The organism is Pseudobutyrivibrio sp. LB2011, from assembly GCF_000701765.1.
GTDB classification, from domain to species: Bacteria; Bacillota; Clostridia; order Lachnospirales; family Lachnospiraceae; genus Pseudobutyrivibrio; species Pseudobutyrivibrio ruminis.
Genome location: NZ_JNJS01000008.1, coordinates 114983 through 172653, shown reverse-complemented (window position 1 = coordinate 172653; position 57671 = coordinate 114983). Strand labels below are relative to the sequence as shown.

The 57671-nt window shown below is 40.2% G+C and carries 52 protein-coding genes and 1 pseudogene (2 of these 53 running past the window's edge); 48 read left to right on the top strand and 5 right to left on the bottom strand.

The window, feature by feature from the left end:
- Positions 1-722 carry the final stretch of an aspartate--tRNA ligase gene (gene aspS / locus T375_RS10825; RefSeq protein ID WP_044938299.1) on the top strand. Its footprint begins 1042 nt before the window's first position, so the window shows 722 of its 1764 coding nt (coding positions 1043-1764); its start codon lies beyond the left edge, outside the window; its stop codon occupies positions 720-722.
- A 23-nt stretch (positions 723-745) separates the two neighbouring features.
- On the opposite strand, the gene T375_RS10820 is transcribed toward aspS, so the two are convergent.
- Positions 746-1315, bottom strand: coding sequence for an ECF transporter S component (locus tag T375_RS10820; RefSeq protein ID WP_044938296.1), 570 nt, complete (start codon positions 1313-1315; stop codon positions 746-748).
- A 123-nt stretch (positions 1316-1438) separates the two neighbouring features.
- Between T375_RS10820 and T375_RS10815 the strand changes: the two genes are divergently transcribed.
- From T375_RS10815 to T375_RS10795, 5 genes are all read left to right on the top strand, one after another.
- Positions 1439-2722, top strand: coding sequence for an aminotransferase-like domain-containing protein (locus tag T375_RS10815; RefSeq protein WP_044938293.1), 1284 nt, complete (start codon positions 1439-1441; stop codon positions 2720-2722).
- Positions 2723-2810: 88 nt separating this feature from the next.
- A complete protein-coding gene (locus tag T375_RS10810) occupies positions 2811-3653 on the top strand; it encodes a transporter substrate-binding domain-containing protein (RefSeq protein ID WP_044938290.1) in 843 nt (280 codons plus the stop codon).
- Between the two features lie 30 nt (positions 3654-3683).
- On the top strand, positions 3684-4340 hold the full coding sequence (locus T375_RS10805; protein WP_044938287.1) for an amino acid ABC transporter permease: 657 nt from the start codon (positions 3684-3686) through the stop codon (positions 4338-4340).
- Between the two features lie 12 nt (positions 4341-4352).
- Positions 4353-5105: an amino acid ABC transporter ATP-binding protein gene (locus tag T375_RS10800; RefSeq protein ID WP_044938284.1), complete on the top strand. Its 753-nt coding sequence runs from the start codon at positions 4353-4355 to the stop codon at positions 5103-5105.
- An 11-nt stretch (positions 5106-5116) separates the two neighbouring features.
- Positions 5117-6631 carry a sodium/proline symporter gene (locus T375_RS10795; protein WP_044938281.1) on the top strand — a complete coding sequence of 505 codons (1515 nt, stop codon included), beginning with the start codon at positions 5117-5119 and terminating at the stop codon, positions 6629-6631.
- 135 nt (positions 6632-6766) lie between these two features.
- Here the strand turns inward: T375_RS10795 and guaB are convergent, their stop codons facing one another.
- Complete coding sequence (gene guaB / locus T375_RS10790; RefSeq protein ID WP_044938279.1) at positions 6767-8224, bottom strand: IMP dehydrogenase; 1458 nt, start codon at positions 8222-8224, stop codon at positions 6767-6769.
- 346 nt (positions 8225-8570) lie between these two features.
- On the opposite strand from guaB, the gene nifJ reads away from it, so the two are divergent.
- The 20 genes and pseudogenes from nifJ to T375_RS10685 all read left to right on the top strand — a co-directional run bounded on the left by nifJ (position 8571) and on the right by T375_RS10685 (position 31404).
- Positions 8571-12104 (top strand): pyruvate:ferredoxin (flavodoxin) oxidoreductase, encoded by a 3534-nt coding sequence (gene nifJ, locus T375_RS10785; protein ID WP_044938276.1) that lies wholly within the window; start codon positions 8571-8573, stop codon positions 12102-12104.
- 251 nt (positions 12105-12355) lie between these two features.
- Entirely contained in the window at positions 12356-12808 is a 453-nt protein-coding gene (nrdR, locus tag T375_RS10780) for a transcriptional regulator NrdR (protein WP_033154531.1), read from the top strand.
- Between the two features lie 80 nt (positions 12809-12888).
- The gene (locus T375_RS10775) at positions 12889-13278 is read left to right on the top strand and encodes a hypothetical protein (RefSeq protein ID WP_044938273.1); all 390 of its coding nucleotides are present in this window, start codon (positions 12889-12891) and stop codon (positions 13276-13278) included.
- 58 nt (positions 13279-13336) lie between these two features.
- Positions 13337-13891 (top strand): YqeG family HAD IIIA-type phosphatase, encoded by a 555-nt coding sequence (locus tag T375_RS10770; protein WP_044938508.1) that lies wholly within the window; start codon positions 13337-13339, stop codon positions 13889-13891.
- A 2-nt stretch (positions 13892-13893) separates the two neighbouring features.
- Positions 13894-14340: a ribose 5-phosphate isomerase B gene (gene rpiB / locus T375_RS10765; protein ID WP_044938270.1), complete on the top strand. Its 447-nt coding sequence runs from the start codon at positions 13894-13896 to the stop codon at positions 14338-14340.
- Between the two features lie 91 nt (positions 14341-14431).
- Positions 14432-15754: pseudogene (tig, locus tag T375_RS10760) on the top strand (trigger factor); the annotation flags it as partial.
- Positions 15755-16004: 250 nt separating this feature from the next.
- Positions 16005-16589, top strand: coding sequence for an ATP-dependent Clp endopeptidase proteolytic subunit ClpP (gene clpP / locus T375_RS10755; RefSeq protein WP_044938266.1), 585 nt, complete (start codon positions 16005-16007; stop codon positions 16587-16589).
- A gap of 46 nt (positions 16590-16635) precedes the next feature.
- On the top strand, positions 16636-17922 hold the full coding sequence (clpX, locus tag T375_RS10750) for an ATP-dependent Clp protease ATP-binding subunit ClpX (protein ID WP_090480295.1): 1287 nt from the start codon (positions 16636-16638) through the stop codon (positions 17920-17922).
- Complete coding sequence (yihA, locus tag T375_RS10745) at positions 17922-18542, top strand: ribosome biogenesis GTP-binding protein YihA/YsxC (RefSeq protein ID WP_044938258.1); 621 nt, start codon at positions 17922-17924, stop codon at positions 18540-18542. The genes clpX and yihA overlap by 1 nt, the downstream gene beginning before the upstream one ends.
- A complete protein-coding gene (locus T375_RS10740) occupies positions 18542-19510 on the top strand; it encodes a metal ABC transporter substrate-binding protein (protein ID WP_049960414.1) in 969 nt (322 codons plus the stop codon). The genes yihA and T375_RS10740 overlap by 1 nt, the downstream gene beginning before the upstream one ends.
- Positions 19511-19525: 15 nt before the next feature.
- Positions 19526-20287 (top strand): metal ABC transporter ATP-binding protein, encoded by a 762-nt coding sequence (locus T375_RS10735; RefSeq protein ID WP_044938255.1) that lies wholly within the window; start codon positions 19526-19528, stop codon positions 20285-20287.
- Positions 20280-21083, top strand: a complete 804-nt coding sequence (locus T375_RS10730; protein ID WP_049960413.1) for a metal ABC transporter permease — start codon at positions 20280-20282, stop codon at positions 21081-21083. The genes T375_RS10735 and T375_RS10730 overlap by 8 nt, the downstream gene beginning before the upstream one ends.
- A 632-nt stretch (positions 21084-21715) precedes the next feature.
- A complete protein-coding gene (locus T375_RS10725; protein ID WP_044938252.1) occupies positions 21716-23176 on the top strand; it encodes a flagellin N-terminal helical domain-containing protein in 1461 nt (486 codons plus the stop codon).
- A gap of 434 nt (positions 23177-23610) precedes the next feature.
- On the top strand, positions 23611-25098 hold the full coding sequence (locus tag T375_RS10720) for a flagellin N-terminal helical domain-containing protein (protein WP_044938504.1): 1488 nt from the start codon (positions 23611-23613) through the stop codon (positions 25096-25098).
- Between the two features lie 465 nt (positions 25099-25563).
- On the top strand, positions 25564-27066 hold the full coding sequence (locus T375_RS10710; RefSeq protein WP_044938247.1) for a flagellin N-terminal helical domain-containing protein: 1503 nt from the start codon (positions 25564-25566) through the stop codon (positions 27064-27066).
- A gap of 174 nt (positions 27067-27240) precedes the next feature.
- On the top strand, positions 27241-27765 hold the full coding sequence (locus T375_RS10705) for an adenine phosphoribosyltransferase (RefSeq protein WP_044938243.1): 525 nt from the start codon (positions 27241-27243) through the stop codon (positions 27763-27765).
- 56 nt (positions 27766-27821) lie between these two features.
- Complete coding sequence (tsaA, locus tag T375_RS10700; RefSeq protein ID WP_044938240.1) at positions 27822-28502, top strand: tRNA (N6-threonylcarbamoyladenosine(37)-N6)-methyltransferase TrmO; 681 nt, start codon at positions 27822-27824, stop codon at positions 28500-28502.
- Between the two features lie 155 nt (positions 28503-28657).
- Entirely contained in the window at positions 28658-30190 is a 1533-nt protein-coding gene (locus T375_RS10695) for a glycoside hydrolase family 43 protein (RefSeq protein WP_049960412.1), read from the top strand.
- 25 nt (positions 30191-30215) lie between these two features.
- A complete protein-coding gene (locus T375_RS10690) occupies positions 30216-31163 on the top strand; it encodes a glycoside hydrolase family 43 protein (protein ID WP_044938236.1) in 948 nt (315 codons plus the stop codon).
- Positions 31156-31404, top strand: a complete 249-nt coding sequence (locus T375_RS10685; RefSeq protein ID WP_044938233.1) for a DUF6171 family protein — start codon at positions 31156-31158, stop codon at positions 31402-31404. Before T375_RS10690 ends, T375_RS10685 begins: the two co-directional genes overlap by 8 nt.
- 4 nt (positions 31405-31408) lie before the next feature.
- On the opposite strand, the gene T375_RS10680 is transcribed toward T375_RS10685, so the two are convergent.
- Positions 31409-32329 carry an ArsR/SmtB family transcription factor gene (locus T375_RS10680; RefSeq protein WP_044938231.1) on the bottom strand — a complete coding sequence of 307 codons (921 nt, stop codon included), beginning with the start codon at positions 32327-32329 and terminating at the stop codon, positions 31409-31411.
- Positions 32330-32728: 399 nt separating this feature from the next.
- On the opposite strand from T375_RS10680, the gene T375_RS10675 reads away from it, so the two are divergent.
- The 4 genes from T375_RS10675 (at position 32729) to T375_RS10660 (ending at position 37611) form a co-directional block, all read left to right on the top strand.
- Positions 32729-34150 carry an ABC transporter substrate-binding protein gene (locus T375_RS10675; protein ID WP_044938228.1) on the top strand — a complete coding sequence of 474 codons (1422 nt, stop codon included), beginning with the start codon at positions 32729-32731 and terminating at the stop codon, positions 34148-34150.
- Between the two features lie 60 nt (positions 34151-34210).
- Positions 34211-35107 carry a carbohydrate ABC transporter permease gene (locus T375_RS10670; protein WP_044938225.1) on the top strand — a complete coding sequence of 299 codons (897 nt, stop codon included), beginning with the start codon at positions 34211-34213 and terminating at the stop codon, positions 35105-35107.
- Between the two features lies 1 nt (position 35108).
- The gene (locus tag T375_RS10665; RefSeq protein WP_081822036.1) at positions 35109-35978 is read left to right on the top strand and encodes a carbohydrate ABC transporter permease; all 870 of its coding nucleotides are present in this window, start codon (positions 35109-35111) and stop codon (positions 35976-35978) included.
- 112 nt (positions 35979-36090) lie between these two features.
- On the top strand, positions 36091-37611 hold the full coding sequence (locus T375_RS10660) for an alpha-N-arabinofuranosidase (protein WP_044938222.1): 1521 nt from the start codon (positions 36091-36093) through the stop codon (positions 37609-37611).
- An 80-nt stretch (positions 37612-37691) separates the two neighbouring features.
- Here T375_RS10660 and T375_RS10655 read toward each other — a convergent pair whose 3' ends face one another.
- On the bottom strand, positions 37692-38597 hold the full coding sequence (locus T375_RS10655) for a UbiA family prenyltransferase (protein ID WP_044938220.1): 906 nt from the start codon (positions 38595-38597) through the stop codon (positions 37692-37694).
- A gap of 227 nt (positions 38598-38824) precedes the next feature.
- Here T375_RS10655 and T375_RS10650 point away from each other — a divergent pair, with 227 nt between their 5' ends.
- The 13 genes from T375_RS10650 to T375_RS10590 all read left to right on the top strand — a co-directional run bounded on the left by T375_RS10650 (position 38825) and on the right by T375_RS10590 (position 52264).
- Positions 38825-40822: an NAD(P)/FAD-dependent oxidoreductase gene (locus T375_RS10650; protein ID WP_044938217.1), complete on the top strand. Its 1998-nt coding sequence runs from the start codon at positions 38825-38827 to the stop codon at positions 40820-40822.
- Positions 40815-41774: a polyprenyl synthetase family protein gene (locus tag T375_RS10645; protein WP_044938214.1), complete on the top strand. Its 960-nt coding sequence runs from the start codon at positions 40815-40817 to the stop codon at positions 41772-41774. The genes T375_RS10650 and T375_RS10645 overlap by 8 nt, the downstream gene beginning before the upstream one ends.
- 66 nt (positions 41775-41840) lie before the next feature.
- Positions 41841-42926, top strand: a complete 1086-nt coding sequence (locus T375_RS10640) for a hypothetical protein (RefSeq protein WP_044938211.1) — start codon at positions 41841-41843, stop codon at positions 42924-42926.
- A gap of 71 nt (positions 42927-42997) precedes the next feature.
- Positions 42998-44074 (top strand): FAD:protein FMN transferase, encoded by a 1077-nt coding sequence (locus tag T375_RS10635; protein ID WP_044938208.1) that lies wholly within the window; start codon positions 42998-43000, stop codon positions 44072-44074.
- Between the two features lie 2 nt (positions 44075-44076).
- Entirely contained in the window at positions 44077-44454 is a 378-nt protein-coding gene (locus T375_RS10630; RefSeq protein ID WP_044938206.1) for a NusG domain II-containing protein, read from the top strand.
- 20 nt (positions 44455-44474) lie between these two features.
- Positions 44475-44972, top strand: coding sequence for a Gx transporter family protein (locus T375_RS10625; protein ID WP_044938203.1), 498 nt, complete (start codon positions 44475-44477; stop codon positions 44970-44972).
- 70 nt (positions 44973-45042) lie between these two features.
- Positions 45043-46488, top strand: a complete 1446-nt coding sequence (locus T375_RS10620; protein WP_044938200.1) for an HD domain-containing phosphohydrolase — start codon at positions 45043-45045, stop codon at positions 46486-46488.
- Positions 46488-49217, top strand: a complete 2730-nt coding sequence (locus T375_RS10615) for an ATP-binding protein (RefSeq protein ID WP_044938190.1) — start codon at positions 46488-46490, stop codon at positions 49215-49217. Before T375_RS10620 ends, T375_RS10615 begins: the two co-directional genes overlap by 1 nt.
- A gap of 77 nt (positions 49218-49294) precedes the next feature.
- A complete protein-coding gene (locus T375_RS10610; RefSeq protein ID WP_044938187.1) occupies positions 49295-50182 on the top strand; it encodes a DegV family protein in 888 nt (295 codons plus the stop codon).
- Between the two features lie 3 nt (positions 50183-50185).
- Positions 50186-50755: an HdeD family acid-resistance protein gene (locus T375_RS10605; protein ID WP_044938184.1), complete on the top strand. Its 570-nt coding sequence runs from the start codon at positions 50186-50188 to the stop codon at positions 50753-50755.
- A complete protein-coding gene (locus T375_RS10600) occupies positions 50755-50988 on the top strand; it encodes a hypothetical protein (protein ID WP_044938181.1) in 234 nt (77 codons plus the stop codon). Before T375_RS10605 ends, T375_RS10600 begins: the two co-directional genes overlap by 1 nt.
- A gap of 8 nt (positions 50989-50996) precedes the next feature.
- On the top strand, positions 50997-51563 hold the full coding sequence (locus tag T375_RS10595; RefSeq protein WP_044938178.1) for a TetR/AcrR family transcriptional regulator C-terminal domain-containing protein: 567 nt from the start codon (positions 50997-50999) through the stop codon (positions 51561-51563).
- Positions 51564-51679: 116 nt separating this feature from the next.
- Positions 51680-52264, top strand: a complete 585-nt coding sequence (locus T375_RS10590; RefSeq protein ID WP_044938175.1) for a manganese efflux pump — start codon at positions 51680-51682, stop codon at positions 52262-52264.
- Between the two features lie 33 nt (positions 52265-52297).
- Here the strand turns inward: T375_RS10590 and T375_RS10585 are convergent, their stop codons facing one another.
- Positions 52298-52909 carry a hypothetical protein gene (locus tag T375_RS10585; RefSeq protein ID WP_044938173.1) on the bottom strand — a complete coding sequence of 204 codons (612 nt, stop codon included), beginning with the start codon at positions 52907-52909 and terminating at the stop codon, positions 52298-52300.
- Between the two features lie 173 nt (positions 52910-53082).
- On the opposite strand from T375_RS10585, the gene T375_RS10580 reads away from it, so the two are divergent.
- The 5 genes in view from T375_RS10580 to trmL are tightly spaced (at most 25 nt apart) and all read left to right on the top strand, a layout consistent with a single transcriptional unit that may run on beyond the window.
- On the top strand, positions 53083-54759 hold the full coding sequence (locus T375_RS10580) for a VanW family protein (protein WP_049960410.1): 1677 nt from the start codon (positions 53083-53085) through the stop codon (positions 54757-54759).
- Between the two features lie 2 nt (positions 54760-54761).
- Complete coding sequence (locus tag T375_RS10575; RefSeq protein ID WP_044938171.1) at positions 54762-55745, top strand: AIR synthase family protein; 984 nt, start codon at positions 54762-54764, stop codon at positions 55743-55745.
- 25 nt (positions 55746-55770) lie between these two features.
- Positions 55771-56253: an Lrp/AsnC family transcriptional regulator gene (locus T375_RS10570; RefSeq protein ID WP_033154496.1), complete on the top strand. Its 483-nt coding sequence runs from the start codon at positions 55771-55773 to the stop codon at positions 56251-56253.
- Entirely contained in the window at positions 56250-57416 is a 1167-nt protein-coding gene (locus T375_RS10565; protein WP_044938169.1) for a pyridoxal phosphate-dependent aminotransferase, read from the top strand. The genes T375_RS10570 and T375_RS10565 overlap by 4 nt, the downstream gene beginning before the upstream one ends.
- Position 57417: 1 nt before the next feature.
- On the top strand, positions 57418-57671 hold the 5' portion of the coding sequence (gene trmL / locus T375_RS10560) for a tRNA (uridine(34)/cytosine(34)/5-carboxymethylaminomethyluridine(34)-2'-O)-methyltransferase TrmL (RefSeq protein WP_044938167.1). The gene runs 244 nt beyond the window's last position; only the first 254 of its 498 coding nucleotides appear in the window; it begins with the start codon at positions 57418-57420; its stop codon lies beyond the right edge, outside the window.

Here is a 57671-nt window from a genome sequence, read left to right as displayed (position 1 = left end):
AGAAGACATACTGGTTCAAGCTCGATGATAACGGAGAGCTTGTTGGTGGTATCGCAAAGTTCCTTCAGGAGAGAAAGCAGGCTGTTATTGATAAGCTTGGTCTTAAGCCTGGTGATTTCGTTGGTCTTGCTGCAGGAAACCTTCTTACAGCTCAGAAGACAGCTGGTGTATTCAGAAAGCTTCTCGGCGCAGCTGCTGAGGGCCACATGAAGAAGGATACATACGAGTTCTGCTGGATTGTTGATTTCCCAATGTACGAAATCGGCGAGGAGTCAGGAGAGCTTGAGTTCTGCCACAACCCATTCTCAATGCCACAGGGTGGCAAGGAAGCTCTTCAGACACAGGAGCCACTTGATATCCTTGCATACCAGTACGACTTAGTATGTAACGGTGTAGAGCTTTCTTCAGGTGCTATCAGAAACCATGATCCAGAAATCATGATTGAAGCATTCAAGCTTGTTGGTCTTGGTGAGGAAGATGTTAAGGCTAAGTTCCCTGCTATGTACAACGCATTTACTTATGGTGCACCACCACACGGAGGAATTGCTCCTGGTGTTGATCGTATGATTATGCTTATCGCTGGTGAGGAATCTATCCGTGAAATCATTCCATTCCCAATGAATAAGAATGCACAGGATATTATGATGGATGCACCTGCTACTGTAGATCAGAAGCAGCTTGACGATGTACACATCGCAATCGTAATGCCTAAAGAAAATTAATATTTAGATAAAAAATTGGCTGCCTAATTGGCAGCCAATTTTTTTATGAATGGATATAGCACAGTGGCGATTACCACACCAAATAGAGCTTGGATAAGGTTTGGTATGATGCCAGCCAGTGAGGCGATTACACCAGCTTGCAAATCCGTTCCGTTTGCTATTGCAAGCATAAAAATTTCAAATATAAAATAACCAAATACCATAACAAGTTCCCCGATTATTCCACTTACAATTAATTGGGGCAATTCTGTTTTTGTACTAAGCACCTTCTTGAGCAATTTAAAAACCAGATAGGCAGTCAAGGCTGTTAAAGCTTTTATAATAAAGGTGGCTGGTACATAAACAAAATAGCCTCCAATTAAATCTGATAATGCAGAGCCGATTCCGGCTGCAAGAGTTCCCCATATTGGTCCCAACAGAAGACCTGATAGCAATACGAATCCATCGCCTGGATGAATGTATCCCATGGTAGGTGTTGGGATTTTTATAATCATTGTACCCACACAGGTGAGAGCGGCAAATAATGCGGCTGTTATCAAGGTGCGTGTACGCTTTGAAGTGTTTTCGGTTGTTTTTGTTGCTGTGTTACTCATGTTTGTCCTCCCATTAATTAATCCTGTGAAAAAGTACTTTCTCATTTGTTATGTTGGAGCTATAATATCACCAAACTGACATCACAAAAATACGCAAAAATAACTATTTTTTAGGGGACAGATATGAAAGTATACGAAAAGGTATGTGAATATTACATTAATCAAATGAAAGAGGGAGCCTTAAAACCTGGCGATAAAATGCCGTCTATAAGGACTTCGGAAAAGATTCTTGGTGTTAGTCGTACTTCTATTGAGACCGGGTTTTTACAGTTGGCCGCCGACGGATATATTTATTCTGTTGAAAAAGTGGGCTATTTTGTTTCTGATATGTTGGAAAACAATAATGCATCAGAGAATCAAGATGAGCAGGTTGTAAAAACTGGTGCTAAGCTTTATGAATATGATTTAGCCACCATAGGAGAGGACAAAACAGTATCCTGCTTGAATCTATGGAGGAGATATATGAAATCTGCTCTAAGGCAGGAGGATAGACTTCTGTCCTATGCGGATAATCAAGGTGAGTACGATTTACGTCAGGAGATAGCTGCCTATGTCAGAAAGAATAGAAATATTATATGTAGCGCAGATGATGTTGTGATTGGAGCTGGCTTCCAAAACCTTTTACAGATTCTGATTCCTCTGATCCCTGGGGAAAAAACTATATCTTTTCCTACGAAGGATTTTATGGATGGAGCTATTCTGTTTAAAAGCGCAGGTTTCGCTGTCAATTTTAGAGATAAAGATAGTCATGTTATTTATGTTACCCCATCCTATATGACAAAATGGGGTGATGTAATGCCTATGAAACGACGTAGAGAGCTGGCGGAGCATGTGACAAAAAACAACCACCTTCTTATAGAGGATGATTATCAAAATGAATTTGTTTATTCTAGCAAACCTACGCCTAGTCTTTATGCTATGACTGGTGGCGAGAATGTTGCTTTCTTAGGATCTTTTTCAAGAGTATTGCTGCCTAGCGTAAGAATAAGTTTTTTGATTCTTCCTAAAAAAGCCAGAAAGGAATACCTTCAGATAAGAGGTTTGTATAATCAGACTGCTTCAAAAGCTGAGCAGATTGCATTGGCTCAGTTTTTAAGAGATGGGCATCTGGATAGACATATTAAAAAGATAAAACGTCTATACGATGATAAAAGAAATCTGATGTATGAAGCGCTTCAAAAACACTTCTCTGATAATGCAGAAATTATTATGGGGGAAAGTGGAATGGAAATGGCAGTGAAACTAAAAGGAGACAATATTCTTGCCCAAATAGAAAACTCACAAGTTGCAGTCAATATACTGGAAGCCTCTGAAAACGCAGCAACTATGTTGATTTCCTGCAGTAAAATTGAGTCTGAAAATATTAATAACGCTATCCAGAAATTAAATGATAGTTTACAAAAATAGTTTAGTATGATAATGTACTAAAGTATAAGATAGTTTAGTGATTTATCACACTAAAGTGCGTTGAACATAATTTTAGGAGGCGGATTATATGAAGAAGAGATTATTGGCTACTATTATGACATTAACAATGGCTATGGGGGTTGTTGCATGTGGAGCGGACCAGACAAGCCAAACAGAGAATACATCTGATACAGCAGAAGCAACTGAATCAACTGAGTCAGCTGAAAGCGATGTAGCTTACATTCAGGAGAAGGGGAAGCTTATCGTTGGTATCACAGATTTTGCTCCTATGGATTACAAGGACGATAATGGTGATTGGATTGGCTTTGATGCTGATATGGCAAAGGCAGTAGCCGATAGCCTTGGCGTAGATGTAGAGTTTGTAGAAATCGATTGGGACAACAAAATCCTTGAGCTTGAAAACAAATCAATTGATGTTGTATGGAATGGTATGACACTTACTCCAGAGGTTACAAACGCAATGGAGACAACAAATGCATACTGCAATAATGCTCAGGTTATAGTTGTAAATGCTGACAAGGCTGATGCTGTAACATCTGTAGATGAAGCAAAGGAACTTAGCTTTGCTGTTGAGTCAGGTTCTGCTGGAGAGGCAGCTGCTACAGACAATGGCTTCGATTATGTAGCTGTAAAATCTCAGGCAGATGCAGTTATGGAAGTTGCTGCTGGCACATCTGATGCTTGCATCATCGATCTTCTTATGGCAGGTGCAATGGTTGGAGAGGGAACAAGCTATCCTGACCTTACACACACTGTAGAGCTTACAACAGAGGAGTATGGTGTTGGCTGCAGAAAGGGTTCTGATTTAGCTTCATATATTAACGACCAGTTCAAGGCTCTCTATGCAGATGGCACAATGACAGAAATTGCTGAAACATACGGTGTACAGGATGCCGTTGTAGAGCAGTAATCGAAAATTATAAAAAGGATTATTAACAACATGTTTTCAACGGTTACAATATCGCTTTTAGAGGGGTTCTTCGGAACCCTAAAGCTTTTTTCACTAACTTTATTATTCTCTTTACCACTGGGGCTGATAATTAGCTTTGGTTCCATGAGCAGGACCTCTGTAGTGAGAATGCCTATAAGATTTATCATATGGGTGGTTCGAGGTACTCCGCTTATGTTACAGCTGCTGATTATTTTTTACGGCCCTGGCATATTCTTTGGCGTAAATTTGTGGGGTTCAGGGGATTCAGGCAGATTCACAGCGGCGCTTGTTGCCTTTGTAATCAATTATGCATGCTATTTCAGTGAAATCTTCCGTGGAGGAATCCAATCTATTCCAAAGGGACAGTATGAAGCTGCCGCAGTGCTTGGACTTACAAGACAGCAAACCTTCTTCAGAATCATACTTCTTCAGGTTGTAAAGAGAATTGTTCCACCTATCTCAAACGAAGTTATCACCCTTGTAAAGGATACATCTCTTGCCAGAGTTATCGCATTTTATGAGATTATTTGGGAAGGCGAGAGATTTATAAAGAGTGCTGGAATCATTTGGCCACTTTTCTACACTGGCGTATTCTATTTGATATTCAGCGGATTGCTTACATTACTTTTTGGCTACATAGAAAAGAAATTAGACTACTTTAAATAATGGATGTGAACTATGGCGATATTAGAAGTTAAAGATATTAGAAAAAGCTTTGATAGAGAAGAAATCCTAAAGGGCATTAGCTTTGATATGGAAAAGGGGCAGACTCTTTCTATTCTTGGAAGCTCTGGAAGTGGTAAGACAACCTTACTTAGATGCTTAAACTTCCTTGAAACTCCAGATTCAGGAACAATTACTGTTAATGGAAATCTTCTTTTTGATGGCAACAATAAACCAGGAAAAAATGAGAATTTAAGAGAAAAGAGACTGCACTTCGGAATGGTATTCCAGCAGTTCAATCTGTTCCCTCAGTATACAGCGCTGGAAAATGTTATTTTGGCTCCAAAGCTTGAAAACAATGGCAAAAGTCAGGCTGAAATTTTGGAAGAGGGAAAAATTCTTTTGAATAAAATGGGACTTTCGGATAGAATGGATAACTATCCGCACCAGTTATCTGGCGGTCAGCAGCAAAGAGTGGCAATAGCACGTGCCCTTGCCCTCAAACCTGACATCCTTTGCTTTGACGAACCTACATCAGCTCTTGACCCGGAGCTTACAGGGGAAGTACTAAAGGTTATTAGAGAGCTTGCTGACAATCACACAACCATGATTATCGTTACACACGAAATCGGTTTTGCCAGAGAAGTATCAGATGAAATTATTTTCATGGATGGCGGAGTGATAGCTGAGCAGGGAACTCCGGCTCAGGTTATCGACAATCCAGGGGAGGAAAGAACTAGACAGTTCTTATCAAATTATCTTAAGTAGAGGAGAATAGAATGGCAACACTAGGAATAGTTATTGCAATTGTAGTGTACCTTGCGGCATTGCTTATTATGGGTGCCACTTTTGCAAAGGACAATCAGACTATTGGCGATTATTATTTAGGTGGTAGAAAGCTTGGACCTTTTGTTACAGCAATGAGTGCTGAAGCATCAGATATGTCCTCATGGCTTTTGATGGGTCTTCCTGGAATCGCTTATGCGTCAGGTATTTGTGATGTGTTCTGGACAGCGCTTGGCCTTGGAATTGGAACATATGTTAACTGGTTAATTGTTGCAAAAAGACTTCGCAAATATTCTGAGAAAAACAATTCGGTTACAATACCGGATTTCTTTGAACACAGATTCAGAGATAAAAGCCACATCTTAATGGTGGCATCGTCACTTATCATTGTAGTATTCTTTGTACCTTATGTAGGTTCGGGATTTGCTGCATGCGGCAAGCTTTTCTCATCTTTGTTTGGGCTTGATTACACAATTGCAATGCTTGTATCAGCAGCAGTAATTATTGGATACACAGCTACTGGTGGATTTACAGCAGCATCAGTTACAGACTTTATTCAGTCAATCATTATGACAATAGCTCTTATTGCAGTTGTTTGTTTTGGTTTATCAACTGTAGGAGGAGTAGCTACTGTTCAGGATTATTCATTATCATTGGATGGTTATATCAGCCTTCTTGCTACACATGATTTTGAAGCAAGCAGCCGTGTGTCTTATGGTGGATTGATTACAATCATTTCTACTATGGCATGGGGATTGGGATATTTTGGAATGCCACATATCCTTCTTAGATTTATGGCAATCGAAGATCCAGAAAAGATTAAGCTTAGCCGTCGAATTTCTACTGTTTGGGTATTCATCGCAATGGGGGTAGCAATCTTTATTGGTGTTATGACTAGAACAATGGTGCACGCAGGTGCCCTTCCAGAGCTTGAAGATCCAGAGAGAGCGATTGTTATCATTGCACAGACATTGGCTGAGCATGGATTTTTAGCATCTCTTTTAGCTGGTGTTATCTTAGCAGGAATCTTGGCATGTACAATGTCTACATGTGATTCGCAGATGCTTGCAGCCTCATCATCTGTATCAGAAAACATCTTACATGAGACTTTTGGAATCGAGCTTTCAGAACATATGCAGATGGTAATGGCAAGAATAGTTCTTATTGCTATTGCGGTTGTAGGTGTAATCATTGCTAGAGACCCTAACAGCTCCGTATTTGGAATCGTTTCATTTGCATGGGCAGGATTTGGTGCAGCTTTTGGACCAATAATGCTTTTAGCACTGTTTTGGAAGAGAGCAAATAGATATGGCGCCATCGCAGGAATGATTGGCGGCGGTGTAATGATATTCGTTTGGAAGTTCTTAATTAAACCACTTGGTGGAGTGTTTGGAATTTACGAATTACTTCCAGGCTTCATCGTAGCCCTTGTGCTTTGCGTAGTGGTAAGCTTGCTTACACCAGCTCCAGAACGCGAGATAGTGGCCGAGTTCGAATCTATAAAGTAGATATTTTACACAAACAAAAAAAGTCAGGCTGTAGGTAACAAGCTCTACTATTTCTCAAGCGAGATATTTCATCGAGCGGAGAAATCAGTAGGCTTGTAGCCGTAACAGTCTGGCTTTTTGTATTATTTATTTAAATTAGCCTTCTACTGAGTAGTTAGGAGCTTCCTTTGTGATGTGAATATCATGTGGATGAGATTCCTTAAGTGAAGCAGCAGAAATCTTAACGAACTTTCCACGCTCCTGAAGCTCTGGGATAGTAGGGCAACCACAGTAACCCATACCTGAACGGATACCACCGATGAGCTGGAAGATAACGTCTTCAAGGCTTCCCTTGTAAGCAACACGTCCTTCAACTCCTTCAGGAACAAGCTTCTTTGCACCTTCCTGGAAGTAACGATCCTTTGAACCGTTTTCCATAGCTGCAAGAGAACCCATACCACGGTATACCTTGTACTTACGACCCTGGAAGAGCTCGAATGAACCAGGAGCTTCATCACATCCTGCAAACATTGAACCCATCATACATACTGAACCACCAGCTGCAAGAGCCTTTGTCATATCACCTGAGTACTTGATACCACCATCAGCGATGATTGGAATACCGTATTCCTTTGCAACTTCGTAGCATTCCATGATTGCAGAAATCTGTGGAACACCAATACCTGCAACAACACGTGTTGTACAGATTGAACCAGGTCCAATACCAACCTTAACAGCATCTGCACCAGCCTCAATAAGAGCGCGAGTGGCATCGCCAGTAGCAATATTTCCTGCGATAACCTGAAGATCAGGGTAAGCAGCCTTAACTTTCTTTACAGCATCGATAATGTTCTTTGAGTGACCGTGAGCTGAATCCATAACGATAACGTCAACCTGAGCGTTAACTAAGGCTTCAACACGTTCCATCATATTTCCAGTGATTCCAACACCAGCACCACAGAGAAGACGACCCTGGTCATCCTTTGCAGCGTTTGGATATTTAATCTGCTTCTCAATATCTTTAATTGTGATAAGTCCCTTGAGCTTGAAGTTTTCGTCTACGATTGGAAGCTTTTCTTTACGAGACTTTGCAAGGATTTCCTTTGCTTCTTCTAAAGAGATACCTTCCTTTGCAGTGATAAGACCTTCTGAGGTCATTGATTCGCTAATTTTTTTAGAAAAGTCAGTTTCGAATTTAAGGTCACGATTGGTGATGATACCGATAAGTGTGCCGTCTTCCTTTGTGATAGGTACACCTGAGATTCTGAACTTACCCATAAGTTCGTTTGCTTCAGCAAGTGTGTTGTCTGGTCCTAAGAAGAATGGGTCAGTGATAACGCCGTTCTCAGAACGCTTAACTCTGTCTACTTCTTCAGCCTGAGCTTCGATAGACATATTCTTATGGATGATACCGATACCACCCTGACGTGCCATAGCGATTGCCATGCGGGATTCTGTAACAGTATCCATAGCAGCACTCATCATAGGAATGTTGAGTTTAATTTTTTTAGTTAAGTTAGTGTGAAGATCAATAAGATTTGGAGTTACTTCCGAATACTGAGGAACCAGTAAGACGTCGTCGAAAGTAATGCCATCACCAATAATCGATGCCATAAAACAACCTCTCTTTCTTTAATGAACATAAATTTTTTAAAATTATATTTAACAAAGTTCCGTTAGTCAATAAAATTATTTGAATAAATATGCTGATTTTTTGCTATTGGAAGAAAGTTTTTTTGACATGTAACTCCATGAAAGACAAATGTCCGCCTGTGAGGATAAAAACAAAAAGATTTTACAATTTTGTACTCTAAAATAAACAGAAATGATACCTTGTTCTGTTGAAAAAATTTTTCATTAGTTCTATCATAAAATTACGACATTGTGGGGTTGGGGCCGGTGTTATATTCTCCAATCCTAGTAACTATAAAATGTCCTATATAATAAGGAGGATTTAAAAATGCCAAGAGCAAAACAGTCTATGGATGGTAACCAGGCTGCAGCACACGTTGCTTATGCGTTTACAGACGTCGCTGCTATTTACCCTATCACACCATCCAGCCCAATGGCCGACTTTGTTGATCAGTGGTCAGCAGCAGGCCTTGAAAACATTTTTGGAAATCAAGTAAAGGTTGTAGAGATGGAGTCTGAGGCAGGTGCCGCAGGTGCCGTTCACGGTTCACTTGGTGCAGGTGCACTCACAACTACATTCACAGCTTCACAGGGTCTTCTTCTTATGATCCCTAATATGTACAAGATCGCTGCAGAGCAGCTTCCTTGTGTATTCGATGTATCAGCTCGTACAGTTGCTACACAGTCACTTAACATCTTTGGTGATCATTCCGATGTTTACGCTTGTCGTCAGACAGGTTTCGCTATGTTATGCGAGACAAATCCACAGGAAGTTATGGATCTTGCTCCAGTAGCTCACCTTGCAGCTATCGAGGGACATGTTCCAGTACTTAACTTCTTTGATGGTTTCCGTACATCTCACGAGATTCAGAAGATTGAAAAGTGGGATTATGCAGATCTTAAAGAAATGGTTAACATGGATGCAATCGCAGAGTTCAGAGCTCGCGCACTTAATCCAGAGCATCCTACAATGCGTGGTTCACACGAAAACGGAGACGTTTTCTTCCAGCATAGAGAAGCTTGCAACACAGCTTATGATAACTTCCCAGCAGTTGTTCAGAAGTACATGGACAAGGTAAATGCAAAGCTTGGTACAGATTACAAGCTTTTCAACTACTATGGTGCTGCTGATGCAGATAGAATTATCATCGCTATGGGTTCTATCAACGACGTTGCAGAAGAGGTTATTGATTACCTCAACGCACACGGCGAGAAGGTTGGTGTACTTAAGGTACGTCTTTACAGACCATGGTCTTCAGAGGCATTCCTTGCTGCTCTTCCAAAGACAGTTAAGAAGATTGCTATCCTTGATAGAACAAAGGAGCCAGGTGCTCTTGCAGATCCACTTTACCTTGATGTTGCTACAACACTTCGTGAAGCAGGTCTTAACGATATTACAATTTGTGGTGGTAGATATGGTCTTGGATCAAAGGATACTCCACCTTCATCAGTATTCGCTGTATACAAGGAACTCGAGAAGGATGCTCCAAAGGCTAGATTTACAATCGGTATCGTAGATGATGTTACTAACCTTTCACTTCCAGAGGTTAAGCCAGCTCCTATTACATCAGCTCCTGGTACAAAGGAGTGCAAGTTCTGGGGTCTTGGTGGTGATGGTACTGTAGGTGCTAACAAGAACTCTACAAAGATCATCGGTGACCACACAGATAAGTACATCCAGGCGTACTTCCAGTATGATTCAAAGAAGACTGGTGGTGTTACAATTTCTCACTTGAGATTTGGTGACAACCCAATCAAGTCTCCATACTATATCAACCAGGCTGACTTCGTTGCTTGCCACAACCCAGCATATGTTACACAGGGCATGAAGATGGTTCAGGACGTTAAGCCAGGCGGAGTATTCATGATTAACTGCCAGTGGTCAGATGAGGAGCTCGAGCAGCACCTTAACGCTGAGGCAAAGAAGTACATTGCTGACAACAACATTCAGCTTTACACAATTAACGCTATCGACAAGGCTATCGAAATCGGTATGGGTAAGCGTACAAACACAATCCTTCAGTCAGCTTTCTTCAAGCTTGCTGATGTAATGCCTATCGACCAGGCTGTTGAGTACATGAAGGCAGCTGCTAAGAAGTCATACGGCAAGAAGGGTGACGATGTTGTACAGATGAACTACAACGCTATCGATGCTGGTGTAGATGCTGTACATAAGGTAAATGTTCCAGATTCATGGAAGAACCCTACTCCAGACGCTCCTAAGGCTGAGCTTGAGGGTCGTCCAGAGGTTGTTAAGATGGTTAAGAACCTCCTCGAGCCTATTTCAAAGATGGATGGAGATTCACTTCCAGTATCTGCATTCTCTGAGAATCCAAACGGACAGTTCGAGCTTGGTGCTGCAGCTTACGAGAAGCGTGGTACAGCCGTAACAGTTCCTACATGGGATGAGACAAAGTGTATCCAGTGTAACCAGTGTGCATTCGTATGTTCACACGCTACAATCCGCCCATTCCTTCTTTCTGAGGATGAGGTTAAGGCAGCTCCAGCAAACATTAAGCTTGCTGATACAAAGCCAAAGGCTTCTGAGTACAAGTACACAATGTCTGTATCTCCACTTGACTGTATGGGATGTGGTGAGTGTACAACTGTATGTCCAGTTGGTGCTATCACAATGGTTCCACAGGCAGAAGAAGCAGACGAGCAGCCAGTATTCAACTACTTAGTAGCTAATGTTGGACGTAAGGATGCAGCAGGTTCTGACCTTACAGTTAAGGGTTCTCAGTTCAACCAGCCACTCCTTGAGTTCTCAGGATCATGTGCAGGTTGTGCAGAGACTTCATACGCAAGACTTATCACACAGCTCTTTGGTGAGCATATGTATATTTCAAACGCTACAGGATGTTCTTCAATTTGGGGTGGTCCTGCAGCTACATCACCATTCACAGTAAACAAGGATTCTAAGAAGGGTCCAGCATGGTGTAACTCACTCTTCGAGGACAACGCACAGCACGGTTTAGGTATGGAAGTTGGACAGAAGTACCTCCGCGAGCGCGCTATCGAGTCTGCTAAGAAGGCAGCTGAGGCTGGTTCTGCAGAGCTTAAGGCAGCATTTGCTAAGTTCGAAGAGACAATCAACAGCACACGTGAGAACGGTGCAGCAACAGACGTACTCGTAGCTGAGCTCGAGAAGAACGGTTCTGAGGACGCTAAGGCAGCACTTGCTCTTAAGGATTACCTCGCTAAGAAGTCTGTATGGATCTTCGGTGGTGACGGTTGGGCATACGATATCGGATTCGGCGGTCTTGATCACGTACTTGCTTCTGGTGAGAACGTTAACGTTATGGTATTCGATACAGAGATGTACTCTAATACAGGTGGACAGGCTTCTAAGGCTTCTAACATCGGTGAAGTTTGCCAGTTCGCTGCATCAGGTAAGGAGATGTCTAAGAAGTCTCTTTCTGAGATCGCTATGTCATACGGCTATGTATATGTAGCACAGATAGCTCTTGGTGCTAACATGGCTCAGGCTGTTAAGGTTCTTGCTGAGGCAGAAGCTTACAACGGACCTTCACTTATCATCGGATACGCTCCATGTGAGCTTCACGGTGTTAAGGGTGGTATGAACCACTGCCAGGATGAGATGAAGAAGGCTGTAGAGGCTGGTTACTGGAACCTCTTCTCATTCAACCCAGATCTTAAGAAGGAAGGAAAGAATCCATTCACTCTTACTTCTAAGGAAGGTGACTACAGCAAGTATCAGGACTTCCTTGCAAACGAGACACGTTACTCTCGTCTTACAAAGGCATTCCCAGAGCGTGCTGAGAAGCTCTTCGCACTCAACGAGGAGACAGCTAAGGAGCGTTACGCTCACCTTAAGAAGTTAGTAGATCTTTACTCATAAGATTTAACTTTTTACCCCGCACAGAAATGTGCGGGGTTTTTTGTTGCGTTCTTTAACGGTGTTTGATAAAATATAACTATATATTGTGGTATGTAATAAAATCATATATCAAATCTTGCTATTTATAGGAGACAGTAGCAGACAATCTCTTAGGTTTCTAAAGCGAAGCATTCTTCGCTGAGCGTAGAAACACTAAGGATTGTAAGCGTAACTGTCGGACTATGGATTAGTATACTTTTAGGGAGGGTTTTATGAAGTGTCCTTTTTGTGGTAGTAATGATACTAGCGTAATTGACTCAAGACCTGCAGATGACAACACATCAATCAGACGTAGACGTTCATGTCCAGAGTGTGGCAAGCGTTTTACAACATACGAAAAGGTAGAAACAATTCCTTTGATTGTTATCAAAAAAGATAACAATCGTGAGCCATACGACAGAACCAAGATTGAGAAAGGCGTTCTTATTGCATGCCGTAAGCGTCCTGTTGCTGCAGCTCAGATTTCAAAAGTAGTAGACGAAATCGAAACAGAAATCTTTTCGTTAGAAGAAAAAGAGATTCCTAGCACAAAAATCGGAGAGATTGTTATGGAACATCTTGAGACGGTTGATCCTGTTGCTTATGTGCGTTTCGCATCAGTTTACCGTGAGTTTAAGGATGTTGATACATTCATGGATGAGTTGAAGAGGGTATTGGATAAATAAACTCATTTAGTAGAAGGGGTTAAGTATTTGCTTATCTGGCCGATATAAGATATGTAAGCAAATATGGAGAGTTATTTTTAATGAACATTTCAGGAATTCGCCCATCAATTGGGTTTTATGATCAAAATTCCATAAGAATAAGGCCTGAACTTAGTTCAATGTCTGTTGAAGAAACTGTTACAGACATTCCTGAGGAGTCTTCATCAGCTTCAGTTACTGAAGAGGACATTGCAGCCGCTAGAAGCAATCAGACATTTGGTTCTTACGATTTTGCTACTCAGTACAAGCCAGGCACTGTATACGATATGAAGGGATCCGATAGTGATATCAAATCACTTGATGTTGAAAAAGCAGTTAGTGATATGGAAAAGGATTCAGCAATTCATCGTTATCAGTATTTCGTAGCTAATAAAGCTACATCAACTTCAGAGACTACACCAGTCAGAGGAACGGAAAATTTCTCATTATAATAGCATTTTATGAGCACATCAATTGATGTGCTCTTTTTATTGTGCTAAAATCGAGCCTATGAGTAAAAGAAATTTATATCCAAAAGACTATATTAAAAGCACATACGATATCGACTTTGCTAAATTATACGAAGAAGGATATCGTGGAGTTATTTTTGATGTGGACAATACACTTGTACCACATAATGCACCAGCGGATGATAGAGCAAAGGCTTTATTTAAAGAACTTCATGAAATAGGCTTTCAGGCGTTGCTTCTATCTAATAACAAAGAACCAAGAGTAAAGACCTTTAAAGAGGCAGTAGAATACTGCACATATATCTATAAGGCAGGCAAGCCAGGCACAGCTGGCTATAAAAAGGCTATGGAGCAGATGGGAACAGATGTTACAAGCACAATCTTCGTAGGAGATCAGATTCTCACAGATGTGTGGGGCGCTAATCGTGCAGGCATTCGTTCAGTAATGGTTCAGCCAGTTAAAAAATGGCACGAAGAAATCCAGATTATCTTTAAAAGATTTTTGGAAGCCATCATTCTTCTTGGTTATAAGATTTATAAATTATATGGAACAGACATAAATAAAGTACCTACTAAAAGTTCAAAAGGAGAATAAAAATGAAAATCGTAATTGCAAATGATCATGCAGCTGTAGATTTAAAAAAAGAGGTAAAGGAATATATTGAAAGCCTTGGACATGAGGTTATTAATATAGGAACAGATTCAAACGAAAGCTGTCATTATCCAGAGTACGGTGCAAAGGCCGCTCGCATGGTTGCTTCAGGAGAGGTTGACTTGGGCGTTCTTATCTGCGGTACAGGTGTTGGTATTTCACTTGCAGCCAACAAAATCAAAGGCATTCGTTGCGGCGTTTGTTCAGAGACTACAACAGCTCGTCTCATCCGTCAGCACAACAATGCAAACATGATCGCTTTTGGCGCTAGAATCGTTGGAAGCGAGCTTGCAAAGGATATTGTAAAGAGCTTCTTAGAGGCAGAATTCGAAGGCGGCGGAAGACATCAGACAAGAATTGATATGATAACAGCTATTGAAAATGAGGCTTAAGTCTGATATAATTTGTCAGTCTGCGTAGTATAACGTACATAAAAGACTTTATAGTCTACCTATATATATGTTAGAGGAGGAATATTAATAAATGAACGTACAGGTAGAAAATCTTGAAAAGAACATGGCAAAGCTCACTATCACAGTTGATGCAGCTGAGTTAGAAAAGGCTATTACAAAGGCATATAATAAGCAGAAAAACAGCATCTCTGTTCCTGGTTTCCGTAAGGGAAAGGTACCACAGAACATGGTTGAAAAGATGTATGGTGCAGAGATTTTCTATGAGGACGCTGCTAATATTATTATGCAGGATACATATCCACAGGCTTATGACGAGTCAAAGCTTGATATCGTATCTCAGCCAAAGATTGATATTACTCAGCTCGAAAAGGGCAAGGACTTCATCTACACAGCAGAAGTTGCTGTTAAGCCAGAAGTTAAGCTTGGTAAGTACAAGGGTGTATCTGTAACAAAGATCGATTCAAAGGTTACAGCTACAGAAGTTAACAACACAATTAAGGCAGAGCTTGAGAGAGCTGCTCGTACAGTTACAAAGACAGGCAAGGCTGCTAAGGGTGACACAGCTGTTATCGATTTCGAAGGCTTCATCGATGGTGTTGCATTCGAAGGTGGTAAGGGCGAGAACTATGACCTTGAGCTTGGTTCAGGTTCATTCATCCCTGGTTTCGAAGATCAGCTTATCGGCCACAAGGCTGGTGAGGATGTAGACGTTGAGGTTACATTCCCTGAGAACTATCAGGCAGAGAATCTTGCAGGTAAGCCAGCAGTATTCAAGTGCCACATCCACGAAGTAAAGGGTAAGGATATACCTAAGCTTGATGACGAGTATGTAGCAGATACTACAGAGTTCGAAACAGTAGAAGAGTACAAGGCTTCTGTTAAGGAACGTCTTGAGAACAATAAGAAGGCAGAAGGCCGTCGTGCACAGGAAGACGAAGCTATCGCAAAGATCGTTGAGGATTCAGAGATGGAAATCCCTGATGCAATGCTTGACTATCAGGTAGAAAACATGATCAACGACTTCGCTAACAACATGGCACAGCAGGGTCTTTCACTTCAGCAGTACATGCAGTTCACAGGTATGACAATGGATTCATTCCGTGAGCAGGTTCGCCCAGATGCACTTTCACGTACACAGTCTTCACTTGTACTTGAGGCAATTGCAAAGGCGGAAAACATCGAAGTAGCTGATGCTGACGTTGATGCTAAGCTTGAGGAAATGTCTAAGCAGTACGGCATGGAGCTTGATCAGATCAAGAACCTTGTTGGCGAGTCTGAGAAGGAGTCTATGAAGAAGGATATTGCTATCGAAAAGGCAATCGAGCTTATCATGGACAACGTTAAGGAATCTGCTAGAAAGAAGGCTACAAAGAAGGCTGATGATGCTGAGGCAGATGCAGCTGAGGAGAAGCCAGCAAAGAAGACAACAGCTAAGAAGACTACTACAAAGAAGACAACAAAGAAGGCTGATGACGCAGAATAATTAGTGTCTGACATCTTATAAAAGTATTAAAATTTTGTAAAATCAAAGACATTAGATTTAAAAACATATATAATATCCTTGTGTTGAAAAACATTTAGGAAGTTAATACACTAGCCTGAGCATACGCTCGGGCTAGGTTTATATTCGAAGGAGGACAAAAATGGCTACAATTCCTTATGTCATTGAACAGAATTCTCGTGGAGAGCGTTCTTATGATATTTATTCACGTCTTTTAAAGGATCGTATCGTATTTTTAGGTGAGGAGGTCAACGAAACTACAGCATCTCTTACAGTTGCTCAGCTTCTTTTCCTTGAGTCAGAGGATCCTAGCAAGGATATTCATCTTTACATCAATAGCCCAGGCGGTAGCGTTACAGCTGGTATGGCTATTTACGACACAATGCAGTACATCAAGTGTGATGTATCTACAATCTGCATCGGTATGGCAGCTTCTATGGGCGCATTCCTTCTTGCAGGTGGACAGAAGGGCAAGCGTTTTGCACTTCCAAATTCAGAGGTTATGATTCACCAGCCACTTGGCGGAGCTAAAGGACAGGCTACTGAAATCGAAATCGCTGCAAAGAACATCTTAAAGACTAGAGAAAAGCTCAACCGTATGCTTGCTGAAAACACAGGAAAGCCATACGAGCAGGTTTGTGCTGATACAGAGCGTGATCATTGGCTTGATGCTCAGGAAGCACTTGATTATGGTCTTATTGATGAGATTATTACAAAGAAGAACTAATTCACCGATATATAGTTAGTAGGGGTAGTTAGAGTTTAAAGAGGTAATTATGGCAAGAAACGATGATAGAGTTCGTTGTTCTTTCTGCGGAAAGACACAAAATCAGGTTCGCAAGCTTATTGCAGGACCAAATGGTGCATTTATCTGTGACGAGTGCGTAGATATCTGCCAGGAAATTATCGTAGAAGAGTTAGACGACTTCGGTCCAGCTCCTGAGACTGATTCAATTGAAATCAATCTTCAGAAGCCAGAGGACATGAAGGCTTTTCTTGATCAGTATGTTATTGGTCAGGACGAGGCAAAGAAGGTTCTTTCTGTAGCGGTATACAATCATTACAAGCGCATCATGGCTAATCCAGATGACATCGATGTTGAGCTTCAGAAGAGTAACGTTCTTATGCTTGGACCTACAGGTTCAGGAAAGACTCTTTTGGCGCAGACATTAGCACGTGTACTTGGTGTTCCATTTGCGATTGCGGATGCAACAACACTTACAGAGGCCGGATATGTTGGTGAGGATGTTGAAAACATTCTTTTAAAGCTTATTCAGGCTGCTGATTTTGATGTTAAGAAGGCAGAAATCGGTATCGTTTATATCGATGAGATTGATAAGATTACAAAGAAATCAGAAAATGTTTCAATCACACGTGATGTTTCTGGTGAAGGTGTTCAGCAGGCACTTCTTAAGATTATCGAGGGTACTGTTGCAAATGTTCCTCCTCAGGGTGGACGTAAGCATCCTCAGCAGGAGACAATTGCTATCGATACAAAGAACATCCTATTCATCTGCGGTGGTGCATTTGAAGGCTTAGATAAAATTATTTCTCAGCGTACAGATGTTAGCCAGATTGGTTTTGGCGCAGATGTTAAGGATAAAAACAATCAAAAGGTAGACGAGCTTCTTCAGCAGGCTCTTCCACAGGATTTCATTAAGTTTGGTCTTATTCCTGAGTTCATCGGACGTGTGCCAATTAATGTATCCTTAAATGAGCTTACAGAGGACGATATGGTTCGTATCCTTAGAGAGCCAAAGAACTCTCTTACAAAGCAGTACCAGGCATTGTTCAAGATGGATGGCGTTAAGCTTGAATTTGAGGACGAGGCACTTCGCGAAATCGCAAAGAAGTCAATCGAAAGAAAGACTGGTGCTAGAGGACTTCGCGCTATCGTTGAAAGCGTTATGATGGACTACATGTATCATGTGCCATCTGATGAGTCAATCACAGAAATCACAGTAAACAAAGAAATGGTTGATAATAACCTTCTCCTTATCGACAAAGATGCAGAAGCAAGCGTTGTTTCAATCGAAGATAAAAAGGAAAAGAGTGCATAATGGTTATCAGATCATGCAATCTTGAAACAGTGTGCGGCCCTACATCCACACTTCCAAAGAATGATTTACCTGAGGTAGCATTCGCTGGCAAGTCAAATGTAGGGAAGTCGTCACTTATAAATGCGGTAATGAACCGCAAATCACTTGCCAGAGTGTCAGCTCAGCCTGGAAAGACACAGACCATAAATTTCTACAATATCAATGACGAAATTTACGTAGTGGACTTGCCGGGCTATGGTTTTGCTAAGGCTTCTGAAAAGGAGCGTGAGAGATGGGGCAAGATGATAGAGACCTATCTGAACACATCGGATATGATTCGAGCTGTGTTCCTGTTGGTAGATATCAGACACACACCATCGGCAAACGATAAGCAGATGTTCGAGTGGATGGCCTATGTAGGCTACGATCCAATCGTCATTGCCACAAAGGCAGATAAAATCAAACGTAGTCAGCTAGATAAGCAGATTAAAATTCTTAGAGAGGGGCTTGGAGCTGACAAAGATACAATAATTGTTCCATTTTCATCACAGACAAAGCAAGGACTTGATACAATCCAGGATTTCTTAGATCAGGTCATTGAAAACGAAGCAAGTCTCACTGATGTAGAGGATCTCGATTAATGAAGAAAAGCAAATATTTATTTGTGCTACTACTGCTCATCTCTATTAGTGTGGTGCTGCTGTGTGGCACATTTTTTTATGTAAAACTAAATAACAAGGAAAGTGATGATTCTGAACTTCTTGTAATGACCAGCTGTAATCCTGTATATCTTGCCACTATCAATGTAGTTGGTGATGCAGAAGGAGTTACAGTTCAGAATCTTTCTCAGCCTACCACAGGATGCCTTCACGATTACACCCTCACCACAGAGGATATGAAGAATCTTTCGAAAGCAGATGTTCTTATTGTAAATGGCGGTGGCATGGAAGGATATTTGGAGGATGTTGTAGAGGCATATCCTAATCTTCCTATTATTGATACATTCGAGGCTGTAGAGGAGGATTATCCTGTAATCATTGAGGAGGAAGCTGAAGAGGAAGAAGACCATAGCCATGGTACTTCAGAAGAGCATCATCATGATGAAGGTGCTAATAGCCACATTTGGATGAGCGAAGAAATCTACGCTGGTCAGGTGCAGGCTATTGCAGATGGATTAGCAGCTTTGGATTCAAGCAATGCCAGCGTCTATGCTTCAAATGCTGATACATTCATCAGTGTGATGGATTCACAGATAGATAACCAGGGTCTGGATGAGACTCTTTCCGGTGCTAATGTTGCAGTGCTTCATGAAGCTTTTGCTTATACAGCTCAGTCTCTTGGAGCCAATATAGTAGCTACAATGGACCTTGATGAAGAACGCCAGGTAAGTGCAGGTGAGGTCAGTGACTTCATTGATGCAATCAATGAAAACAATGTGCAGGTTGTATTTGCAGAATACGATTATGGCCATGCCATGGGTGAGCTTATTACAGAGCAGACAGATGCTAAGGTAGTTTATCTTGAGACATTAGTTCATGGCGATTATAGTGGCTTGGATTATATCACTGTATTAAATAAAAACTACGCTGTAATTAAGAATAGTTTGTAGTATATAAGGAAAAATATGAAGAAAATTATTCCATGTGGTTTCCACTGTATAAAATTTAATAATTTGGGCGTGTCATTTGGTGACCAGCAGGTCCTTAGCAACATCAATTTGCATGTACACTGTGGAAACATGACTGCTATTATTGGAAGAAATGGAGCAGGTAAGTCCACATTAGTGAGAGCAATACTTGGTGAGGTTCCATACACTGGAGAGATTCAGTTCAAAAACAAGATGAATGGAACCATGCAAGGCTTGAAGATTGGCTATGTACCACAAAGTGTAAATATCGACAGAACGACACCACTTTCAGTATATGATTTATTCCAGTCCTTCACTGGCAAGCTTCCTATTCTCTTCAGAAACAAAAAAGAGCACGACCATGTAAAGGAAGCATTGGCAGAGTTTGATGTGGCTGAGCTTATTGACCAGCCAGTAGGTACACTTTCAGGTGGACAGCTTCAGCGAGTGCTTCTTGCTATGGCTGTGCATGATACACCAAATCTTTTGCTTTTGGATGAGCCTGTGTCAGGTATTGATAAAAATGGTATGGATGCTTTCTATGAAAAGATGAGATATTTAAAAGAGACTCACGATTTGGCAATCATCCTTGTAAGCCATGATTTAGACTATGTATATAAGTATGCAGATAACGTCATTCTTATAGATAAGACAGTTACAGCGGCGGGCAAGCCAAAGCAGGTGTTTGAGACAGATGCTTTCAAAAGTGTCTTTGGCAAGGGTGCCACAGGAGAAGTGGAGGTGAATGCAAATGTTTAATGAAATGTTTTCATACGCCTTCATGGTAAGAGCGACAATCGCAATCCTTTTGATTTCTCCATTGTTTGGAATGGTAGGCACAATGATAGTGCAAAAGCGTATGGCATATTTCAGTGATGCGCTTGGCCATTCAGCACTTACCGGTATTGCGGCAGGTGTTATCATGGGCATAGCTAACACTACAGTTTCCATGATTATATTTGGAATCTGCTTTGCATTGCTTCTTAATTACATCAGCAGAAAGGGCCTTAGCTCTTCAGATACATTGATATCAGTATTTGCAAGCTGTGCCACAGCTCTTGGCCTTGCTATTTTATCAAGAGGCGGAAGCTTTGCAAATTATTCAGCTATATTGGTAGGAGATATCTTATCCATTACCTCAGCTGAAATCATCCAGCTAATTGTACTATTTGTAGTAATTCTTGTTTTTTGGTGCATCAGTATCAACAGACTTACTGCAATCAGTATTCATGCTACCCTCGCAAAGAGCCGTAGCATTTCAGTGCGAGTAATGGAAGATGCATTTGCAGTGCTTATAGCACTACTAGTAATGCTTTCTATCAAGTGGGTAGGTATTCTACTTATTAATGCTCTGCTGATACTTCCAGCTGCTAGCAGTCGCAACATCTCTGAAAACTTCAGAGAGTACACATACCTTTCAATGATATTTAGTATTTTCTCTGGTGTGGCAGGCTTGTTTGTATCATACTTCACAGACATGGCCACAGGCCCAATGATTGTAATCATCGCCAGTGTGATTTACTTTGCAACATACATCTATGGAAAAGATAGATAATTTCTTTATGACTTTTCGGTGAAAAACGGTTACAACTGAAAAATGATGTTATAATGGTGATACAGATAGCGGGAGAGCTTGCTGTATCACCATTTTTTGTAACGAGATAATAATTTTTTAAAAATTTCTTCAAAAAGGGGTTAAGTTTCAGAATAAGCTTCCGATATAGTCTGTGTAAGGGTCAAATAGAGCTCTTAATCCAGATATTTAGAACTGAAATAAAAATTTATAAAAAAATTTCTAAATAGGGGTTAAGTAATTCGAAAATTGATCCGATACAATATTTGCAAGCGGTAAATGAAACGGATTTCGTTTATCCAGGTTAACACATCATAATCACATAACTTATATTTCGGACCAGGACAAGGATGTTAAGGATCGGATAATCAATAATCTTTTTCTATTTATCTATTGCAATCGCAATAGGATTTTTTCATGCACAGGATATTGAAAATTGAATACTAGTTTTAGGGCTTAAAGTGCATACTACTATCCGTTAATGAGGATAATAATTTGCGGCATGTCGCGCGAGTGCTGTAATTATTATAGATGTAATTTATTAACAATTTGAGTGCAAAGGCACTTCTCCCAGGAAAGGAATCTAGGGAGTATCTACAAGGAGGTAGAAATTTATGGTAGTACAACATAACATGCAGGCTGCTAATGCTTCAAGAATGCTTAACATCACAACTGGTAATCAGTCAAAGTCAACTGAGAAACTTTCTTCAGGTTACAAGATTAACCGTGCAGCAGATGATGCAGCTGGTCTTTCAATTTCAGAGAAGATGCGTAAGCAGATCAGAGGTCTTGATCAGGCTTCTACAAACGCACAGGATGGTGTATCTGCAGTGCAGACAGCTGAAGGTGCTTTAACAGAAGTTCACTCAATGCTTCAGAGAATGAACGAGCTTGCAGTACAGGCTTCAAACGGAACAAACAGTGAGTCTGATCGTTCTTCAATCCAGGACGAAATTAATCAGCTTACAACAGAAATCGACCGTGTTGCTGAGACAACAAAGTTCAACGAGACATACTTACTTAAGGGCGATTATGGTAAGAAGACAATCCAGATTAAAGCTCATGATGCAGGTCTTGATGGAACACTTACTCAGAACACAACAACAGCTACATTTACAGTTAAAGCTCTTTCAATGGGCGATAAGGTAACAATCGGTGGTACAGAGTACAGAATCGGTGTTTATGGTGCTGACACAGAAACTCAGCTTGAAAACGCTAAGACTATTCTTAATGGTGGTAATGACTTTGGTGTAGGACAGGTTGTTAAAATTGATGGCAAGTCATTCACAATGGTTGCATCTGGTAAAACAAATGTAGCTACTTCAGAGCTTGCTTTTGATGAACTTGAGAAGTTCGCAGGCAAAGGTTCAACAATTGAGTATAATGGTAAGGAAGTAACATTATTCAACGAACAGACAGCTGAAGGTGCTCACACAGGTGTTGATACTAAGGATTCTACTCTGATTTCACAGCAGAAGGCTTATGAGCTTATGGCTAATGAACTTAAGGCAGCATCTTCTATCGGCGCTAGCTCAGTAATTGCAGATCCTACAACTAAGGTTGGTACTGACTCTATGACAGCAGCAAATGCTAATATTATTACAAAGGCAGCTGATACTGATAAGGTTACATTTACAATGACAAAGGGTACAGCTGAAGTTCAGAAAGATCTTACATTCAATCTTCACGTTGGTTCAGATGCCGATATGACAAACAAGATTGGTGTTACAATTTCTGATATGAGTTCTGCTTCACTTGGTGTTGATGGACTTAACGTAGCTGATGCTACAGGTAAGGCTGCTACATATGCAATCGATGCTATCGCTGACGCTGTAGAGAAGGTATCTGCACAGAGATCTTCACTCGGTGCTATCCAGAACAGATTAGAGCACACAATCGCTAACGTAGATAACGTAGTTGAGAACACTAACGCTGCTGAGTCTCGTATCCGTGATACAGACATGGCTGATGAGATGGTTACATACAGCAAGAATAATATTCTTGCTCAGGCAGGTCAGGCAATGCTTGCACAGGCTAACCAGGCAACTCAGGGTGTACTTTCAATCTTAGGTTAATACTAAAGATAATTAATAGTTTATCTATTCGTTTCGCGCAGACTAGTTGAATAGCTAGTAAATTAGGGGACTTCCTTCGGGAAGTCCTCTTTTTTGTGAAAAAATTGTGTTAAAAATGTGAAAAAGGTATTGCTTTTTTCTCTGAAATGTAGATAATTATATTTGCTGATGAAAAGGAATTCACGGCACACTTTAATAACGAGACAGAATAGGTTTTACTTCTAAATTCTATTTTTTTTCGATTTGGGACAAGGATGTTATTAATCGAAACAGATATTTCAATTAATTAATTCCCATTTTTTATTTATTTTTATATTTGGTAGTCAAACAGGTGGCGCGCGTCTGTTTTGATTATAGATTAAATTTATTATAAGTGCAGGAAGCACTTCTTCTTCGAATGGACTCGGGGAAGCAACTACATGGAGGTAGAAAAAATGGTAGTACAACACAATATGCAGGCAATGAATGCCTCAAGAATGCTTAACATCACAGCAAATAATCAGGCTAAGTCAACAGAGAAGCTTTCATCTGGTTATAGAATCAATCGTGCAGCAGATGATGCAGCAGGTCTTTCAATTTCAGAGAAGATGCGTAAGCAGATTAGAGGTCTTGATCAGGCTTCTACAAACGCACAGGATGGTGTATCTGCAGTGCAGACAGCTGAAGGTGCTCTTACAGAAGTTCACTCAATGCTTCAGAGAATGAACGAGCTTGCAGTACAGGCTTCAAACGGCACAAACTCTGAGTCAGATCGTTCATCAATCCAGGACGAAATCAATCAGCTTACAACAGAAATCGATCGTGTTGCTGAGACAACAAAGTTCAATGAGACATACCTTCTTAAGGGCGACAATGGTACAAAGACAATCCAGATTGCAGCTCATGATGCAGGTCTTGATGGAACTCTTACACAGAACACAACAAAGGCTACATTCACTGTAAAGGCTCTTTCAATGGGTGATACAACAACAATCGGTGGAACAAAGTACACAATTGGTGTTGCTGATGATGATGGAAAAGCTGAAGATGTTGATGAGCAGCTTGCTAATGCAAGAAAGATTCTTGCTGGAACAAAAAATGATGGTACAGCAGAGAATTTTGCAGTAGGTACAGTTGTAAAGATTGACGGAAGCTCTTACACAATTACATCAGGTACAACTGATGAGAAGACAAAGATGCTTAACCAGGATAATTTAAAGGATTTTGCAAGTGCAGGTTCTACAATTGAGTACAATGGTAAGTCAGTTACATTGTTCAAGAATGTTGAAGATGGAGTTGATAAGGCTAACTCTACTGTAATCACACAGGAAAAGGCTTATAAGCTTATGGCTACAGAGCTTCAGGCTGCTTCTTCAATTGGTGCAGATAAGCCTATAACAGGTTCTACTAAACAGTTTGTACCAAAGTCTGGTACAGCTGCAGAATTGTCAGGTACAAATGCAAATGTTGTAAAAGCAGATGATGGTGACAAGGTAACATTTACTCTTAATAAGGGAACAGCTAAGGTTCAGCAGGATCTTACATTCAACCTTCACGTTGGTTCAGATGCTGATATGACAAATAAGATTGGTGTTACAATCTCAGACATGAGCTCATCATCACTTGGTATCAATGGTCTTAACGTAGCTGATGCTACAGGCAAGGCTGCTACATACGCAATCGATGCAATCGCTGATGCTGTTTCAAAGGTATCTGCACAGAGATCTTCTCTTGGTGCTATCCAGAACAGACTTGAGCACACAATTGCAAACGTTGATAACGTAGTAGAGAACACAAATGCAGCTGAGTCACGTATCCGTGATACAGATATGGCTGATGAGATGGTTACATACAGCAAGAACAACATTCTTGCTCAGGCAGGTCAGTCAATGCTTGCTCAGGCTAACCAGTCTACACAGGGTGTTCTTTCAATCCTTGGCTAATAGCCACTTTGGTTAATAAATTACATTACGGTTTTAAATTAGAGGCTTCGAAAGAGGCCTCTTTTTTGGTGTATAAATTATTTTTTATAATTTTTCTAAAGTTTGTAGAAAGTTTTCCGATAATTGTAGTAGATGGAAACAGTAAACAGATTGTTTTTGTTGTCCACCTGGGCAGTTATTTTTCATTATCGCGCGGAAAAGTGACTTGCCAAATCGCAGCTTTACAATTAAATAAAGCTTGTTATACTACGGCACTATTAAAAATCTTTAATGATTTTGTAATAGTGATAATTTCTTCCTTGATAGCATGTGGAGGTTGGTCACTCCCTTGTTATATAGATACTGGAAATAAGCCTAAAGTATGTATGTTTCCATGTCATGAAACTTTTGATTTTTAGTTAATGTTATGCAATATGCATCTCTCATGAATGGAATCGTGGGAGTATCTACAAGGAGGTAGAAATTATGGTAGTACAACACAATATGCAGGCAGCTAATGCTTCAAGAATGTTAGGAATTACAACAAACGCTCAGGGAAAATCTACTGAGAAACTTTCAAGTGGTTTTAGAATCAATAGAGCCGCAGATGATGCAGCTGGTCTTTCAATTTCTGAGAAGATGAGAAAGCAGATCCGTGGTCTGGATCAGGCATCAACCAATGCATCAGATGGTATCTCAGCAGTACAGACCGCCGAGGGTGCCCTTACAGAGGTACATTCTATGTTACAGAGAATGAATGAGTTGGCAGTCCAGGCAGCAAACGGTACAAATTCTGAATCTGATCGTGCATCTATTCAAGATGAAATCCTTCAGCTTACAACAGAGATTGATCGTGTAGCAGAGACAACAAAGTTCAACGAGACCTATCTTCTCAAGGGGGACTACGGCACCAAGACACAAGTGGTTGCTGCGCATGACGCTGGTCTTGATGGAACACTTACACAGAATACAACAAAAGCCACATTCACAATTAACGCCCTTGCAATGGGTGATACTTACACAATTGGTGGTACAAAGTACACAATTGGTGTAGAGGGTGCGAATACAGCAACACAGCTAGCAAATGCCCTTACTGTATTAGGTACATCTGCAGATAAAACAGCACAAATCCACTTAACAGTTGGAGAAGTAGTAAAGATTGATGGTAAATCATTTACTATTGCAGATAAGACTAATGCTGATACATCTGAGGTTGCAGCTACAGAGCTTAATAAATTTGCCAGCCAGGGTTCTACAATAGAGTACAATGGCAAGGTTGCAAAATTATTTAGTACATCAACAGGTGCAGCTCCAGCAGATGGTGTAGATGGAAAAGATTCTACATTAATCACAGCAGCAAAGGCATACCAGCTCATCGCAAATGAACTAAGAGCAGCTTCATCAATTGGCTCTGATTCAATTATTGAAGTTCCAGGCGCTAAGTACAATGGTACAGACATTACAGTTACAGATGCGACATCATCAACTAACGTTAATGGCAAGAAACCTGATGAGGTAACTGGAGATAACCTTACAAAGGTTGAGTTTATCATCAAAAAGGGAACAGCAACTGTGCAGAAAGATCTTACATTCAATCTTCATGTTGGTTCAGATGCCGACATGACAAACAAGATTGGTGTAACAATCGAGTCAATGACAGCTACAGCACTTGGAATTCAGGGCTTGAATGTTGGTGATGCAACTGGTAAAGCAGCAACTTACGCAATAGATGCTATCGCAGATGCCCTTGCAAAGGTATCTGCTCAGAGATCTGGTCTTGGTGCTATACAGAATAGACTTGAGCACTCAATTGCTAACTTAGACAACGTCGTAGAGAACACAGAAGCCGCTGAATCACGTATCCGTGATACAGATATGGCTGACGAGATGGTTACATACAGCAAGAATAATATTCTTGCTCAGGCAGGCCAATCAATGCTCGCTCAGGCAAATCAGGCAACTCAGGGTGTTCTTTCACTCTTAGGATAATTAGCGTGGCCAAACGCATAGGTACTTTCGAGTACTATCCACAAATTGGGGTCCTTCGGGGCCCCTTTTTAAATGCAAATATAATGGCTGTGCTTTCCCGATGGAACCTTGAAAACATATATTATTGAGTGTATAATTCTTTTGTAAATATCCATTTACTAGAAGGAGTTAAAAATGAAAAAAGTAGAAGATTACATCAGAACTATTCCAGATTTCCCAGAGCCAGGTATCATGTTTAGAGACGTTACTAGCATTTTGCAGGATGCGGAAGGGTTCCGACTTGCTATAGACGAAATGAAGAAGCTTATTGAGAATGTTGATTGTGATGTTATCGCAGGCGCAGAGAGCCGCGGATTCATCTTTGGTGCACCACTTGCATACGCACTTGGCAAGCCATTCGTTCTCATTCGTAAAAAGGGTAAGCTTCCATGCGAAACTATCGAAAAGACATACGACCTTGAGTACGGCACAGCTACAATCGAGATGCATAAGGATGCAGTTAAGCCAGGTCAGAAGGTTGTTATCGTAGATGACCTTATCGCTACAGGTGGTACAATCGAAGCAGCAGCTCAGCTTGTTGAGGAGCTTGGCGGCGAAGTTGTTAAAATCATCTTCCTTATGGAGCTCGCAGGTCTTAACGGACGCGAAAAGCTTGCAAAGTACGACGTAGAGTCAGTTGTTACATACGAAGGAAAGTAATATTAGACTATTGGGCAGTACATTTTGTACTGCCTTTTATTATTTAAGAGGTATTGATGGAATTAAAAGAAATAGCATTTATACATACAGGCTTTACACAAAAGTTTGGGATACCAAGGCAGAGCGGCTTGGTGTCGGATGAAATAGGCTATATCGTATTTACGGAGGAGTTTAGAAATCCTACCTTTATCGATGGTATCACAGACTATGATTATCTGTGGCTGCTGTGGGGCTTTTCTAAGAATAAGCCTTTGGAAGGGGGCACTGTTCGTCCACCTAGGCTTGGCGGAGAAAAGCACATGGGAGTGTTTGCCACCCGTGCGCCATATCGTCCCAACAATATCGGACTTTCATCTGTAAAGCTGATAGAGGTAAAGCAAACTGAAAAAGATGGCCCGGTGCTTGTGGTCAGCGGAGTGGATATGTTAGATGGCACACCTATTTACGATATAAAGCCATACATCCCTTATGCAGACGCTCATCCTGATGCAAAGGGAGGTTTCACTGATTCCCTTTCAAAGGGAGCCCAGGTTAAGGTGGAGTTTCCAGAAGAACTTTTAGCCAAGCTTCCTGAAAATCTGCGTCATTCTGCAATAGATGTCCTCAGCCAGGATCCACGAGCAGGCTATGATAGGGGTAAGAATCGAGATTTTAGATTGGCTTATCATGGTTATGATTTGGTATTTGAATCTGAAAATGATTCACTTATAGTTAAAGAAGTTATCAAATTACTTTAGAAATATTTAAAATAAATATTGTGTTCTTAAAATAGATTTGATATATTAGAACTGTCCAAAGCAATGGAGTTTTGGGCAGTTATTTTTATCTTCAAACATTTTTTATAAGGGGCTTGATGTCTGAAGATTTTCGACTTATTAATGGAGGATAACGCATGAAAAAATTTATTTCATGTGTTCTAGCAGTTTCTATGGTTGGAGGTCTGGTGGCTTGCTCAAGCTCTGAATCTAAAGAGAAAAATTACACAGTCAGCTATGACGGTATTGCCACAGGTGACGTTTCTTCTTCGGGCGTTTCAGTCCACGACCCATCCGTATTAGAAGTTGATGGAACATATTATATTTATGGTAGTCATATGACTGCAGCGAAAAGTACAGATTTACTTAATTGGGAAATGATTGGCGATGGCTATATGAAATCTAATCCTGTTTATGGTCAGATTTATGATGTGGCAGATGAAGCTTTTGCTTATTCAGGATCCAAGGATAGTATTATCAAAACAGATGATGGTGGCACACATGTGTGGGCGCCGGATGTTATATACAATGAGACTACTGGTCTTTACTACATGTACTACTGCACAACCAGTACATTTAATGCGTCAAATCTTTGCTTTGGTACCAGCAAATCACCAGAGGGCCCATTTGAATGGCAGGCACCACTAATTTATTCAGGCTTTAACCTTAGCAATGTGGCTTCTACAGATGTACTTGATTATGTTGATAAGGACTATGTAAAGAAAAACTACATTAAAAGCGGTGGATACAACTATGAAGATTATCCAAACGCAATTGACCCTACAGTATTTTACGATGCTGATGGAAGAATGTGGATGGTTTATGGTTCATGGTCTGGTGGTATATTCCTGCTGGAGCTTGACCCAGAGACTGGTCTTGTGATTCACCCAGAAGCGGATGAGGCAAACAATGTGGATCCATATTATGGCAAGAAGCTTCTTGGTGGTGGACACATTTCCATTGAAGGACCATATATTATGTACGATGCTAACACAGATTATTACTATCTGTTTGTATCTTATGGCACTTTGACTAGCAACGGTGGATATCAGATTCGTGTGTTCCGTTCTAAGACAGTGGATGGCGAATACGTTGATATGAATGGCGAATATCCACAGAAGAGCGCAATGCATGAAAACTACGGACTTAAGCTTTCTGGCAACTATAAGCTGCCTAGCTTGGACAGAGCATACATGGCTACAGGCCACAATTCTGCTTTTGTCGACAGTGATGGAAAGGAGTACTTGGTTTACCACACTCGTTTCAACGACGGTGGAGAGAATCACTCTCCAAGAGTACATCAGATGCTTATGAATGCTGAAGGATGGCCATGCGATTTACCATATCAGACTCAGGGTGAGACTGTTTCTGAAACTGGTTATAGTATGGATGAAGTAGAGGGAAGATACTATTTCATCAATCAGGGCACAGATATTTCAAGTGATATCGCAAATCCGATAATTCTTTATCTGAATTCTGATGGTACTTGCGAGGGCAAAGAGGTTTCTGGTACATGGACTATGACTGATGGCACATACTATATGAACATCACAGTTGATGGTACAGATTATAGTGGCGTATTCTGCAAGATGCAGGATGAAGCCGGCACAGAATGCATGACATTCTCAGCTGTTGGAAGTAACGAGAGTGTATGGGGAGTAAAATATTAATAAGGCTTTATGGTGGAGAGTGAAAATGGACAAAAATTTTGAATACAATAAACCATGGATTTTGCAGAGAGCAGATCCATATGTATACAGACACACAGATGGCAAGTATTACTTTACTGCCTCTGTGCCTGAATACGATAAAATTGTGTTGCGTGTAAGCGACACATTGGAGGGCCTTGGGGTCGCTGAGGAAGTGGAAATTTGGCATAAGCATGAAAGTGGCCCAATGTCTAAGCACATTTGGGCTCCTGAACTACATTATCTTTTTGGTAAATGGTACATTTACTATGCAGGTGGAGAGGTAGAGGATATCTGGAAGATTCGTCCATATGTCCTTGAGTGTCAGGGAGATGACCCTATTCATGACAAGTGGATTGAAAAGGGCAAAATGACAAGAGCTGATAGTGATGAGTTTTCATTTGAGGCATTTTCTCTTGATGCAACAGTATTCGAAAATGATGGAAAATGGTATTATATTTGGGCAGAGAAAGTTAGCGTAGGTAAGCAGATTTCTAACCTTTATATTGCTAGAATGAAAAACGGATATACGTTAGAAACAGAACAGGTACTTCTCACTACACCTGATTATGACTGGGAACGTCATGGCTATTGGGTAAATGAAGGCCCTGCAGTACTTCAGCGCAACGGCAAGATTTTCGTTACTTACTCTGCAAGTGATACAGGTATTAACTATTGCATGGGTATGCTTACAGCAGATGCAGATAGTGATTTGCTTGATCCATTATCTTGGAAAAAGGAGCGTTATCCAGTTCTTGCTTCATCTCCAGAGCATGTGGTATATGGCCCAGGTCACAATTCATTTACAGTAGATGAAGAGGGCAATGATATCCTTGTTTATCACGCTAGAACAGAAACAGAGATTGTGGGGGACCCACTTTACAATCCAAATCGCCATGCAATGCTTATGAAGTTTGATTGGCGGGATGGAAGACCAGTGTTTAATTATGATTGAAAACAGAGTTTGTGCAAGATGTCTGCTTAGAGATATGACAAGAGCGGATGCTGAAATGATTGAAAAATACAAAAATGAACTTAAAGCACAGGACCAGGTGGATGATTCAGAATATGAGCGCCGCCTGGCCCTCTGTAAAAATTGCGTCCAGCTAAATGCAGGTACATGCATGTCCTGCGGATGCTATGTAGAATTAAGGGCAGCCATGAAGGCTGCCCATTGTCCACGTAAATCATGGTAGATATTTAATTGATTGGGCTATAGTTGATGGATACTCTGATATCCTGACCATAGTTACCAAAAGTCTTACCAAACAGTGTGACACCACCAATGTGCTCTGCGTCGTCTTCAACGGCGATGCGGAAATCAAGTGGCTGTCCAGGTTTGAGCTTCAAATCGTCTATTGTAATATCTGAAATCTGAAGACCATCGATAAATGTTCCAAATTTATTTACAACAAGAAGCTTTAAGAGACCATACTGATTCCAGTTTGGTGGCCACCAATCAGGTGTAAACATTCCAAGTATTTCACCACCGAAATCCCCAGGGCTTGTCCACATACCAACCTTTTGATCGTTGATAGAAAAAGAAATATCACTTGGCCAATTGTTGTCAATACCTGGTGCTTCAGATGAAATCTCAAATGAGATGGAAATCTGAGTGATATTGTTGTTGCTAGGAACGAGATTTGGCAAAGCATACTCTACGTAACCCTTTGTGAACCAGAGGATATCTGCATTGAAATGATCTGGATGAGCAAAGTATCTTGCATCATCGATTTCACCAATAACAGATGCACTGTTGGCGAGGCCACAAGTTGGGCAAATGTCGTATTTTGAAAACTGTCCCACTTTAATATCTGTAGTAGATACGTTTGCTAAATCAAGTGGTTTTTCTATTTCTATGACTATTTTGTCTTGAATTACTGAGCATAGCTTTGAATTGCCGTGACTGGCAGATTCGTTAGAAGTGGAGATGAGTCCGCATTCTTCAAGCTTTTTAATATGACCAGTGAGAGCGCCGTTGCTAAGATTTAGCTGAGTAGCAAGCTGATTCATGCTCATGCGGTCGTTTTCTAATAGTATGTTTAGAATCTGAATACGAACATCAGAACCTAAGGCTTTAAAAAGCTCGACTCCATCATCCAGGGAAGTTATGTGTATCATAACGTTTCTCCTTTTTATGATTTCTTAAAATATTACTCTTAATTATAAAATTTAACAAAATGGGTGTCAATATAGTTGAGCTTTAGAATTCTATTATTTTAACAAAAGATAAATTTATTAATAAAAATATACACTTCAAAGCCTGAATTGACAAACAACTTGTTAATAATTGCTAAATCATCCGTGTCTTTTTTGTGAATATTAAAAGAATATCCAAATTACTTTAGAAAAATCTAAAATAATTATTGACTTGCTGTAGTGGCAGGTTATAATTAAACCATAATAGTTAATGAGCTTTTAGAAAAATATGTAGATTAACTACCAAGCCTCAGTTAATTGTACTATTTATAAAAGCTTGAAACAATTACAACATTTCTTTTTTACAAAAGGAGGAGAAGAATGAAGAAGAAATTGATTAGTGCACTTCTTTGCACATCAATGGCAGCTAGTTTATTTGCTGGTTGCGGTGGCGCTTCAGAAGGTGGGGTAGATCCTGATGCTGCTACAGAAGAAGCTGCTGAGGAAACAGCAGAATCTGAGGTCGTAACAAACACATTTGGTGATCCAAATGGTACACACTTAGAGATGTGGACATTCGTTGAGCTTCACGGTCAGCACTACGGTGTTATGGCTGAGGAGTGGAACAAGCAGCATCCAGACAACACAATCGAAATTACATGTACAACATATCCATATGGCGATATGCACACAAAGCTTCTTACAGCTCTTGAAGCTGGCACAGGTGCTCCAGATATCTGTGACGTAGAAGTTGGTCAGTTCCCTAACGTAGTTGAAGGTCTTGATCAGTGGCTTGTACCATTAAATGATTACGCTGCTGATTACCTTGATACAATGGTTACAGCTCGTATGGAAACATATCAGGGTGAGGATGGTAACTACTACGGAGCTCCATACCACGTAGGTGCTACAGTAATGTACTACAACGTAGCTGCAATGTCAGAAGCTATGGGACTTACACAGGATGAAGTAATTGCTAAGATTGATGCAGTTAAGACTTGGGATGATTATGCAGCACTTGGTGAAGAGTACTTAGGATCTGTTTCTGAGGAAGGTAAGTACTGGACATCAGTTGATACAGGCGGTGTTGATTGGCTCTGGATTGCAATGGCTGAGTACGGTGATGACTGGACAGGCGGTTTCGATGATCCAGCAAACGTTCAGCTTGATTCAGTTAAGAACATGCTTTCAATGCAGCAGGATTGGTTAAAGTCAGGTCTTGCAGAGGTTTCTCCAGACGGACATGTTGACCTTGAGGCAGGCTTCCAGAACATTATGGATAGAAACATCGTTTCATTCCCTAAGGCAATGTGGTATATGTCACGTTTCACAAACTACATGCCAGAGGAATCAGGTAACTGGTACATTGCTAAGTGCCCTGTATTCGAGGAAGGCCAGATTTGTTCTGTAGGTATTGGTGGTACAGGTACAGTTGTTACACAGCAGTCTGAGAATATTGATCTTGCAGCAGAGTTCCTTTGCTGGGCAAAGATGTCAGAAGAAGGCGAGCAGCACATCTGGGATACACTTGGATTTGACGTATGTAACGCAGCTCTTTGGACAGATGATGCATTCGCACATGATGAGAACAACCAGTACAACCAGTTCTTCATCAACTATCCATATGATGTATTAGCTGATATCGGAATGGACAACATTGGAAAGATTTCAGTAGTTTCTATCAGCCCAACAATCAATGAGTACTTCTGCACAACAACACTTAACGAAGTACTTGAAGATCCAGATTACTCAATTGATGATGCACTTCAGGAAGCACAGGATGCAATTGATATGGAGCAATAGGAAATTATAACTAAGGGCCGCTTAGGCGGCCCTATTTTAAAAGATGGAGAAAGGTGCATTATGAAAATCAAGAACTTTTTATATTCTCAGAAGGTGGCACCATACGTTTTTGTTTTACCTTTTGTATTAAGTTTTTTCTTCTTTTGGGTTTATCCTCTTATCACGGCTTTCACAATGAGCTTTCAGGATATTGGGGCAATTAAATCGGAATGGATTGGGTTTGCTAACTATTCAAAGTTATTACAGGATAAGGTATTTCATATTGCTGTATGGAACAGTGTGAAATACATGTTCTTTACATTAGTATTATTAATTCCATTCCCTATGCTTTTTGCAGTTTTGCTTGATAGTCATTTGGTAAAGGCAAAGGGCGTATGGAAGGCAATTTTATACATGCCAGCATTAACATCAGTTGTTATTTCTGGTACACTTTTCCGCCTGATGTTTACTGAGTACACAACAGGTCAGATGAATATGATTACAGCGGCTTTAGGCCTTGGAACATATAAATGGTTAAAGATGGGCTGGTCAGGTATGCTCGCCCTCTTAATCGTAGCTTGCTGGAGATGGACAGGTGTAAACATGCTTTACTTCTTGTCAGGTCTCAAATCAATCGACAGCTCTTTATATGAAGCAGCCGATATTGATGGAGCTACAGGTTGGCAGAAGTTCAAGTTCGTAACACTTCCTCTTCTTAAGCCAACAACAGTTTACGTACTTACAATTTCAGTATATGCCGGTCTTGCAATGTTCCTGGAGTCATACATGTTATGGGCAGGAAATTCATCACCAAACAATATTGGACTTACAATTGTTGGATATTTGTACAAGCGTGGTATTGAAAAGAATGATATGGGTTATGCATGTGCAGTAGGTGTAGTACTTCTTATCGTTGCTCTTATCATCAACTTTGCTCAGCTTATATTCAACGGAACATTCAAGAAGGGAGAGGATTAATATGTCAAAGCAAAAGACAATGTCTGGCACTCCTAAGAGAACGGTAGGCACAATACTTGGAACAGGATTTTTTGTAATCCTATGTTTAATCATTATTTTCCCTGTATTTGCAGGTTTACTTGCTTCATTTAGACCTGGTACAGAGCTTATTCGTAGAGGTCTTTCAATCGATTTAAACCTCTCTACAATGAACCTTGATAACTACAAATACTTATTCAGCGGCAATGCTGACAGTATTAAATACTTCATGTGGTACAAGAATTCGTTATTAATTACCATTATTTCGGTAGCACTTACTTTGATAGTTTGTTACTTTGTTGCATATGGACTGACAATGTATGAGTTCAGATTCAAAAATCTACTTTTCACAATCGTACTTGCAACAATGATGGTACCTTTCGAAATCTTAATGCTTCCACTTTACAAGGAAATTATTGCATTAAAGCTTATTGATACTTACACAGGTGTAATCATCATAGGTATCTGTGGCGCATCAACTATCTTTTTCTTCAAGCAGTACTTATCAGGACTGCCAAAGGATTTGCTTGATGCAGCAAGAATTGATGGATGTTCAGAATATGGCATTTCAGTAAGAATCATCCTTCCTCTTGCAAAGCCAGCATTCGCATCAATGGGTATCCTTTGTGCAATGGGTTCATGGAATGCGATTCTTTGGCCACTCTTAGTACTTAAGGGAGCAGAGAAGTTTACACTTCCAATCGGACTTAATACATTGCTTACACCATACGGCAACAACTACGATGTACTTATCGCTGGATCAATGTTTGGAATTTTACCTATCTTCGTAATCTTCCTTATTTTCCAGAAGTACATCATCGACGGAATGACTGCAGGAGCTGTTAAGGGCTAAAAAATTTAGATGAGCCTGTAACTAACAAGCTATTATAATTCTCAAGCGAAGAATAACTGAGCGGAGAATTCATAATGCTTGTGAGTGTAACAGGCGGAATGGAGGATAGCCAGTGGCTAAATTAGTTATTAATAACGAAAACAAGAAGAGCACCATTGCTCCAGAAATCTACGGACATTTTTCTGAGCACTTGGGACGCTGTATTTATGAAGGCTTATACGTAGGCGAAAATAGCGACATTCCTAATGTAAATGGAATGCGTACTGACGTTGTAGAAGCTCTTAAAGAAATGAAGGTTCCAGTACTTCGCTGGCCAGGCGGATGCTTCGCTGACGAGTATCACTGGATGGACGGAATTGGTCCAAAGGAAAAGCGTAAGAAGATGATTAACACTCACTGGGGTGGAGTAGTTGAGGACAACAGCTTTGGTACTCACGAGTTCTTCGAGCTTTGTAGACAGCTTGGCTGTAAGACTTACGTCAATGCAAATTTAGGTTCTGGTACTGTTCGCGAAATGAGCGAATGGGTGGAATATATGACATTCAACGGTGTTTCTCCAATGGCTGATCTCAGAAAAGAGAACGGTCATGAGGAGCCATGGGTAGTTGACTATCTTGGTGTTGGTAATGAAAACTGGGGTTGCGGCGGAAACATGAGACCTCAGCACTATGCAGATGAGTATAGACGTTATCAGACATACGTTAGAAACTACAATGGAAACAAGCCAATAGCAAAGATTTGCTGTGGTCCAAATGTGGATGATTATCATTGGACAAAGGGAGTTTTGGACACATGCTTTGACCACACACCAGAACATTTCCATGGATTCATGGATGGTCTTTCTCTTCATTATTACACTCTTCCAGAGACAGAGGACGATTGGAATGTCAAAGGAAGCGCTACAGACTTCACTGAGGAAGTATTCTATCAGACATTGAAGCGTAGCTACTTTATGGAAGAGCTGATTAACAATCATGGTGCAATCATGGATCAATATGACCCTGAAAAGAAAATCGGTCTTATGATTGATGAGTGGGGTATTTGGACAGATGTTGAGCCAGGTACAAATCCAGGATTCTTATATCAGCAGAACACAATGCGTGACGCTCTTGTTGCAGGTATGAATTTGAACATCTTTAACAAGCATTCAGACAGAGTAAAGATGGCATGTATTGCCCAAATGATTAACGTGCTACAGTCAGTAATGCTCACAGAGGGTGAAAAGATGATCAAGACTCCTACATACTATGTATTCAAGATGTATCGTCATCACCAGGGAGCAACACTTCTTGGCTCAGATTTACTTAACGGCGGAACAGTAGGCTCGGGCAAGAATGAACTTCCAAAGATTTTCGAGTCTGTATCAGAGGATGCAGATGGTGTTATTACTATTACCCTAACAAACAACTCTCTTGAATCATCAGAGGATGTTGATGTTCAGCTTACAAAAGACGGCGGCGCTTACAACGTATGCGAAGCTGTTTATGTAACAGGTAAGATGGCTGATCACAACACCTTTGATAATCCAGAGGTTGTAAAGGAACTAGAGTTTAAAGACTACAGCAAGACTTCAGATGGACTAAAGATTACACTGCCAGCTTGCTCAGTAGTCAGCATAAGATTAAAGAAATAATAATAATCTTCTTTTTCATATCCTTCCATAAATAAAAAACCAGCAATCAGGCTTAGCGGGGCTTGATGCTGGTTTTTATTTTATCTGTACATTAAAAATGACAGTGTAAGAGCAATGAAGTATGAAGTATTAACAATGATAAAGTTCTTAATTGCTGTAATAAAAGTTTTTGACTTTATCTGTTCTTTACGAAATACCCTTATATTACTTTCTACTAGAGGAAATGAAAGTAAAAAGATGAGGGCAATAATAGGAAGAATTTTTAATGCAACCATTGCTATCACTGCGGCGTAGCATAAGTAGTAAAGAGTAGCAAAAACACGTACGCCATTTTTCTGTCCTATGTAAAAAATCAGAGTATGTCTATTTACAGCAACATCTTTTTCTAAATCACAAGTGTTGTTAGCAACCATGATGTTAGAAGTTGTAAATGTGTTTATAAGTGAAAAGAAGATGAAGCTAACAAGTGACCAAAGCATAAAGTGAACAGATAAAACTCCATCCTTATAATCCAACACAATATAGTTGTCAGGATTGTTGATGTACACCATTAAAAATGGAATAAACATGCCATAAGCAATACCTGAAAATACTTCCCCAAGAGGAATTCTCGAAATTGGCATAGGACCAAAGGTGTAAAAAATCCCAAGGCCAAAGCAGAGTGCTCCAAGTAAAAGAACTACAATACCTGTTTTAAATGCAAGATAAAGTCCCATCACTGTGCTAACAGCAAGCATACATATTATAAGAAATAGTGCTCGGTCTCTTTTGATGGGGAGCATTTCCGGATAATCCTTGCTATCAATATAGTTGTTGATTGCAGTGGTGGCTAAATCAAATATAAATGCCGCAATGCAGAAGATAATCATCAAAGGAATATTGATAGGGTGTTTCAAAAAGAGCATATACATAAACGTATTTGCAAAAGCAAATGTGCTGGTAATCTTTGTTTGAATCTCAACAAACTTTAAAAACTTCTTAATCATAAATCTCTCCTATACATAAATTAGGTAATTATATTATACGAGCAGTTAGTCTTGTGAAACTTGGCAATAATAACACAAATTTCAATCAAAAGATAGTGCAAAATGCTATTTGTGAAAATTTAAACAAGTTCTATCTTGTCGCGCACAATACATTATGGTACAATTTGGTTCCGCAGTAATGCGTTGGAGAATATTAAAGAAAAGAAATTACTAGGAAGGAATGAATCATGATTAAGATTGTTGTAATCGGAGCAGGTTACGCAGGCGTTCTTGCCACAAAGAAACTTGAAAAGAAGCTTCGTAAGAAGAAGCTGGCTGATCTTACAGAAATCACTATCATCGATAAGCATCCATATCATACAATGCTTACCGAGCTTCACGAGGTAGCGGCTTGCCGTGTTGGTGAAGAGAGTATCAAAATGAACCTAAAGCAGATATTTGCCGGAAGAAAGGTAAATGTAGTTTTAGATGAAGTTACAAATGTAGACTTTAAAGAACAGAAGGTTAAGGGTAGAACAGAAGAGTATGATTACGACTATTTAGTAGTTGCAGCTGGTTCAAAGCCAACATACTTTGGTGTTGAAGGCGCAAAAGAAAACAGCTGGCCACTTTGGTCATATGATGACGCTGTAGCCCTCAGAGATAGAATTCACAACTGCTTCAGAATGGCAGCTGATGAAGTTGATCCTGCAAAAAGAAAAGAGCTTCTTAGCTTCTATGTTGTAGGTGCAGGATTTACAGGTGTTGAAATGGTAGGCGAGCTTGCTGAGTACACACCTATCCTTTGCAAGAGATTTGGTATCGACAGAGAGGAAGTTACAATCGTTGATGTTGATGGATTGTCACGTCCAGTACCAATCTTGCCAGAAAAGCTTTCTAACAAAGTAGACAGACGTCTCAAGAAGATGGGTGTTGAGGTTGTTATGAATACAAGTGTTGTTGGCGTTGGCCAGGGCTCTATCAAGCTCAAGCAGAACGACAATGTTACTGAGCATGTAGCTGGAACAGTTATCTGGACAGCAGGTATCGAGAGCTCAGAAATTACATCAGAAATCGCTTCTAGAGTACAGAGCGGTGGTAGAGGATGTATTCAGGTAGATGAGTACCTTCGTTCAGTAGATTACGAAAACGTATATGTAATCGGTGACAACATGCTCTTTACAGCTCCAGGCGAGGAGCGTCCAGTTCCTCAGATGGTTGAGAATGCAGAGCATTCAGCAGCTACAGTTGCAAAGAACATTGTGGCTGAGATTACAAAGTCTGATGATAAGGAATCTTACAATCCTAAGTTCCATGGCGTAATGGTTTGCGTAGGTGGTCGCTACGGTGTTGCAAGAGGCGGATTAGCAAAGCATCAGATTAATTTTGCTTCATTCTTCGCTATGTTTGCAAAGCACTTTATCAATATTATTTACTTCATCCAGGTTATGGGATGGACAAAGATTATTAGCTACTTAAAGCATGAGTTCTTCACTATTAGAAATAATCGAAGCTTCCTCGGCGGACATTTTTCTAACAAGACACCAAGCTTTTTATTAGTTCCACTTAGATTCTGGCTTGGATGTGTTTGGGTATTCGAAGGTGTAATGAAGATTGTTGAGGGTTGGTTAACAACACCAATGCTTGCAGGCTTCTTCGGTGGAGCAAACTCATGGTTTGATTCACTTCTTGGACGTATTGATCCTGCAGCAACAGACGCAGTTGCTTCAGCTTCAACAGAAGTAGTTGATACAGTAGCTTCAGCATCTACAGCAGTAGCAGATGCAGCAGTTAGCACAGGAACAGTTCTATTTGATTTCAACCTAAAGATATTTGAGCTTATCCTTGTTTCTGGAACTGATTTAGCATCATCAACTATTTCAGATATTGCATTTAAGATTCAGGTTCCATTTGTAGACTGGTTCGTAAACAATGCAGTATTAGCTTCAGATGGTATGCAGATGTTTATGCAGATTGTTATTGTAATTATGCAGATTCTCATTGGTCTTGGACTTATGGGTGGATGCTTCACATTCCTGTCAGCAGGTGTTTCACTTGTACTTCAGGCAATGTTCGTTACAACAACAGGCTTATACTTAAACACATTCTGGATGATATTTGCAGGAATTGCAGTACTTATCGGTGGTGGTTACACAATCGGTATTGATTACTACTTAATGCCATTCTTAAAGAAGCATTGGAAGAACGTTAAGTGGGTAAGAAAGTGGTATCTATATAATGACTAATAATGTAGTGGATTTTGAGACTGCATTTGAACAAGTAAAAAAAGAAGTAGCAAAGCTTTTAACTAAAGGACCAAGCCTTATCAGCGGATATACATCCTATCTGACAGAGGCTACAGGCAAGATGATGAGAGCAAAGGCTGTTTTGGCATGCGCCATGGATGAAAACGACATGGTGCCAAGGGATGCAATTATTTTTGCAGCAGCTGTTGAAACTCTCCATCTGGCCACATTGGTTCATGACGATATCATGGACGATGCTGATACCAGAAGAGGTCAGATAACTCTTCAAAAGAAATCCGGCAAGCGAAATGCTGTGATTTGTGGAGATTATCTTTTGGCTTCAGCTATTAGAGAAATTGCCAGTGTAGATGACACAGATAAATACAAGGATTTTGATTTTTCAAAATATGTAGAGGCAATTGCTTTAGGGGAGCTTCGTCAGAATATCAACAACAGAAATTTTAGACTTGGAACTTTTAGATATCTATCTATCATAGATGGCAAAACAGCCGCACTTTTTGAGGCATCTTTCCATGCCGGTGCTATGGCTGGCAATGCCACAGAAAAAGAAATAAAGCTTTATCGTAGGCTTGGTCGATATACAGGAATTGCATTTCAGCTTACAGATGATTGCATCGATTATGAAGTGAGTGAGGATACAGCATTAAAGCCAGTTCAGTCTGATTTTGAAAATGGAGTGGTAACACTTCCTCTTATTCACACATTTGAAGAGGATGCATCACTTGCTGAAAGAGCAGAAAAGGGTCTCATTTCTAAAGAAGAAATTTTAAAAGAAGTAACAAAGCACGGCGGAGTAGAATATACTCACAAAACTGCTGAGAAATATTACAAAAAAGGCGTTGAAGCCATAGAAGCGCTTCAGCTCTCCGGTAAAAAGAGAGAGATTTTAGAAGGGCTCATTACAAAGGCCTATGTAGGTCTTAAAAAGTGATATTTGGGTGGTTTCACTACCAAATATATATTTCATCAAAAGTTATTTAAGGAAAGGAATGAAACGATGAAAAAGAGTTTAGTAGCACTTATGTGCGCAGGTGCTCTTTCAGCATCATTATTTGTAGGCTGTGGCTCTACAGATGAGGCTGCTACAGAGCAAACTCAGGCAACTGAGACAACAGAATCAACAACAGAAGAGGCAGCTCCAGCTGCTGTTGCTGCAGAAGGTGAGCTTCTCACAGGTATTGGTACAAGCGTAGCAATCGACAGCTCAGCAGACGCTACTGCAGATGCTGATGGTACAGCACAGGTTGACGCAACAATCGCTGCTGTAACAGTTGATTCAAACGGTGCAATCGTTGAGTGTGTTATCGATATCGCTCAGACAAAGATTGGTATCAGCGCTGACGGAAAGATTACATCTGATCTTGACGCAGAGTATCCTTCAAAGAGAGAGCTCGGCGATGATTACGGAATGAAGGTTGCTTCTGTAATCGGTAAAGAGTGGTATGAGCAGGCAGATGCTTTTGCTGCATGGGCAGTAGGTAAGACAGCATCTGATATTAGCAACATGGCAATTACAGAAGGAAAAGCTGGTGATGAGGATCTTGCAGCTTCTGTATCTATCCATGTAACAGGCTTCCAGGCTGCAGTTCTTGAGGCTATGGATACAGCTGTAGCTGGTGGGGCAGTTGCAGGTGATAAGCTTGGTCTTGGTCTTACAACAAACATTGCAAAGTCAACAGATGCTACTGCAGATGCTGATGGTGTAGCTGAGGCTTACACAACAATCTCTGTTCTTACAGTAAATGGTGATGGTGTAATCACAAGCTCACTTATCGATGCTGTTCAGGCTAAGGTTACTTTCGATGCTAAGGGTGCAATCACAGCTGATACTTCAGCAGATGTTCTTAGCAAGAACGAGCTTGGCGATGCATACGGTATGAAGGCTGCTTCTTCAATTGGCAAGGAGTGGAATGAGCAGGCTGCTGCTTACGCTGAGTACACAGTTGGAAAGACTGTAGACGAAGTAAACGGTACAGCAGTAGAAGAAGGACGTGCAACAGATGCTGACTTAGCAGCTTCTGTATCAGTTCACATTACTGATTTCAACACAGCTATTACAAAGGCTGTTGCAAGTGCACAGTAATTAATTTACAATTTGTAATGTAGGGAGTGTATTTACTACACTCCCTCTATTTTTTTGTGAGTGAGTAGATTATGGATAAGAAAAAGATATTTGGATGCTTAGCAGTAGTCGCATTGATTGCTTTTATAGTATTTATAAAATTTAGTGGAGATGGTCAGAGTGAGGCCCTCACAGAAAAGACCAAGTACAATGCCACATTCTTAGATATATTTGATACAAGAACAGAGATTGTTGGTTACGCTGATTCAGAAGAGGAATTCGCAGAGATGGCTCAGCAACTTAAGGACCAGCTTATCATTTATAACAATCTATATGATATTTATAACGATTATGATGGTGTAAATAATATAAAGACAATCAACGATAATGCAGGAGTTGCGCCTGTAGAGGTGGACCAGGCTATTATCGATATGCTCAAGTTTAGCCAGGAAATGTACTATGAAACTGATGGCCGTGTTAATGTTGCAATGGGTTCGGTTCTTTCTATCTGGCATCGCCACAGAGAAATAGGCATGGATGATCCAGAGCGTGCTACACTTCCTACAATGGAAGAACTTGAGGCAGCAGCAGAGCATACAGATATAAACAATCTTATAATTGATGATGAAAACAATACTGTATATCTTTCAGATCCAGAAATGTCACTTGATGTTGGAAGTACTGCCAAGGGATATGCAGTTCAAAAGACTTTGGAATATGCCAGGGAGCAGGGAATGAACAACGTTCTTCTTAGCTTAGGTGGAAATGTTCAGGGCATTGGTGGTAGAATCGATGGTACCAATTTCAAGCTTGGCATCCAAAATCCAGATATGGACGGGGAGCAGGAATACCTGAAAACTGTTGAGATTCAGGATGGACAGTGTGTAGTTTCAAGTGGTGATTACCAAAGATTCTATGAGGTTGATGGAAAGGTTTACTGTCACATTATCAATCCAGATACACTTTTCCCATCTGATACTTTTGGTCAGGTTTCCATTCTCACAGACGATTCCGGAAAAGCAGATGCTTTTTCAACTGCTGTGTACAACATGACTCTGGAAGAAGGTATGGATTTTGTAAATAGCCACGATGGAGTTGAGGCTATGTGGGTGGACCACGAAGGGAATATCTATTATTCCGATAATTTTGAAGAAAGTATTGTAGAGTAATTATGAAGAAAAATGATTTAAAACTAATAATAACTGTTTTAGTAGTAGCTGTCGTATTCTGGCTTGGCATGAGCTTGTATCAGAAATACAACACTGCAAATCAGGCTTATGTATTAGTTACTATAGATGGAGTGGAGTACGGCAAGTATCCTCTTAATAAGGACACTACCGAAAGAATAGAATTCGAAGATGGTTCTTACAACGTTCTTGAGATTAAGGATGGGGAGGCTCAGATTTCCGAAGCCAGCTGCCCAGATCAAATCTGTGTAAACCATATGCATATTCATTACTCAAAAGAAATGATAGTTTGTCTTCCAAACGGATTGATAGCAGAAATTGTTAACGGTGAGGAAAGAGATATTGATGGTTCTACCCATTAATAGTCTTGCAGGTATAGATTATGAAAACAAATAAGGTGGCACTACTTGGTTTATTTATTGCCCTTGCTTTTGTTCTTTCCTATATTGAGTTTTTACTTCCATTTAGCATCGGAATTCCAGGAGCCAAAATTGGTCTGGCAAATCTTGCTGTGGTAGTTGCTCTTTTTATTATCGGAAAAAAGGACGCTCTAGTTTTATCCATAATAAGAGTTTTATTAGTAGGGCTTACATTTGGCAATCTTGCTATGACAATGTATTCAATAGCAGGAGCAGCTCTGTCATATTTAATGATGCTTATTGGCATGAAAACAAAAAAGCTTTCAATCACAGGCGTTAGCGTGCTTGGTGGTGTATTTCACAACGTAGGCCAAATCATAGTAGCTATGCTTGTTCTTGAAACGGCTGGTTTGATTTATTATTTACCATTTTTAGTAATCATTGGAACTATTTCTGGTGTGGTAATCGGAGTTTTAGCGGCAATGATTGTGGAAAGGTTACGTAGAAACCTCAGGTTTTAAATCTGAGGTTTTTTTGTTACGCAAAAGATAGTATAATATAGTATTATATAAAATATTTTAAGGCGGTCTTATGAGATATATAAACATGTCCCAGTTGGAACCAGGTATGAAGCTTGGTTCGGAAGTATTTGATTCATATGGGCGAGTTTTGCTTGGAGGGAAAGCAGAACTTACAAAAGAATACATAGACAGATTGAAATCACTTGGATTTGACGGATTATACATATCAGATGAGCTTTCAAAGGATATCGAAGTAGAACCAATCATCTCGCCAGTCTTGCGAGGTAAAGGTATAGATTGTGTCCGCAGGCAGGATATTGATGGATGTATGATAGTTGCCAAGGAAATGGTTGAGGAGATTCTATCAAAGGCTTCTATCACCATTGATATGAATGACTTGCGTGAGACAGATGACTATACATATTCTCATTCAGTCAATGTGGCGCTTTATTGTGCAATTATCGGTCTTTCCTTAGACTACGATGAAAAGGCTCTTGAAGAGTTGGCATTGGCAGGACTTCTTCATGATCTTGGCAAAATGGCTATTCCTAGTGAAATCTTAAATAAAGAGGGACGCTTAACCCAAGAAGAGTATCAGATAATGAAAAGCCATGCTCAGATGAGTTATGACATGCTGAAAGAACGATGGGATGTCGCTCCTAATGTAAAGGTGGCGGTGCTTTTCCATCATGAAAATGTGGATGGTAGTGGTTATCCAAGAGGAATTACAGCTGAGGACATGACCGATTACACCAAAATCATCCATGTGGCGGATGTTTTTGATGCTCTATTATCCAAAAGGCCGTACAAGAATCCTTATTCTGCATATGAGGTTTCTGAATATATGATGGGTGCTTGTGGAATCATGTTTGACAGGGATGTGGTTATGGCTCTTCTCAAACATGTGCCACTTTATCCTAAGGGTACTGAAATGATTATGTCAGACGGTAGACATTGTATTATTGTTGAAAACAGTGGCTTCCACAATTTACGACCAATCATCAGGCTTATGGATGGCACCACAATAGACCTGACCGAAAAAGATTATCTTAATATCACATTGGTTGCGGCAGCTAGTGCAGATTCTTTCTCTCGAGAATCAGAGGAAGAGCGTAATGTTATGATTCAAGCTTATGAAAGATACAAAGTCATGGTGGTAGACGACATGATGACTAATCTCCAAATGGCGAGGGGAATTTTGGAGTATTTCTACGACTTGACTCTTTTAAAGAATGGTAATCAGGCTATTAAGTATTTGGAAAAGAATGAGCCAGTGGATGCCATTGTTATGGATGTTGATATGCCGGGACTTGATGGCGTAGAGACAGCCAGAAGAATCAGGGAACAGTTACACTTGGAAATACCGATTCTGTTTGTTACTGCTTTAAATGACAGTGAAACAGTGAAAAGGTGTAGAGAAGTGGGAGCTAGCGGTTATATAGTTAGACCGTTTCAGCCTACATTTATCAAATCCGAGTTAAAGAGAATTATTACAGGACGAGGAGATGCTGAATAATGAACGGGGTGTTTACTTTATCATACTTACTTAATGTAGTATGTGTAGCAATTGGGTTTTTCACATTTATAAAGCTAGTATCAAATGATGTTTATCTTAGCAGACACAGAATACTGCCTACTATAGCAGGGATTATCACTGTGTACGATTTCTATCTGTGTATTATTCCATTTGTTCATAGTCAGGATACAGTGGATTTCTTACATCTGCTATGCGACATGTGTGCACTGGTCATCATGTTTATGATGTTTTTCTATTTCTTGTTTATAAAAACACCTAAAAATGTGGCCGTAATAATAACAATTGCAGTTACCATAATGATTGCTCTATGTGTATACGATTTTATAGAGTATTATTTTGGAATTCCAAAGCAAGTTGATGGAGATATGCTTGCAATAATATTTGTATTCATGTCTTCAGTAATAGTTGAGCTTAAAACACCATCAAAGGCATATTTTGACAGAATTGATATTATCGTTGGAAGATACATGCTTTTGGCATTTATAGTTGCTATTACAGGATATTTTTTGCACGACTATTTACTAGGAATGGATGCAATAAGATCTGTAGCATTTGCAATTGATTGCGTCATTTTCTTCTGGCTTGCTATGTCAAACAGAATTGAGGATACAGCAACAATTCTTAAATCAACTATTTTTGATAGAACTGAACGCCCAATAGCTCTTGTAAACTCAGAGTTTTATATTATCGATGCCAATCAAAAGGCTCTGGAGCTATTTGCAGATGGACAGGGCATAGGCTTTGCTTTTGAGGATGGAACTACAGAAAGCAAATTCGTCCTTGCGGAAAACATGGTAAAAAGAGAAAGAAATGACAGCGAGTATTATGCCTGCGAAAGATGGTATAGAGTACATTACGCGCCTGTTACAGAGGGGCAAGAAGTAAAGGGCTATATCATTTCAGCTGTAGATATTACTCAAGAACATAAAGAGGCTACAAATGCCAAGAAAGAAACTGCAAGAAAGAGTCAGTTCTTAGCACAGATGTCCCATGAGCTTAGAAGTCCACTTCATGCCATTATGGGTGTAAGCGATATTCTTGCCACAAAGAAGGATATCTCAGAAAAGAACAAGAATCTTATTTCTAATATCAAGAGAGCTTCAGAAAACTTGCTTGAGCTTGTAAATGCAATTCTTGATTACAGCAAGCTTGAAGCAGGAAAGTTTGAGTTTACTGAAAAGGAATATGATTTAAATGCCAACCTGGAGGATATGGCATACTCCACAATATTAAATATTCAGTCAAAGCCAATAGACTTTAATCTGGCAATTACATCATCTTACCCTAGATACTTGTATGGTGATGCTATACGTGTAAGAGAGATTTTCCAAAATATCTTTTCAAATGCGGTGAAGTATACAGACAAGGGAACCATTCACGCTGAGATTTCCTTTGAAGAACTTGATGATGGCAGAGTAAGAGTTGATTTTTCAGTTGCAGATACAGGTCAGGGAATGTCTCCAGAACAGCTTGAAGAGGTGTTCAATGAGTACGTTTCATCCGCTGATGGAGTAGATACAGAAGGAACAGGTCTTGGTCTTGCCATTACTCGTCAGCTTGTTGCAAAGCTTGGTGGCTCAATCACAGCCGAAAGCGATGGAATATCTGGTTCTGTATTCAAAGGCTACTTCTATCAGAAACAGTGCGGTGGTGAGCGATTGATGGAACGTGTTCTTAACAGACGAACACTTCTTAATCCAAATCAAGGCTTCCATGGTCTTCCAGATAAGGTTGACTACATCTATCCTAGGGCTAGGGTGCTTGTGGCTGATGATATGCGTATCAATCTGGAAATTATGCAGCAGTTCCTCTTACCATGGAAATGCGAAGTTATTACTGTGCCAGATGGTGCATCTGCCATCGATGCAGTCAAGGACAATCGCTACGATTTAGTATTTTTAGATCAGATGATGATGCCAGTCAGTGGCTCGGAAGCTTGCAAGAAGATTCGTGAGTTTTCTAATGTGCCAATTGTTCTCGTTACTGCAAATTCTGAAGAAAATGCTAGACACGTTGTGGCAGAATATGGCTTCAGCGATTTCCTTGCAAAGCCTATTATGGGTGTTAAGCTTCAGGAAATCATGGATAAGTATATGCCAAAGGATTTGGCAGAAAAGAACGACAGGGAAACAGTGGTTTCTGTTGTCACACGAAATCGTCAAAACAGTAGTGTATATCAAAAGACTTTGGATACATTCGTTAAGGAAATGCAGCCACTTCTTTTGAACTTGCCTAACTATCGTAAAAACGATAAGGAAATGTTTAAGGTAAAGGTACATGGCATAGGTGGCGTCAGCAAACAAATTGGCAGAGAAACTTTTGCCGAGCAGGCTCAGATAATGGAAATGGCAGCAAAGTCAGAAACATGGAGTTATGTTGATGCACATATGGATGAGTTCCTTAATGCGCTTTGCGAAGTAGTTGAGGATGCCACAAAGGAGCTTACTCAGCTTGCACCAAATGGTATAGAGGAGCAAATCGAAATAATAGACAGTTCTAATGAAGATGTAACAGATATTCTTAAGGAACTGCTTGATGCTTTTGATAAATATGATTTGAACGCTATAGAAGAGGCACTTGAAAAGCTTGATAAGACCGAAAAAAATCAAGAATTATTAGCACTTTATGGCACTTTGCGGGAGGCCTACGACAACCTGGAATACGAAGAAGGTACCCAGATTTTGGAGGAATATCTTCAGTTAAAATAATTGAGCGTGTTGCAATTCAATAATGTGTTGCGTTATACTCAAACAGGTTGAAATTTTTTTATGGAATAGGATGGTTTATGGGAGATTTTATTATTAGCTGCTGTTCTACAGCGGACGTGACAGAAGAGTTTTTAAAGGAAAAGAACATTGAGCATATCTGCTTTCACTATTATTTAGATGACAAGCCATATGTAGACGATTTATTCAAATCAATGTCTCCACAGGATTTTTATGGTGCTATGGTAGATGGCGCTATGACAAAGACATCTCAGGTTAATGCAGATGAATTTACAGCATATTTTAGAAAGTTTTTAGAGCAGGGAAAGGATGTTATCCATTTAACACTTGCCAGCGGTATTTCAGGTGTTATCAATTCTGCTAGAATCGCTGCAGAGGAGCTTAGAGAAGAGTTCCCTGACAGAAAGCTTGTAGTTTTTGATAGTCTTACAGCTTCAGCTGGTTATGGCTTATTTATGGACAAGCTTGCTACACTTCGTGATGAAGGCTACAGCTTCGATGAATTAGTTAAGTGGACAGCTGATCATATCCAGAATCAGAACACATGGTTCTTCACTACAGACCTTACATTCTTTATCAGAGGTGGTCGTGTATCAAAGATTTCTGGATGGTTTGGTACAGCTTTAAATATCTGCCCACTTTTAAATGTCAACGATGAAGGAAAGCTTATTCCAAGACAGAAGTGTCGTGGTAAAAAGATGGTTAAGAAGGCAGCTCTTGCAGCGGTAAAAGAGCGTATTGAAAATGGTGAAGATTACGATCAGAATATCTTCATCACTCACTCTGTTTGCTACGATGATGCTAGGGAAATGGCCGATATGCTTGAGGAAGCATTCCCTAAGATGAAAGAGAAAATCCGTATTTTCGATATTGGTCCTACTATTGGAGCACACACTGGTCCAGGTACAGTAGCAATTGGATTCTGGGGCAGAGAAAAAGAGAGATAAATTATGAAAGAGAAAATTAAAAGCCTAAGACTAAATATTACAATATCTGCACTACTCAGTGTTATTATTGGTATTATGCTTTTGATATTTCCAGAGGAAAGCTTAATAACAATTAGCCGAGTTATTGCATGTATTATTGTTTTGGCTGGTATATCAGTGATAGTCAGCCAGATTTATGAATTTGGAATGAATGCACTTGGAATAGTTGTTGGAGCTATTCTAGCAATAATTGGTGTATGGATTTTTAAAGCACCATCTTCAATTGTTTCTATCATTCCTATCGCCATCGGCGTAATTCTTATAGTACATGGTGTTCAGGATTTGGGGATGTCAATTGAAGCAACAAAAGCCCATGCTTCTCGTGTATGGATATCATATATTTTTGCTGTGCTAAAAATGGCACTTGGTGTCGTTTGTATTGCGGCTGCCTTTAAGCTTGTTGCTGTGGCTGTTCAGGTTATTGGTATTATGCTTATATATGATGGAATTGCAGATTTTGGTATTGTTCACAAGGTTAGAAAAGCAACAGGCTCTGTTGTAGATGGAACAATTACCCGAGAGGAAGATATATAATGGGTCAAATGGAATTTAAAATGGAACGCACAGGTCTCCTTAATATAGGAGACGTGCTTTCCATCACAGAATACGAGCTGCCTAATTCATATTATTATGTGTTAGGCAGGTCTTTTGCTATGTCGGCAAATTACACAACTTTGGAGCGTATTAAGGCCAAAGAGGGAAAAGTGGTAGATGTAAAAGAAACCCCTAAGGGCTTCTATGTTACAGTTGAATACCAGGATTCTTAAGGAGATATATGAATAATCAATCGCAGAATGCAATAGATATTGTTCTTGCTGAAAGCTTAAAAGAGCTTGCTAAAACAAAACCTATTGAGAAAATTACAATTAAAGAGATTACTGATAAGGCGGGCGTAATTCGTCCAACATTCTACAATCACTTTCAGGATAAATACGAACTGCTTGAATGGATTACCGTCAATGAATTGTTTAGACCTATAGATCCGCTATTGTCCAATGGGATGTTAAAAGAGGCAATCACTTTTGTGCATACTACTATGGAAAAGGAAAAGGATTTCTATAAGCGTGCAGCACAGTTGGAGGGACAGAATTCTTTCAACGAAATATACAACAGATGCGTTGCAAATGCTGTTCAAAAGTATATTGATGTTGAAAGCCTTGTACAGATGGCCGATTATAAATGGCTCTCCAAAGAGCTTGTGGCAGAGTTTTTAGGCCACTCTATTAGCTGGATTACAATACAGTGGATTAAACGAGGCATGACAGTACCAGTTGAAGAATTAACAGACGTTTACGTTAAATTGTTCCATAATTCGCTGATTGAAATAGTTTCAAACAAGTAGAATACAAATATATTACATTGTATCTTGCTAACAAACATGGTTTGGTGGTTGAATATTTTAGTAAATAAAAATTAGAGATATTATAAAGATATATTAGGAACGGAGTTAGGAAATATATGAGCTGGTTGGAAAACCTGCTGATGATAGCAGGTATTTTGTTAGATGTATTTGCCGCTATGGAAATACAGGGAGCTATGATTGCTCGCATTAGAAAGCGCACCATAGTTATCGCTTGTACGGTAGTGGCAGGGTTGGAATTGATTTTTTATTTTATTGGTTTTGTTATTTGCAGACTGCTTGCTATAAACGGATATGTGTCAGATCCTATGAATTACGGCGAGATAGTAGCAGTTGTAGTATTAGCATTTCTTGGTATTCGTCTTATTGCAAAGGCTATCAAGAGAGAATTCATACAGGAAAAGCGCAAGGATGTTCTTAGAGTTTGGGATTACATCAAAATTGTTGTTGTCTCATGCATCTATACAGCAGCTGCAGGATGTGCATGCGGCCTTGTAGGAACTACAATCTGGCAGATTATAACCATCATTCTTCTTATTTCAGTATTGATGGTTTTAGCAGGCCTTTACACAGGTCTTCACTTCGGATTCGAAATGAAAACAGTTGCATACGTAGCTGGCGCAGCTCTTTTATGGGGCGTTGGCGCAGAGATATTTTTACACAGAGTTATAGAGATTATCTAAAAAAGAGCTTACAGATTTCTGTAAGCTCTTTTTTTATGCAAGTGAATTATATGGATCGATTTTCTTAAGGATGGAATCCTTTAAAAGCATTTCACTGCTTGATACTTTACTTTTTAGGAATTCAAGCTTTTGGTCTTGACCATTTTCTCTATAGTAATCAGCCAGAAGAGTGTAGGTTTCGCTGATATCGGAACCGATACCTACAGCAAATTCCAGTGTCTCAAGAGCATCTTTGTGCAGGCCCGCCTCCTTAAGGATTTTAGCGTATGAATTAAGTAAAACACATAATCTATCGAAATCCTCGCCAATTTTGGTCATGGTTTCAAAATTTGGCACTCCATACTCCAGTTTTAAATCTGTATTTGACTTTCCTGTGAGGTTTAAAAGCTTGTGTGTAGACAATTCTTGAAGTTCATTTTCGATTTCAAGAACTTTTGGGTCATCAGTAAAATTTAATGGAAATTTCTCTATTGGAATGGTAATATATCTTAGATTAGATATATCTTTTGCAGGGGTTATATTTGCGGCCCTTTCGCGGTCCCAAAAATCTTTCTGCTGTTTTTCTTGTTTAGCATCAAGACTCTTTATTCTAAAGGTCAGCCAAATTAAGAATATTAAGAAAAAAGGTAAAATCGGGAAGCCCATGGTTTCTCCTTTACATATTAAGTGAGGTATTTATATGAAGCGTTCTAAGAAGCATCAAATAATCGCAGGAGCAATCCTTGTAGTAGTGCTTGTATGCATGGTATTTACCACATTCGCTGCTGCTATAATCTAAGTTTACTTTGCGCACAATCTAATGTAAAGAGGATTTTGTTATGAATAGAAAGAACATATTACCTATATTATTGGCAGCAAGCATGGTTAGTGGTCTTTTTGCAAATACTACCTTTGTTCAAGCAGATGAAATAGAAGAATCTGAAGCATCCGTATCGGACGAAGAGCTTGCCAACGAAGAGGCTGAATCAGCAGTTGCAGATGAAACTGATGACAGAATTATTCCTGATGGCATCACCATCGAAGGAATATCAGTTGGTGGAATGACAGTTACTGAGGCAGATGCAGTAGTAGCTGATTATTTTTCACAGTATGATGATGTTGAATTCACTTTATCAGCTAATGACCAGACTATATCTGCTACTGGAGCTGACCTTTGCATCGGGGCTAAAAATAGCGACGTTACAGTTAAGGCTGCCACATACGGCTCATATGGTAATTTCGGTGAGAGATTCAAAGCATCACAGGATTTAGCAGAAGGTCGTACAAAGGATTTTGCTTTATCACTTGGAGTTGATAAGGATGGAGTTATCCTCTATCTTAATTCAGCATCTACACAGGTAAATGACGAAGCCAGTGATGACTATCTTACCAGAGAAAACGGAGAATTCGTATTCCATGAAGGAACATCTGGTGTAGTCGTTCAGATTGAAGAATCAGCAGCTATCATTGTTGATTATATTGAAAATAGCTGGGATGGAAGCACAGCTACAATAGCACTTGCAACAGAGGTCAAAGAACCTAGAGGAAGTAAGGAAGAGCTTGCGGAAATCACAGATTTGCTTGGAAGCTACAGTACAGACTACAGTTCATCATCTGCAGCTCGTAAAAATAACGTTGCAAATGGCGTTGGATTTATTAATGGCACCATCCTTTATCCAGGTGATGAATTTTCAGTGCTTAATACAATCACCCCATTCTCAGCAGAAAATGGCTACATGCTTGCAGGCTCATACGAAAACGGAACTACTGTAGAGACTTACGGCGGTGGTATTTGCCAGGTTTCTACTACTTTATACGGTGCAGTGAGAGAGGCGGAATTAGAGGTAATCACTCGTTCATGTCACTCCATGATTGTCACATACGTACCACCTTCACAGGATGCAGCTATTGCAGAATCTGGTGGAAAGGACTTCCAGATTCGAAACAATAAAAATTATCCTATCTATATCGAGGGATATTGTGATGGCAACAATGCATATTTCAATATCTATGGTAAGGAAGAGGATGATGCTGGTCACAGCGTTGAATACGAAACAGAAATTACAGGTGTGAATGTTCAGGCTACCACATGGGTTGCAGATCCAAATGTACCACTTGGTAAAATGACTACTACAGTCAGTGGTCACACAGGATACACAGCTCGTCTTTGGAAGATTGTTTATGAAAATGGTGAGGAAGTAAGCCGTGATGTTTACAACAACAGCCGTTACAATCCATCCAACAGAACAGTTACTGTAGGTATAGCATCGACAGATCCAAATCTTTCATATGCTATGCTTCAGGCGGTGAACACACAGGATGCAGCCACAATAGCAGCAGCTATCTCTATGTATGCACCAGGAGTAGTTAATTCAACACCATTTGAAATTACTCCAAAGTATTCTGTTACAAATCCAACAACGGACACAACAACAGACACAACAACAGACACCACTACAGATACAACTACAGACACTAATACAGACACAACAGTTACAGACAACTCAGAAATATAATTATGGAAATTGGAAAATTACCAGAGAGCGTTCTTAAGCGCTCCGTCATTAAACAACTACATGTAAAACGACCAGAGGTTGGCAATGGCCCAGGAATTGGCGAGGACTGTGCCACACTGAGCGTTGGCCCAGACGAAGAAATCGTTCTTTCCACTGACCCAATTACCGGTACAGCATCCGATATTGGTGAGCTTGCAGTTACCATTTCTGTAAATGACTTGGCAAGTGCAGGTGCAGAGCCTATCGGCATCCTTCTTACAGTGCTTCTCACACCACGTATGAGAGAAGCAAAGCTAAAGGCCATCATGGAACAGGTGGATGCAGCATGCAAACGCTACAATGTACAGGTTATCGGCGGTCACACAGAGGTTACAGAGGCTGTCAATCAGCCACTCATTTCCGTGACAGCAGTTGGCAAGGTTAAGAAAGGCCAGATGATTTCTACAGGTGGGGCAAAGCCGGGCATGGATATCGTTCTCACAAAGTGGATTGGTCTTGAAGGTACATCCATCATCGCAAAGGACCACGAAAAGGAATTGTTAGAGCGCCTTCCACAGTCGTTGATTGACACAGCAAAGAGCTTTGATCAGTATCTTAGCGTTCTTCCAGAAAGTCGCATTGCTGTGGAGCATGGCGTAGCAGCTATGCACGATGTTACTGAAGGCGGTATATTTGGTGCACTTTGGGAGATGGGAGAGGCCTCAGGCGTTGGCCTTGATGTTGATTTAAAAGCCATTCCAGTAAAACAGGAGACTATCGAAGTCTGCGAGTTTTTCGGAATTAATCCATACGAGTTAATTTCTTCAGGAGCGATGCTAATCGCAACCGAGGATGGCAATGGGCTTGTTAGAAAGCTTCGTGATGCGGGGGTAGCATCCGCCATTATCGGGAAGTCCAACTCTTCGAATGATAAGCGTGTAATAAATGGTGATGAGGAACGATTCCTTGAGCCGCCAAAGACAGACGCATTGTATAACGTACATTAGCTAAGAAAGTTTAGGGGTGATTATAATGAGAGAAAAGATTTTAACTTATATTGAACATAACAGTAGGATTGATTTAGCAGATTTAGCCATGATGCTTGGTACAGACGAGGCTACAATCATGAACGAGCTTGAGGCAATGGAAAACGAGCACATCATTTGCGGCTATCCTACTCTTATCAACTGGGATAAGGCAAGCGTAGAAAAGGTATCAGCTCTTATTGAGGTACGAGTTACACCTCAGAGAGGTATGGGTTTTGATAAGGTAGCTGAGCGCATCTACAACTATCCTGAAGTTGATGCTGTTTATTTGATCTCAGGAAGCTATGATTTCATGGTTTCAATTGAGGGCCACACACTTAGAGAGGTTGCAGATTTTGTTTCTGCTAAGCTTTCTCCACTTGATTCAGTGCTTAGTACACAGACTAACTTTGTCCTTAAGAAATACAAGGACCACGGCATAATTATGGCGGAAAAGCATGTTGATGAGAGGGAGAAGGTGAGCTTATGAGAAATCCTTTAAATCAAACTATTACAGAAATTAAACCATCTGGTATCCGTAAGTTTTTCGATATTGTTGCAGAAATGCCAGATGCTATCTCACTCGGTGTTGGTGAGCCAGACTTTGATACACCATGGAAGGTTAGAGACGAAGCAATCTATTCTCTTGAGAGAGGCCGTACATTCTATACTTCAAACTCAGGTTTAAAGGAGCTTCGTATTGAAATCGCTGATTTTTTAAAGCGCCATTATAATCTAGAATACAATCCACTTACTGAAATGCTTATGACAGTCGGTGGTTCAGAGGGTATCGACATAGCGCTTCGAGCTATGCTTGATCCAGGTGATGAGGTTCTTATTCCACAGCCTAGCTATGTTTCTTATGAGCCTTGTACCATTTTGGCAGGTGGTAAGCCAGTGCCTATCAACCTTAAGGAAGAAAACGAATTCAGACTTAAGCCGGATGAGCTTGAGGCAGCCATCACAGACAAGACAAAGCTTCTTATCATGCCTTTCCCAAACAACCCAACAGGTGCTGTTATGGAAAAAGAAGATTTGGAGCCAATCGTAGAGCTTGTCAAAAAATACGATTTGTTTGTTCTCACAGATGAAATCTACGGAGAGCTTACATACACTGGTGAAGGACATGTTTCAATTGCCAGCTTCCCAGGAATGAAGGAAAGAACAATTTACATCAATGGCTTTTCAAAGAGCCATGCTATGACTGGATGGAGATTGGGATATGTATGTGCACCAGAAATCCTTGTAAAGCAGATGACAAAGATTCATCAGTTTGCTATTATGTGTGCACCTACAACAAGTCAGTATGCAGCTGTTACAGCTATTCGCGATTGTGACGAGGATGTTGCAAACATGCGCGAAGAGTATAATGACAGACGTAGATATCTTGTGAATCGTTTCAAGAAAATGGGAATTAAATGTTTTGAGCCATACGGCGCATTCTACATTTTCCCATCGATTGCAGAATTCGGAATGAGTTCAGAAGAATTTTGTACAAAGCTTCTTCGCGAAAAGGAAGTTGCGGTAGTTCCAGGCACAGCATTTGGAGCTAGTGGTGAAGGAAATGTGCGTATCTCTTATGCATATTCTCTTGAAAATCTTAAACGCGCCATGGACCGCATCGAAGAATTCGTGGAAGAATTAAGGAGTTAAAATGTTAAATATTGTATTACATGAGCCCGAAATTCCAGCAAACACTGGAAATATTGGGCGTACATGCTGTGCCACGGGCACACGTCTTCATTTGATTGAGCCACTTGGTTTTGTGCTTACAGACAAGACTGTGAAAAGAGCCGGTATGGATTATTGGGATAAGCTAGAAGTATTCCGATATGATGATTGGGAAGATTTCAAGGCAAAGAATCCTGATGCAAAGGTTTATATGGCTACTACAAAAGCCAAAAAGAC

Excerpts from the sequence above, each read along its gene's own strand:
- T375_RS10705 (WP_044938243.1), top strand. The coding sequence starts at position 27,241 with ATGAAAAAAGTAGAAGATTACATCAGAACTATTCCAGATTTCCCAGAG.
- nifJ (WP_044938276.1), top strand. The coding sequence starts at position 8,571 with ATGCCAAGAGCAAAACAGTCTATGGATGGTAACCAGGCTGCAGCACAC.
- T375_RS10645 (WP_044938214.1), top strand. The coding sequence starts at position 40,815 with ATGACTAATAATGTAGTGGATTTTGAGACTGCATTTGAACAAGTAAAA.
- T375_RS10680 (WP_044938231.1), bottom strand. The coding sequence starts at position 32,329 with ATGATACACATAACTTCCCTGGATGATGGAGTCGAGCTTTTTAAAGCC.
- T375_RS10615 (WP_044938190.1), top strand. The coding sequence starts at position 46,488 with ATGAACGGGGTGTTTACTTTATCATACTTACTTAATGTAGTATGTGTA.
- T375_RS10565 (WP_044938169.1), top strand. The coding sequence starts at position 56,250 with ATGAGAAATCCTTTAAATCAAACTATTACAGAAATTAAACCATCTGGT.
- T375_RS10590 (WP_044938175.1), top strand. The coding sequence starts at position 51,680 with ATGAGCTGGTTGGAAAACCTGCTGATGATAGCAGGTATTTTGTTAGAT.
- T375_RS10795 (WP_044938281.1), top strand. The coding sequence starts at position 5,117 with ATGGCAACACTAGGAATAGTTATTGCAATTGTAGTGTACCTTGCGGCA.
- T375_RS10580 (WP_049960410.1), top strand. The coding sequence starts at position 53,083 with ATGAATAGAAAGAACATATTACCTATATTATTGGCAGCAAGCATGGTT.
- T375_RS10605 (WP_044938184.1), top strand. The coding sequence starts at position 50,186 with ATGAAAGAGAAAATTAAAAGCCTAAGACTAAATATTACAATATCTGCA.
- T375_RS10635 (WP_044938208.1), top strand. The coding sequence starts at position 42,998 with ATGGATAAGAAAAAGATATTTGGATGCTTAGCAGTAGTCGCATTGATT.
- tsaA (WP_044938240.1), top strand. The coding sequence starts at position 27,822 with ATGGAATTAAAAGAAATAGCATTTATACATACAGGCTTTACACAAAAG.
- T375_RS10665 (WP_081822036.1), top strand. The coding sequence starts at position 35,109 with ATGTCAAAGCAAAAGACAATGTCTGGCACTCCTAAGAGAACGGTAGGC.
- T375_RS10775 (WP_044938273.1), top strand. The coding sequence starts at position 12,889 with ATGAACATTTCAGGAATTCGCCCATCAATTGGGTTTTATGATCAAAAT.
- T375_RS10685 (WP_044938233.1), top strand. The coding sequence starts at position 31,156 with ATGATTGAAAACAGAGTTTGTGCAAGATGTCTGCTTAGAGATATGACA.
- T375_RS10585 (WP_044938173.1), bottom strand. The coding sequence starts at position 52,909 with ATGGGCTTCCCGATTTTACCTTTTTTCTTAATATTCTTAATTTGGCTG.
- T375_RS10650 (WP_044938217.1), top strand. The coding sequence starts at position 38,825 with ATGATTAAGATTGTTGTAATCGGAGCAGGTTACGCAGGCGTTCTTGCC.
- T375_RS10735 (WP_044938255.1), top strand. The coding sequence starts at position 19,526 with ATGAAGAAAATTATTCCATGTGGTTTCCACTGTATAAAATTTAATAAT.
- T375_RS10810 (WP_044938290.1), top strand. The coding sequence starts at position 2,811 with ATGAAGAAGAGATTATTGGCTACTATTATGACATTAACAATGGCTATG.
- T375_RS10695 (WP_049960412.1), top strand. The coding sequence starts at position 28,658 with ATGAAAAAATTTATTTCATGTGTTCTAGCAGTTTCTATGGTTGGAGGT.
- T375_RS10820 (WP_044938296.1), bottom strand. The coding sequence starts at position 1,315 with ATGAGTAACACAGCAACAAAAACAACCGAAAACACTTCAAAGCGTACA.
- T375_RS10770 (WP_044938508.1), top strand. The coding sequence starts at position 13,337 with ATGAGTAAAAGAAATTTATATCCAAAAGACTATATTAAAAGCACATAC.
- rpiB (WP_044938270.1), top strand. The coding sequence starts at position 13,894 with ATGAAAATCGTAATTGCAAATGATCATGCAGCTGTAGATTTAAAAAAA.
- clpP (WP_044938266.1), top strand. The coding sequence starts at position 16,005 with ATGGCTACAATTCCTTATGTCATTGAACAGAATTCTCGTGGAGAGCGT.
- T375_RS10805 (WP_044938287.1), top strand. The coding sequence starts at position 3,684 with ATGTTTTCAACGGTTACAATATCGCTTTTAGAGGGGTTCTTCGGAACC.
- T375_RS10610 (WP_044938187.1), top strand. The coding sequence starts at position 49,295 with ATGGGAGATTTTATTATTAGCTGCTGTTCTACAGCGGACGTGACAGAA.
- T375_RS10815 (WP_044938293.1), top strand. The coding sequence starts at position 1,439 with ATGAAAGTATACGAAAAGGTATGTGAATATTACATTAATCAAATGAAA.
- T375_RS10620 (WP_044938200.1), top strand. The coding sequence starts at position 45,043 with ATGAGATATATAAACATGTCCCAGTTGGAACCAGGTATGAAGCTTGGT.
- T375_RS10630 (WP_044938206.1), top strand. The coding sequence starts at position 44,077 with ATGAAGAAAAATGATTTAAAACTAATAATAACTGTTTTAGTAGTAGCT.
- T375_RS10570 (WP_033154496.1), top strand. The coding sequence starts at position 55,771 with ATGAGAGAAAAGATTTTAACTTATATTGAACATAACAGTAGGATTGAT.
- T375_RS10730 (WP_049960413.1), top strand. The coding sequence starts at position 20,280 with ATGTTTAATGAAATGTTTTCATACGCCTTCATGGTAAGAGCGACAATC.
- T375_RS10710 (WP_044938247.1), top strand. The coding sequence starts at position 25,564 with ATGGTAGTACAACACAATATGCAGGCAGCTAATGCTTCAAGAATGTTA.
- guaB (WP_044938279.1), bottom strand. The coding sequence starts at position 8,224 with ATGGCATCGATTATTGGTGATGGCATTACTTTCGACGACGTCTTACTG.
- T375_RS10800 (WP_044938284.1), top strand. The coding sequence starts at position 4,353 with ATGGCGATATTAGAAGTTAAAGATATTAGAAAAAGCTTTGATAGAGAA.
- nrdR (WP_033154531.1), top strand. The coding sequence starts at position 12,356 with ATGAAGTGTCCTTTTTGTGGTAGTAATGATACTAGCGTAATTGACTCA.
- yihA (WP_044938258.1), top strand. The coding sequence starts at position 17,922 with ATGGTTATCAGATCATGCAATCTTGAAACAGTGTGCGGCCCTACATCC.
- T375_RS10720 (WP_044938504.1), top strand. The coding sequence starts at position 23,611 with ATGGTAGTACAACACAATATGCAGGCAATGAATGCCTCAAGAATGCTT.
- T375_RS10625 (WP_044938203.1), top strand. The coding sequence starts at position 44,475 with ATGAAAACAAATAAGGTGGCACTACTTGGTTTATTTATTGCCCTTGCT.
- T375_RS10655 (WP_044938220.1), bottom strand. The coding sequence starts at position 38,597 with ATGATTAAGAAGTTTTTAAAGTTTGTTGAGATTCAAACAAAGATTACC.
- T375_RS10575 (WP_044938171.1), top strand. The coding sequence starts at position 54,762 with ATGGAAATTGGAAAATTACCAGAGAGCGTTCTTAAGCGCTCCGTCATT.
- T375_RS10740 (WP_049960414.1), top strand. The coding sequence starts at position 18,542 with ATGAAGAAAAGCAAATATTTATTTGTGCTACTACTGCTCATCTCTATT.
- T375_RS10670 (WP_044938225.1), top strand. The coding sequence starts at position 34,211 with ATGAAAATCAAGAACTTTTTATATTCTCAGAAGGTGGCACCATACGTT.
- T375_RS10675 (WP_044938228.1), top strand. The coding sequence starts at position 32,729 with ATGAAGAAGAAATTGATTAGTGCACTTCTTTGCACATCAATGGCAGCT.
- T375_RS10725 (WP_044938252.1), top strand. The coding sequence starts at position 21,716 with ATGGTAGTACAACATAACATGCAGGCTGCTAATGCTTCAAGAATGCTT.
- T375_RS10690 (WP_044938236.1), top strand. The coding sequence starts at position 30,216 with ATGGACAAAAATTTTGAATACAATAAACCATGGATTTTGCAGAGAGCA.
- T375_RS10595 (WP_044938178.1), top strand. The coding sequence starts at position 50,997 with ATGAATAATCAATCGCAGAATGCAATAGATATTGTTCTTGCTGAAAGC.
- T375_RS10640 (WP_044938211.1), top strand. The coding sequence starts at position 41,841 with ATGAAAAAGAGTTTAGTAGCACTTATGTGCGCAGGTGCTCTTTCAGCA.
- T375_RS10600 (WP_044938181.1), top strand. The coding sequence starts at position 50,755 with ATGGGTCAAATGGAATTTAAAATGGAACGCACAGGTCTCCTTAATATA.